The organism is Lysinibacillus sp. NPDC093190 (assembly GCF_050280425.1).
Taxonomy (GTDB): Bacteria; Bacillota; Bacilli; order Bacillales_A; family Planococcaceae; genus Lysinibacillus.
Window position 1 is genome coordinate 1 of record NZ_JBNNVG010000018.1, and the last position, 57,671, is coordinate 57,671.

Annotated in this window: 55 protein-coding genes (1 of these 55 running past the window's edge); 44 read left to right on the forward strand and 11 right to left on the reverse strand. The window is 36.8% G+C overall.

Annotated features, from left to right (window positions below):
• The 11 genes from ACQKOF_RS14735 to ACQKOF_RS14785 form a co-directional block, all read left to right on the forward strand.
• Positions 1–378 (forward strand): hypothetical protein (locus ACQKOF_RS14735; RefSeq protein WP_427558360.1); only part of this gene is annotated, 378 nt, incomplete at its 5' end.
• Between the two features lie 1,081 nt (positions 379–1,459).
• Positions 1,460–2,344, forward strand: coding sequence for a response regulator (locus tag ACQKOF_RS14740; RefSeq protein WP_427558363.1), 885 nt, complete (start codon positions 1,460–1,462; stop codon positions 2,342–2,344).
• Positions 2,341–3,387 (forward strand): HEAT repeat domain-containing protein, encoded by a 1,047-nt coding sequence (locus ACQKOF_RS14745; protein WP_427558366.1) that lies wholly within the window; start codon positions 2,341–2,343, stop codon positions 3,385–3,387. The genes ACQKOF_RS14740 and ACQKOF_RS14745 overlap by 4 nt, the downstream gene beginning before the upstream one ends.
• On the forward strand, positions 3,384–4,808 hold the full coding sequence (locus tag ACQKOF_RS14750) for a glycosyltransferase family 2 protein (protein WP_427558369.1): 1,425 nt from the start codon (positions 3,384–3,386) through the stop codon (positions 4,806–4,808). The genes ACQKOF_RS14745 and ACQKOF_RS14750 overlap by 4 nt, the downstream gene beginning before the upstream one ends.
• The gene (locus tag ACQKOF_RS14755) at positions 4,805–7,981 is read left to right on the forward strand and encodes a hypothetical protein (RefSeq protein ID WP_427558371.1); all 3,177 of its coding nucleotides are present in this window, start codon (positions 4,805–4,807) and stop codon (positions 7,979–7,981) included. The genes ACQKOF_RS14750 and ACQKOF_RS14755 overlap by 4 nt, the downstream gene beginning before the upstream one ends.
• Positions 7,982–8,555: 574 nt before the next feature.
• Complete coding sequence (locus ACQKOF_RS14760; protein ID WP_427558373.1) at positions 8,556–9,719, forward strand: dicarboxylate/amino acid:cation symporter; 1,164 nt, start codon at positions 8,556–8,558, stop codon at positions 9,717–9,719.
• A gap of 599 nt (positions 9,720–10,318) precedes the next feature.
• The gene (locus ACQKOF_RS14765; protein WP_427558376.1) at positions 10,319–11,644 is read left to right on the forward strand and encodes a nucleotide sugar dehydrogenase; all 1,326 of its coding nucleotides are present in this window, start codon (positions 10,319–10,321) and stop codon (positions 11,642–11,644) included.
• An 11-nt stretch (positions 11,645–11,655) separates the two neighbouring features.
• Positions 11,656–13,092: a polysaccharide deacetylase family protein gene (locus ACQKOF_RS14770; protein WP_427558378.1), complete on the forward strand. Its 1,437-nt coding sequence runs from the start codon at positions 11,656–11,658 to the stop codon at positions 13,090–13,092.
• A gap of 5 nt (positions 13,093–13,097) precedes the next feature.
• Positions 13,098–14,963, forward strand: a complete 1,866-nt coding sequence (locus tag ACQKOF_RS14775; RefSeq protein WP_427558381.1) for a glycosyltransferase — start codon at positions 13,098–13,100, stop codon at positions 14,961–14,963.
• On the forward strand, positions 14,960–16,711 hold the full coding sequence (locus ACQKOF_RS14780) for a polysaccharide deacetylase family protein (protein ID WP_427558384.1): 1,752 nt from the start codon (positions 14,960–14,962) through the stop codon (positions 16,709–16,711). Before ACQKOF_RS14775 ends, ACQKOF_RS14780 begins: the two co-directional genes overlap by 4 nt.
• Before the next feature lie 21 nt (positions 16,712–16,732).
• On the forward strand, positions 16,733–17,779 hold the full coding sequence (locus tag ACQKOF_RS14785) for a glycosyl hydrolase family 18 protein (protein WP_427558387.1): 1,047 nt from the start codon (positions 16,733–16,735) through the stop codon (positions 17,777–17,779).
• Here the strand turns inward: ACQKOF_RS14785 and ACQKOF_RS14790 are convergent.
• A complete protein-coding gene (locus tag ACQKOF_RS14790; RefSeq protein ID WP_427558389.1) occupies positions 17,698–18,318 on the reverse strand; it encodes a hypothetical protein in 621 nt (206 codons plus the stop codon). The genes ACQKOF_RS14785 and ACQKOF_RS14790 overlap by 82 nt on opposite strands.
• A gap of 50 nt (positions 18,319–18,368) precedes the next feature.
• Positions 18,369–19,271, reverse strand: coding sequence for a LysR family transcriptional regulator (locus ACQKOF_RS14795; RefSeq protein ID WP_427558392.1), 903 nt, complete (start codon positions 19,269–19,271; stop codon positions 18,369–18,371).
• 788 nt (positions 19,272–20,059) lie between these two features.
• Between ACQKOF_RS14795 and sufC the strand changes: the two genes are divergently transcribed.
• The 6 genes from sufC to ACQKOF_RS14825 all read left to right on the forward strand — a co-directional run bounded on the left by sufC (position 20,060) and on the right by ACQKOF_RS14825 (position 27,095).
• A complete protein-coding gene (gene sufC / locus ACQKOF_RS14800) occupies positions 20,060–20,839 on the forward strand; it encodes a Fe-S cluster assembly ATPase SufC (protein WP_427558395.1) in 780 nt (259 codons plus the stop codon).
• 18 nt (positions 20,840–20,857) lie between these two features.
• A complete protein-coding gene (gene sufD, locus ACQKOF_RS14805) occupies positions 20,858–22,165 on the forward strand; it encodes a Fe-S cluster assembly protein SufD (protein WP_427558398.1) in 1,308 nt (435 codons plus the stop codon).
• Complete coding sequence (locus ACQKOF_RS14810; protein ID WP_370042331.1) at positions 22,165–23,394, forward strand: cysteine desulfurase; 1,230 nt, start codon at positions 22,165–22,167, stop codon at positions 23,392–23,394. Before sufD ends, ACQKOF_RS14810 begins: the two co-directional genes overlap by 1 nt.
• Positions 23,384–23,812, forward strand: coding sequence for a Fe-S cluster assembly sulfur transfer protein SufU (gene sufU / locus ACQKOF_RS14815; RefSeq protein ID WP_370042329.1), 429 nt, complete (start codon positions 23,384–23,386; stop codon positions 23,810–23,812). Before ACQKOF_RS14810 ends, sufU begins: the two co-directional genes overlap by 11 nt.
• A gap of 103 nt (positions 23,813–23,915) precedes the next feature.
• Positions 23,916–25,313, forward strand: coding sequence for a Fe-S cluster assembly protein SufB (gene sufB / locus ACQKOF_RS14820; RefSeq protein WP_031417705.1), 1,398 nt, complete (start codon positions 23,916–23,918; stop codon positions 25,311–25,313).
• Positions 25,314–25,736: 423 nt separating this feature from the next.
• On the forward strand, positions 25,737–27,095 hold the full coding sequence (locus tag ACQKOF_RS14825) for a lytic polysaccharide monooxygenase (RefSeq protein ID WP_427558401.1): 1,359 nt from the start codon (positions 25,737–25,739) through the stop codon (positions 27,093–27,095).
• 112 nt (positions 27,096–27,207) lie between these two features.
• Here ACQKOF_RS14825 and ACQKOF_RS14830 read toward each other — a convergent pair whose 3' ends face one another.
• Positions 27,208–28,077: a ferritin-like domain-containing protein gene (locus ACQKOF_RS14830; protein ID WP_427558404.1), complete on the reverse strand. Its 870-nt coding sequence runs from the start codon at positions 28,075–28,077 to the stop codon at positions 27,208–27,210.
• A gap of 841 nt (positions 28,078–28,918) precedes the next feature.
• Between ACQKOF_RS14830 and ACQKOF_RS14835 the strand changes: the two genes are divergently transcribed.
• Positions 28,919–29,386 (forward strand): DUF6097 family protein, encoded by a 468-nt coding sequence (locus tag ACQKOF_RS14835; RefSeq protein WP_427558407.1) that lies wholly within the window; start codon positions 28,919–28,921, stop codon positions 29,384–29,386.
• Positions 29,387–29,864: 478 nt separating this feature from the next.
• On the opposite strand, the gene ACQKOF_RS14840 is transcribed toward ACQKOF_RS14835, so the two are convergent.
• Positions 29,865–30,215: a DUF3592 domain-containing protein gene (locus ACQKOF_RS14840; protein WP_427558410.1), complete on the reverse strand. Its 351-nt coding sequence runs from the start codon at positions 30,213–30,215 to the stop codon at positions 29,865–29,867.
• Positions 30,216–30,379: 164 nt separating this feature from the next.
• Between ACQKOF_RS14840 and ACQKOF_RS14845 the strand changes: the two genes are divergently transcribed.
• The 14 genes from ACQKOF_RS14845 (at position 30,380) to ACQKOF_RS14910 (ending at position 42,215) form a co-directional block, all read left to right on the forward strand.
• On the forward strand, positions 30,380–30,589 hold the full coding sequence (locus tag ACQKOF_RS14845; protein ID WP_427558413.1) for a hypothetical protein: 210 nt from the start codon (positions 30,380–30,382) through the stop codon (positions 30,587–30,589).
• 475 nt (positions 30,590–31,064) lie between these two features.
• Positions 31,065–31,412: a hypothetical protein gene (locus ACQKOF_RS14850; protein WP_427558416.1), complete on the forward strand. Its 348-nt coding sequence runs from the start codon at positions 31,065–31,067 to the stop codon at positions 31,410–31,412.
• Positions 31,413–31,532: 120 nt separating this feature from the next.
• Positions 31,533–31,970, forward strand: coding sequence for an Rrf2 family transcriptional regulator (locus ACQKOF_RS14855; RefSeq protein WP_427558596.1), 438 nt, complete (start codon positions 31,533–31,535; stop codon positions 31,968–31,970).
• Positions 31,971–32,057: 87 nt separating this feature from the next.
• A complete protein-coding gene (locus tag ACQKOF_RS14860) occupies positions 32,058–32,660 on the forward strand; it encodes a DsbA family oxidoreductase (protein WP_427558419.1) in 603 nt (200 codons plus the stop codon).
• Positions 32,661–32,747: 87 nt separating this feature from the next.
• Positions 32,748–33,350 carry a nitroreductase family protein gene (locus tag ACQKOF_RS14865; protein WP_427558422.1) on the forward strand — a complete coding sequence of 201 codons (603 nt, stop codon included), beginning with the start codon at positions 32,748–32,750 and terminating at the stop codon, positions 33,348–33,350.
• A gap of 773 nt (positions 33,351–34,123) precedes the next feature.
• A complete protein-coding gene (locus ACQKOF_RS14870) occupies positions 34,124–34,981 on the forward strand; it encodes a DUF72 domain-containing protein (RefSeq protein ID WP_427558425.1) in 858 nt (285 codons plus the stop codon).
• Positions 34,981–35,802, forward strand: a complete 822-nt coding sequence (locus tag ACQKOF_RS14875) for a sulfite exporter TauE/SafE family protein (protein ID WP_427558428.1) — start codon at positions 34,981–34,983, stop codon at positions 35,800–35,802. Before ACQKOF_RS14870 ends, ACQKOF_RS14875 begins: the two co-directional genes overlap by 1 nt.
• A gap of 97 nt (positions 35,803–35,899) precedes the next feature.
• Positions 35,900–37,267 carry a bifunctional metallophosphatase/5'-nucleotidase gene (locus ACQKOF_RS14880; protein WP_427558430.1) on the forward strand — a complete coding sequence of 456 codons (1,368 nt, stop codon included), beginning with the start codon at positions 35,900–35,902 and terminating at the stop codon, positions 37,265–37,267.
• A 38-nt stretch (positions 37,268–37,305) separates the two neighbouring features.
• Positions 37,306–38,415, forward strand: a complete 1,110-nt coding sequence (locus ACQKOF_RS14885) for an HD-GYP domain-containing protein (RefSeq protein WP_427558433.1) — start codon at positions 37,306–37,308, stop codon at positions 38,413–38,415.
• A 23-nt stretch (positions 38,416–38,438) separates the two neighbouring features.
• Positions 38,439–39,248, forward strand: coding sequence for a sporulation protein YunB (gene yunB, locus ACQKOF_RS14890; RefSeq protein WP_427558435.1), 810 nt, complete (start codon positions 38,439–38,441; stop codon positions 39,246–39,248).
• Between the two features lie 493 nt (positions 39,249–39,741).
• The gene (gene lipA, locus ACQKOF_RS14895; protein WP_427558438.1) at positions 39,742–40,665 is read left to right on the forward strand and encodes a lipoyl synthase; all 924 of its coding nucleotides are present in this window, start codon (positions 39,742–39,744) and stop codon (positions 40,663–40,665) included.
• Positions 40,666–40,697: 32 nt separating this feature from the next.
• A complete protein-coding gene (locus ACQKOF_RS14900) occupies positions 40,698–41,051 on the forward strand; it encodes a YutD family protein (RefSeq protein WP_427558441.1) in 354 nt (117 codons plus the stop codon).
• A gap of 377 nt (positions 41,052–41,428) precedes the next feature.
• Entirely contained in the window at positions 41,429–41,956 is a 528-nt protein-coding gene (locus ACQKOF_RS14905; RefSeq protein ID WP_427558444.1) for a D-glycero-alpha-D-manno-heptose-1,7-bisphosphate 7-phosphatase, read from the forward strand.
• A gap of 64 nt (positions 41,957–42,020) precedes the next feature.
• Positions 42,021–42,215, forward strand: coding sequence for a hypothetical protein (locus ACQKOF_RS14910; RefSeq protein WP_370042304.1), 195 nt, complete (start codon positions 42,021–42,023; stop codon positions 42,213–42,215).
• A gap of 353 nt (positions 42,216–42,568) precedes the next feature.
• On the opposite strand, the gene ACQKOF_RS14915 is transcribed toward ACQKOF_RS14910, so the two are convergent.
• A complete protein-coding gene (locus ACQKOF_RS14915) occupies positions 42,569–42,835 on the reverse strand; it encodes a DUF3055 domain-containing protein (RefSeq protein WP_049669114.1) in 267 nt (88 codons plus the stop codon).
• An 88-nt stretch (positions 42,836–42,923) separates the two neighbouring features.
• Between ACQKOF_RS14915 and ACQKOF_RS14920 the strand changes: the two genes are divergently transcribed.
• Together ACQKOF_RS14920 and ACQKOF_RS14925 are read left to right on the forward strand one after the other, a co-directional pair.
• Positions 42,924–43,376 carry a DUF86 domain-containing protein gene (locus tag ACQKOF_RS14920; protein WP_427558447.1) on the forward strand — a complete coding sequence of 151 codons (453 nt, stop codon included), beginning with the start codon at positions 42,924–42,926 and terminating at the stop codon, positions 43,374–43,376.
• Complete coding sequence (locus ACQKOF_RS14925; protein ID WP_427558450.1) at positions 43,373–44,125, forward strand: TIGR01457 family HAD-type hydrolase; 753 nt, start codon at positions 43,373–43,375, stop codon at positions 44,123–44,125. Before ACQKOF_RS14920 ends, ACQKOF_RS14925 begins: the two co-directional genes overlap by 4 nt.
• A gap of 186 nt (positions 44,126–44,311) precedes the next feature.
• On the opposite strand, the gene ACQKOF_RS14930 is transcribed toward ACQKOF_RS14925, so the two are convergent.
• Positions 44,312–44,548 carry a YuzB family protein gene (locus ACQKOF_RS14930; RefSeq protein WP_053484208.1) on the reverse strand — a complete coding sequence of 79 codons (237 nt, stop codon included), beginning with the start codon at positions 44,546–44,548 and terminating at the stop codon, positions 44,312–44,314.
• Between the two features lie 341 nt (positions 44,549–44,889).
• Between ACQKOF_RS14930 and ACQKOF_RS14935 the strand changes: the two genes are divergently transcribed.
• On the forward strand, positions 44,890–45,954 hold the full coding sequence (locus tag ACQKOF_RS14935; RefSeq protein WP_427558453.1) for an NAD(P)/FAD-dependent oxidoreductase: 1,065 nt from the start codon (positions 44,890–44,892) through the stop codon (positions 45,952–45,954).
• A gap of 308 nt (positions 45,955–46,262) precedes the next feature.
• Here the strand turns inward: ACQKOF_RS14935 and ACQKOF_RS14940 are convergent, their stop codons facing one another.
• On the reverse strand, positions 46,263–46,598 hold the full coding sequence (locus ACQKOF_RS14940) for a YuzD family protein (protein WP_427558455.1): 336 nt from the start codon (positions 46,596–46,598) through the stop codon (positions 46,263–46,265).
• An 83-nt stretch (positions 46,599–46,681) separates the two neighbouring features.
• Here ACQKOF_RS14940 and ACQKOF_RS14945 point away from each other — a divergent pair, with 83 nt between their 5' ends.
• Entirely contained in the window at positions 46,682–46,918 is a 237-nt protein-coding gene (locus ACQKOF_RS14945) for a NifU family protein (RefSeq protein WP_053484205.1), read from the forward strand.
• A gap of 50 nt (positions 46,919–46,968) precedes the next feature.
• On the opposite strand, the gene ACQKOF_RS14950 is transcribed toward ACQKOF_RS14945, so the two are convergent.
• Positions 46,969–47,661 carry a DUF2225 domain-containing protein gene (locus tag ACQKOF_RS14950; protein ID WP_427558458.1) on the reverse strand — a complete coding sequence of 231 codons (693 nt, stop codon included), beginning with the start codon at positions 47,659–47,661 and terminating at the stop codon, positions 46,969–46,971.
• Between the two features lie 185 nt (positions 47,662–47,846).
• On the opposite strand from ACQKOF_RS14950, the gene ACQKOF_RS14955 reads away from it, so the two are divergent.
• Together ACQKOF_RS14955 and ACQKOF_RS14960 are read left to right on the forward strand one after the other, a co-directional pair.
• Positions 47,847–48,218, forward strand: coding sequence for a HesB/IscA family protein (locus ACQKOF_RS14955; protein ID WP_427558461.1), 372 nt, complete (start codon positions 47,847–47,849; stop codon positions 48,216–48,218).
• A gap of 725 nt (positions 48,219–48,943) precedes the next feature.
• Entirely contained in the window at positions 48,944–49,024 is an 81-nt protein-coding gene (locus tag ACQKOF_RS14960; RefSeq protein ID WP_427558599.1) for a hypothetical protein, read from the forward strand.
• Between the two features lie 242 nt (positions 49,025–49,266).
• Here ACQKOF_RS14960 and ACQKOF_RS14965 read toward each other — a convergent pair whose 3' ends face one another.
• Positions 49,267–49,758, reverse strand: coding sequence for a CarD family transcriptional regulator (locus ACQKOF_RS14965; RefSeq protein WP_053484201.1), 492 nt, complete (start codon positions 49,756–49,758; stop codon positions 49,267–49,269).
• 144 nt (positions 49,759–49,902) lie between these two features.
• Between ACQKOF_RS14965 and ACQKOF_RS14970 the strand changes: the two genes are divergently transcribed.
• Complete coding sequence (locus ACQKOF_RS14970; RefSeq protein WP_427558464.1) at positions 49,903–50,346, forward strand: MarR family winged helix-turn-helix transcriptional regulator; 444 nt, start codon at positions 49,903–49,905, stop codon at positions 50,344–50,346.
• Positions 50,347–50,456: 110 nt separating this feature from the next.
• On the opposite strand, the gene ACQKOF_RS14975 is transcribed toward ACQKOF_RS14970, so the two are convergent.
• Positions 50,457–51,014, reverse strand: coding sequence for a hypothetical protein (locus ACQKOF_RS14975; protein WP_427558467.1), 558 nt, complete (start codon positions 51,012–51,014; stop codon positions 50,457–50,459).
• 176 nt (positions 51,015–51,190) lie between these two features.
• Here ACQKOF_RS14975 and ACQKOF_RS14980 point away from each other — a divergent pair, with 176 nt between their 5' ends.
• From ACQKOF_RS14980 to ACQKOF_RS15000, 5 genes are all read left to right on the forward strand, one after another.
• On the forward strand, positions 51,191–51,688 hold the full coding sequence (locus ACQKOF_RS14980) for an NUDIX hydrolase (protein ID WP_427558469.1): 498 nt from the start codon (positions 51,191–51,193) through the stop codon (positions 51,686–51,688).
• Positions 51,689–51,711: 23 nt separating this feature from the next.
• Positions 51,712–53,463: a LytS/YhcK type 5TM receptor domain-containing protein gene (locus ACQKOF_RS14985; RefSeq protein WP_427558471.1), complete on the forward strand. Its 1,752-nt coding sequence runs from the start codon at positions 51,712–51,714 to the stop codon at positions 53,461–53,463.
• 4 nt (positions 53,464–53,467) lie between these two features.
• Entirely contained in the window at positions 53,468–54,214 is a 747-nt protein-coding gene (locus tag ACQKOF_RS14990) for a LytR/AlgR family response regulator transcription factor (RefSeq protein ID WP_427558474.1), read from the forward strand.
• A 118-nt stretch (positions 54,215–54,332) separates the two neighbouring features.
• Positions 54,333–56,126 (forward strand): carbon starvation protein CstA, encoded by a 1,794-nt coding sequence (cstA, locus tag ACQKOF_RS14995; RefSeq protein ID WP_427558477.1) that lies wholly within the window; start codon positions 54,333–54,335, stop codon positions 56,124–56,126.
• Positions 56,127–56,733: 607 nt separating this feature from the next.
• On the forward strand, positions 56,734–57,063 hold the full coding sequence (locus ACQKOF_RS15000; protein WP_427558480.1) for a YuiB family protein: 330 nt from the start codon (positions 56,734–56,736) through the stop codon (positions 57,061–57,063).
• A gap of 137 nt (positions 57,064–57,200) precedes the next feature.
• Here ACQKOF_RS15000 and ACQKOF_RS15005 read toward each other — a convergent pair whose 3' ends face one another.
• Positions 57,201–57,671: the 3' portion of a divergent PAP2 family protein gene (locus ACQKOF_RS15005; RefSeq protein WP_427558483.1), read on the reverse strand. It continues 12 nt past the right edge of the window; the window shows 471 of its 483 coding nt (coding positions 13–483); its start codon lies off the right edge, out of view; the stop codon is at positions 57,201–57,203.

The window sequence follows — 57,671 nt, forward strand, 5'->3', positions numbered from 1 at the left end:
ACAGACAAAACCTGTTGTTGCTGCCGCTACGCTTTCGCACAGACAAAACCTGTTGTTGCTGCCGCTACGCTTTCGCACAGACAAAACCTGTTGTTACTGCCGCTACGCTTTCGCATAGATAAAACCTGTTGTTGCTGCCGCTACGCTTTCGCACAGACAAAACCTGTTGTTGCTGCCGCTACGCTTTCGCACAGACAAAACCTGTTGTTGCTGCCGTTACGCTTTCGCACAGACAAAACCCGTTGTTGCTGCCGCTACGCTTTCGCACAGACAAAACCTGTTGTTGCTGCCGCTACGCTTTCGCACAGACAAAACCCGTTGTTGCTGCCGCTACGCTTTCGCACAGACAAAACCCGTTTGTTGCTGCCGCTACGCTAGCACTGCGCTTTCGCACAAAAAACAACTGCAGGCCTAAGCACAAAGCCAATTCCGGACGCAATTATGCCGAGGCATAATTGATTAATCACCTCGTCACTACGTTCTTGTGGGGCTTTTAGCGCAAGCTCATCCCGGCCATTCTCTGTGAAAATCAACAGTCCCTCATCACAGGATGAGTCGACAAGTTAGAGCAAAATGGTATTATAGCAATGATTTAAAATACTATATAAGGTAAGCTTCACCACATAGACTTCTGGAGTAAAACGAGAAAGTTTCGGTGCTCCTCACAAAATGCTAAATGGTGGTGTCTGTCATAAAATTACTATACAGTTTATATGTAAACGAAGTAGTGTTTATCTACAGTCTGAAAGGGAATGTAAGTTTAAAGCTCAAATTCCTTTTTCTGGTGCATTACAGTGATTTTTGGTTGATATTTTGTTGAAACGTATGTCATGTGTATAAGTTGATTGGAGTGGAGAATGGGCGACTCCTTGGGGATTAGCAATATAGGAACGAAGGCTAAAACCATCACATCCTGTGATAACGCCTTCGTGACCAACATCGGTGCCGCTGCCGCTTCGCTTTCGCGCAATAAACATCTGTTGGCCCGAGACCCTGGAGCGAGCCGGTAGAGGAACGAAGGCTAAGAGCATCACGTCCTGTAATAACGCCTTCGTGACCAACATCGTGTTGGCCCAAGTGGCTCATCGGACGCCCCCAGGAAGCTTTGCTCTGCGCGAAAGCGAAGCGTCAGCAACAAATGTTTTATCTGTGCGAAAGCGAAGCGTCAGCAACAAAGCGCCCAGTCGGAACGAAAATCAACCCCCTGTTATGGTAAAACGTCGACTTAAAAGGCTATCTTTTATCAGAAGAATATAACTTTTTACCAAAAGAGTTATTATTCTGTAGTTTACAGCAAAAATATAATAATATTTTAAAGTGGTCGATTTACCATAAATTTTGTATAGATATTGTTAAGTGATCTTTATTACTATAGTTGTTGTGTTTATAAATCAAGAGAATCATAGAAAAATAATGAAAGAGAATGAAAAACCTCTTACATCAACTGGAGTGAACATAAATGAATAAATTAATCATTGCAGAAGACATCATGCAGGAGCATGAGGTGAAGGGTTATTTTGAAATTTTGCGTGAGAGTGTTATTCGCTCACGTTTAACAATGACTGCAGTCTTTTTTAAATTAGCTAATTCTTCACAAGTAATTGATATAGAACGTAATCAAGTGAATGATCAAATTTCCTCTTTTCTAAAATCAAAAATACGAAAAACAGATTTACTTTTCCAATTAGCAGATGGCGTACATTGGGGAATATTTTTTCTACAAAGTAGTGAAGTAGAGGTAAAGGCGTTTTTAAAACGGATTTTTGCAATTCTAAAGCAAGAAAGGGAATTTCAGCAAATAGCGTTAAAAGCCTCCATTACTGAAATAAGAAATAATAGCGTTACCTTTGAAACTTTGTTAGACGAAAATAAGCAAAAACTAGCAGATGACGAACAGCCGACTTGGTCAATAGAACAGGTTACAGATTATAGTGTACAACCAACGGAGCAAGTAAAGGTAAGCATTATTGAACAAAATGCAATTTTTAGAAAAGTGCTAGAAACAACGATCAATCACTTAGACATTCCTCATTTTACTTTAGACGTGGCTACCTATGAAGATGGCTATAGTTTTTTACAGTCTGATAGCTATAAAACTGGCCATATGCATTTAGTTGTAATGAACGATATTTTACCACGTAAAAATGGCTTAGAAATTTTGCACATTTTACGAGAAATGCCGAATGAGAAAAAATTCATCATTTATATGATGTCAGAACGAAACTCTGAAGGGGCGACACTGAATGCTTATGAAGGTGGCGTCGACGAATATATCGTAAAACCATTTAATTTACGTTTGTTAGAAGCAAAAATTAGGCGAACTTTTGCGAGGTTTTGGCTATGATCAAGCTGTCGATTTCTTTTCTTTTAACGGTCATCGTTGTTTTATTAGTAGTTCTATTTATATTTACGATATATCTACTTTTTCAGCGCCAGCGGGAGATTCGTTTTGCAGAAACGCGTGATATTTTTTTACAAAACTATTCACAGCATTGGTACAACTATTTAATCAACGATGAAATTTTCTCTATGGTGCTTGTACCCCGCAAAAGAGCTCAAGTAGCAGCTATAGAAATAATCTTTTCATCTTATTTGAAAAATATAATGAATGACAAAGTTGAACATAAAATCAAAGAGTTTTCTAATCTCTATTTAAAACGGTTTTATGAAAAGGATTTAACAAGTAAACGTTGGAGCATTAGGATGAATGCTTTATATCGTATTGCTGATTTGCAGATAGAGGATTTATTAGATACTTGTCAACAATTCGAGAAAACCAAAATTTCGGAAGAAGAATATTTTCAGCTGTTAAAAATATACTCTCTCTTCCAACCAGAATTGTTTATCGAAAAAATTAAAGAATCGAGCGTTCATTATTCTGAAAGCGAATATAGAAGATTATTTGTATTGTTAGAGGATGACGTATTTATTCGATTATTTAAAGACTTTGACAGCTGGACGAAAAATATCCAATTTGCTGTAATTGATACTGCGGCTGTAAAAAGAAATATGCAGTATATTGATAAGTTAAAACAGCTATTAACCCATGAGATTCCAGAAATAAAAATAAGAGCATTAAAGGGTCTTTATGAAATTGGTGTAATTGATGAAATCGATCCTTATGTTCCATTTGTGACATCAGATATGTGGGAAGTAAGATTAATGGTCGCAAAAATCTTTAAGCATGTGCCACTAAACTATACCTATGCTTATTTAGAACAGCTACTTGAAGATGAAAATTGGTGGGTACGCTCACAGGCAGCTAAAACAATTGCAGAAAATAGAGAGGGTATTGCAAAATTACAGCAATTTATGGAGTCCTCAAACGACCAATATGCAATTGAAATGGCGCAGGAAACAGTAGTCAGAAAGCAGGGGAACAAATGAAAGTATTTTTAGATTATTGTATGTGGTTCTTTGGTTGCGTTATTCTGTTTTATATGTTGTTTGTTATTATTTCATATTGCGCAATGTTAGTAATTGCTATGCTAGATTTGCGAAAACGCTATAAATTAGATCCCTCAGAGTATGATGATGCGCATATCGATGCCTTTTACTCAAAACCAGTATCCTTATTAGTCCCTGCTTACAATGAAGAGGTTGGAGTTGTAGATACAGTCTATTCATTGTTGAATTTACGATATCCGCAAACGGAAATTATCATTATTAACGATGGTTCTACTGACACTACCCTACAAACCGTTATCGAGCATTTCCGAATGAAGCCCGTTGATAAAATTGTTCGTGCAAATATCCCTACAAAACAAGTTAAACAAATTTATGAATCTGAAATTTATAAGAATTGCATTTTAGTAGATAAAGAAAATGGTGGAAAGGCAGATGCATTAAATGTAGGTATTAATGTATCGCAATATCCTTATTTCTGCTCTATTGATGGTGATTCAATCTTAGATGAAAAATCATTGCTTCGTGTGATGAAGCCGATTATTTTATCTGATGGTGAAGTAATTGCGGCAGGAGGAAATATTCGAATAGCCAATGGAGCGAAAATGCAGCTTGGTTCCGTTACTGAGACACACTTACCAAATAATTATTTAGTAATCATGCAAATAATAGAATATTTGCGAGCTTTTTTAATGGGGCGCATAGCTTTAAGTAAATTCAATCTTGTGCTTATTATTTCCGGAGCATTTAGTGTCTTTTCGAAGGAGTGGGCTGTGGAAGCGGGCGGTTACTCGACGAATATTATTGGCGAAGACATGGAGCTTGTCGTGAATATTCACCGTTTGATTAGAAAGAAAAAAGAAAAGAAACGTATTGAATTTGTACCAGATCCTGTGTGCTGGACCGAAGCACCTCAGACATTAGGAGTATTGCGAAATCAACGTAGACGTTGGCATCAAGGATTATTTGAAAGTCTTTGGAAGCATAAAACGATGACGTTTAATCCGAAATATGGCTTGATAGGATTTATTGCATTTCCTTATTTTTGGCTTGTAGAATGCCTAGGACCCATTGTTGAGCTAGGTGGTTATATTTATATCGTTGTAGCATTTTTCTTAGGGAAAATCTATTATGAAGTGGCAATTATACTGTTGCTGCTCTTCGTCATTTATGGCGTTATTTTTTCAATAGCATCTATACTATTCGAAGCATGGACCATGAATACTTATCCGAGAAAGAGAGAGCTATTACGGATGATACTTTTAGCATTTACTGAAATTTTTTGGTATCGACCACTCACTCTTTTATGGCGCTGTGAGGGATTAGTTCGGTTTGTACTAAGAAAAAGCGATTGGGGTAATATGAAGCGTGTCGGCATCGCTGAAAAGGAGAAAAGTGTATGAAGCGAATATATATAGGGGTAATAGCCATGCTAATTCTCATACTCACACCTATTGCATGGTGGTATTTGAGCGCTGAAAAACCGCTGAACGTCGCGATCCTAGATAAAATGGTTCCGAATGAAACATATCGAGAGCATTTAGGTGTGAACTGGTTTTTAAACCATTATAAATATACAATCGATCATCATTCATATGATGTACAAAAAAATTACTATGGTACGATTCCGAATGATCAAACGAAAAAAGTGTCAGAAAAAAAGTTTCCGACTGACTATAGTAATTATGATGTTATTTATTTGGCAGATACGTATGGTGTTTATAAGGATGATTTAAATGAAGAAAAGCGTCTAGGTAAACGCTCAGAAAAAATTGTCGGCGGCTTAGAAATGGATGAATGGCAGTCTATAGTAGCTCGTTTAGCAAGCAACAAGAAAAGTATGCTAATAGCTGAATACAATACTTTTGCGTCACCTACATCAGAGGCAGTTAGAAAAGAACTACAGGATTATTTAGGAATTTCATGGTCTGGATGGATTGGGCGTTATTTTGATGAACTTGATTATCATAAAAACTCAGAAATTCCACAATGGGTCATAGATGAACATGGTGATAATTGGCCATATAAGGGCGGCGGCTTTCTTTTATTTAATGAAAATACAGAAAAGCTCATTGTGCTAGAAATGGACAAGCATGTAAAAACAGAGGGCATTCAGGTGCAATTTACTGAAGAGGGGAAAAAATTCTTTAATACCTCTGCTAGTGCAGAGTATGGCTATTGGTTTGATATTATCACACCTAAATATGCGGAGGATGCTCTCGCTAATTATGAATGGGACTTAACAAAAGAAGGGGAAAAACTATTAGAGGCCAACGATATTCCACAGCAATTTGCGGCAATCGTTTCACAGGATAAACGATACACGACAAGCTATTATTTTGCAGGAGACTTTAACGATATGTCACGGGTACCGTCTCTTTACAAAATAAAGGGATTACCGACTATTTATAAATACGCTGAGAAGTATGCTGATAGTTCATTTTACTGGTCGATTTATATACCAGTCATGCATAAAATTTTTGAAACGTTTGAGCAAAAAGAAGTTCAAGAAAACGTTAATCATGACAAATTAAATTATAACGCACGTACTAAGGGCGAGTCATTTGAAGTCTTACGTGATGGGAAATGGGAGCCACTAGTCTTTAAGGGCGTTAATATCGGTATGGGTAAACCAGGAGCATTCCCTGGCGAGGCTGCTATTACGGAAGAAGAGTACTATCGATGGTTCCGTCAAATTGGTGAGATGAATGCCAATACGATTCGTGTATATACATTACACCCACCAGGTTTTTATCGGGCACTTGCTAAATACAATGAAGAAAATCCGGATAAACCACTGTATGTATTGCATGGTGTATGGATTAATGAGGAAGGCTTGGCTGATTCACTAGATGCTTATGATGAAGCTACTTTAAAGGATTTCCAAAGTGAAATGAAGCGCATGGTAGACGTCATCCACGGTAATACTTATGTGAAACCAGTAGCAGGACATGCATCAGGATTATATGATGTTGACGTTTCAAAATATGTTATTGGCTGGGTACTTGGAATCGAATGGTATCCGCATATGGTTGTCGGTACGAACGAAAAACACGCTAATATAGGCGAGTACAATGGGAAGTATTTTGAAACGAAAAATGCTGCACCATTTGAGCATTGGTTAGCTGAACAAATGGATCTTATTACTGTTTATGAGAAGGATAAATACAATTGGATCCGTCCAATGAGTTTCACAAACTGGGTAACAACCGACTTACTAGACCATCCATCTGAACCTTCTGAAGATGAAGATTTGGTAGGAGTCAATCCAAATGTCATCTATACGAAAGGTGAGATGCAGGCACCAGGACAATTTGCTTCCTATCATGTTTATCCATATTATCCTGACTTCTTTAACTTCGACCAAAAATATTTAAATTATAAAGATTTCCGGGGCAATAAAAATAGTTATGCAGGATATTTAAAAGACTTACATCAAGCTCATCGTATGCCTGTTCTTATTGCGGAATTTGGAATTCCTGCAGCGCGTGGTATGACACATGAAAATGTTTACGGCTGGAATCAAGGGCATATGTCCGAACAACAGCAGGGTGAAACACTTCAACATTTATATGAAGATATTATGCATGAAGGCTTGCTAGGAGGTCTTATCTTTACATGGCAGGACGAGTGGTTTAAGCGAACGTGGAATACGATGGATTACGATGATCCAAATCGTCGACCATTTTGGTCCAATGCACAAACGAACGAACAACAATTTGGCGTACTAAGCTTTGATAGATTTAAAGTAAAAGTAGACGGCGATACAAAGGAGTGGAAAGGTACACAAATGTACAATACCTCACCTTCTGCTTCCACCGATTTTGCTGTCGATTACGATGAAAAATATTTGTATTTCAAATTAAAAAGTGATGTTTTAGAAAAAGCTTCACCTCATATTTTACTTGATGTAGTACCAAATCAGGGAAATACTTCGGCAACATCAATAAAAGATATGACGTTTTCAAATGGTGTAGATTTTATAGTTGAATTAAATAAAAGTGGAGACTCTCGAGTTGTCATAGATGAATACTATGATTTCTATGATTATTTTTACGGTCATAATTTAAATATGATTCCGCCTCGTATGGCAGTTCCTACAAAAAACAGCGGTAAGTTTGCACCGATTAACTATGTGTTAAATAAACAGCTATTCTTACCAGAGCAAAACATTACTACCGACTTTAGTTTTTATGAAACAGGGAAGCTTCTTCAAGGGAATGCCAATCCAAAAGCAAAAGACTATAATTCGTTAGTAGACTATACATGGACGGATGATAATGTTATTGAGCTACGAATTCCTTGGCTACTGATTCAAGCAAAAGATCCAAGTCAGCGTGAGTTTATGGGAGATTTATATAAGGATGGAAAGGAAACTTCCTCTAAAGTCGATAATATTTATATTGGTGCGGTCTTTGTAGATAAAGAGGGCAAGGTTGTAAAATCTCTACCAGAAACAAACGGCCATGTCTTACCTGCTCTTTCAGCTTATTCTTGGGAAAAATGGCAAACTCCTAAGTATGAAGAGCGTTTAAAACAATCATATTATATTTTACAAAAATTATTTAAAGATTAATCAATTATGCCTCGGCATAATTGCGTCCGGAATCGGCTTTGTGCTTAGGCCTGCAGATGTTTTTTGCGCGAAAGCGTAGCGGCAGCGGCACCGAAGCAGGTCAGTTAGCCGTTATCGCATGGATGCGATGATTTTAGGCTAACATCCTTTAAGAACTCCTTACCGATTCCGTGACATCCGCTCGCCGGAGGCTTTGGGCCAACACGATGTTGGTTACTCAGTCGTTGCCACAGGACGTGGCGTTCTTAGACTGAGTTCCTCTATTTCACCTGGTGTTTGGATAAGCGTTGAAAAATAGCTTAAATCCGCATTCATCTCATCACCTATAGAGGTGGGAGACTTCTGTACCTGTCGCTACGCTTTCGGTACAAAGGACATTTGCTGAAAGAAGTTAAATAGAAGCTTAGGATAGGTGAGTTTTTGCCTATTCTAAGTTTTTTATTTTTGTCTGAAAATAAAAAAGTATTTTACAATTCCGTCTATTTAATGAACTGTATATTCTCTCAACTGTTTATGTTAAATTACTAATATTACATTCTGGAAATACAGTTGTGTTTTTAAGGAGGACAAAATAATGGAACTTAAATTTGGTCTATTGGCAAAAATTATTGTCGCTATTTTGTTAGCGGTAATACTCGGAAACTTTATGCCAGAGCCATTTGTACGTATATTTGCAACATTTAATGGCGTATTCGGTAATCTTTTGAAATTTGTTGTACCACTTATTATTATTGCATTTATTGCTCCAGGCATTGCTCAGCTTGGGAAAGGCTCAGGAAAATTATTAGGTTTAGCAACATTCTTTGCTTATTTCTCAACCATCATTGCAGGTATACTCGCCTTTTTTGTAGCGCGCAATGTGTTGCCTAATTTCATTTCAAATGGTGCTATGGAAAGCATGAAAAACCCTGAGGAATTTTTAGCACAGGCATTCTTTAAAGTTGAAATGCCTCCAATAATGGATGTCATGGCAGCATTAATTTTTGCATTTATCGTAGGTATTGGTATGACTGCCATTCAAAGTGATGTTATGAAACGTGGTTTTGAAGAGTTTAATGTAATCATTGAAAAGTTAATTTCATTTGTTATTATTCCACTTTTACCATTCCATATTTTCGGTATCTTCTTGAACATGACATTTGGTGGTCAAGTAGCAAAAATCTTATCTGTTTTCGCGATTGTCTTCGCATTAATAATTGTGATGCATTGGGTAATATTGCTAATACAATACTCAATTGCGGGAATTTTAAATAAGAAAAATCCACTCATATTGCTTCGAACTATGCTACCTGCATATTTTACAGCTTTGGGCACACAATCCTCAGCGGCAGCTATTCCAGTTACATTGCGACAAGCGCAAAAAACAGGAGCTTCTGAAAAAGTAACGAATTTTACAATCCCACTGTTTGCCACGATTCATTTATCGGGTAGTACGATTACAATTGTGACATGCTCTTTAGGTGTTATGATGATGAACGGTATGGATATAGGCTTTGCACAATATCTAGGCTTTATTTTTATGCTAGGTATTACGATGGTTGCTGCACCAGGTGTCCCGGGAGGGGGAGTTATGGCAGCGATTGGTTTACTACAAACAATGCTCGGCTTCGATGAAACAATGGTTGCGCTTATGATAGCACTGTACTTAGCGCAAGATAGCTTCGGTACGGCTACAAATGTAACTGGAGATGGCGCATTAGCTATGATAGTAGATCGTTTCAACAGAAAAACTAGTTAATACAGGCAGAGTCGTGGATAGAAACGTCAAAGTCGTGGATAGAACAGCCAAAAACGTGGATAGAAACGTCAAAGCCATGGATAGAACAGCCAATCTGACGGATAGAATCACCTAAGCAAAAAAAATCGCCTGCTACGGCGATTTTTTTTTGCTAGGATGTTAGTTTCTAACTGATATCCGATTATACAAGAACAGAAGTTGGAGTTAATGAGAGAGTGGTACTTTCCAAGTTTTGATAATAAAGCGTTTCTCATGGATTTAATAGTTATTTAAATAGCTTTAAAAAGAATAGTTTTTTCACAAATAATTACAGTCCGTGCTTACTAAAATTTAATAAAATTTCATGTTTATGTAGGGAGTTATCGAAAAAAATATAGTTCTAAAGAAGTGAAATGGAAATTTAGTTAGAAAAAAATGCGATAAGATAGTTGTTTTTTCGTTTTGTATGGAATTTGTTTAGAAAATGTTTAGTTTAATTTAGTACTATAATATGTGCAAGAATGAGGGGAATTCATATACAAAAAATGAAGCGTAAAAGAATTAGCAATTGTAGAAGTAGTCTTTGAATTTAAAATAACTTAGACAAGGAGTAATTGCTTATGGGAACAAAAATTGAGTCACCGATATTATCTTTATCAAAAAAAATTAAAACAAGGAGTGCCACAATTGGAGTTGTTGGACTTGGTTATGTGGGGCTCCCGCTAGCCTTGGAAATCGTCAATAAAGGTTTTGGAGTAATTGGTTTCGATAAAGACAATAAAAAAATTACTAAATTAAAAAGTGGTGATAGCTATATTGCTGATATGTCTAATGCAATCATCGAGAAAGCAGTTAATGAACAGAAATTTGAGCCGACAAGTGATTTTTCTAAACTTGTACATGTAGATATCATTATTATTTGTGTACCGACACCTACGACTTCAGATGGAACACCTAATATCTCGTATATTGTTGATGCAGCTAATGCAATCGAACAGAATATGTCCTCTAATACTTTAATTATTCTTGAAAGTACAACTTACCCTGGAACAACAGAAGAAGTAGTTCAACCAATCCTAGAAAAAGGTAACTTCGTTATTGGGCAAGATATATTTTTAGCATATTCTCCTGAACGTGTGGACCCTGGAAATTTAAATTTTTCAGTTTCGAATACGCCTAAAGTAGTTGGTGGAATATCAGCAACTTGTTTAGAAGTTTCCAAGCTTTTTTATGAAACAGTGATCAATACAAATGTGTTTGCTGTAACCAGTCCAAAGATTGCTGAAATGGAAAAGTTACTAGAAAATACGTTTCGACAAATTAATATTGCCCTTGTCAATGAATTAAGTCAGGTTTGCCATAAAATGAATATCGATGTGTGGGAAGTTATTGAAGCGGCTTCGACAAAGCCTTATGGTTTTATGCCATTTACACCGGGCCCTGGGGTAGGTGGTCATTGCATACCAGTAGACCCTAAATATTTATTATGGGCTGGCCAGCAGCATGGTGTTTCAGCAACATTAATTGAGACGGCAGATAAAATTAATGATTCTATGCCAAGCTTTGTAGTTGAAAGATTAGAAAATTATTTAAATGCACATGAAAAAGAGATAGATGAGGCAGAAATTGTAGTGATTGGAGTTTCCTATAAGCCGAATATTAATGATTTTCGGGAATCGCCAGCATTACATGTCATTGATAAATTAAAAGAAAAGCAGTGTGGTCTAAAAGTTATTGATCCATTTATTGAAACATTTACAGTTGGTAATGACATGTTTAACACAGTTTCACTTACAAAAGAATTAATTCAAAAAGCGGATGCTGTAGTCATTTTAACGAATCATACAACTATTGATTATTCGTTGATTGATCAACATGCTGCTTTAATTTTTGACACGCGTAATACCCATTATTTGTTTAAAAATGAAAAATATCACAAATTATAGAGGGGGATTCTGTGAACACGAGGCGACTAAAATTATGTAGTCTATTATTCATTTTGTTTTTAGTTGGATGTCAATCGTCCGCTCAAACTAATCAGGTTAAACCAGTTGATTCAGCAATTGATATAAAGGAACCGGATGGAACGATGAGTGAAATTTATAGTCACGCAAGCATTCTTAGTCCAAAGGTAGCATTAACTTTTAATGGACTTGCAGACAATGAAACAATGCATAAACTACTAAAGGTATTAGAACAATTTAACATGAAGGCAACATTTTTTGTAGAAGGTACGCGAGTGGCGCAAGATCCTGAGTTAGTGAAGGACATTTTAGCTAAAGGTCATGAAGTAGAAAATGGTACGTTAACGTTTCCTGAAATGACTGATTTAAATTATGAAGAAACATATAAAGAAATTTACTTAGCCAATCAAGTTTTTGAAGAGCATCTAGGTTATACACCAAAATTCGTTCGTAGTCGTTCTGGTGATTCAACTGACAATATGCGTTTAGCAACTAAAACGCTCAATATGAAGGGAGTCGTAGAATCTTCCATTAATCCTAAAGATCGAAATATGCAAAGTGCTGAGGAAATAATGGATTATATTCATCGCTTTATCAATAGTGGATCTGTCATTCATTTAAACACGTACATTAATCCTGCGATTATTGATGTTGTACCACTATTGTCTCAATTAGGGAAAGAAAAAGGATATGTTTTCTCTACATTAACAGACGTATTAGATGAACAATATTTAGGAAAATCTTTAGAGGAAATTGAAGGCTATGACGCTATTAAAATGAATCCGGATTATGAAAATGTTAAACCAAATATGTTCTATCGTAAAAATACTTCCAAAAAAGAAATTGCTTTAACCTTTGATGATTGGGCAAGTGAGGAGAGAATTAAAGAAATTTTAGATGTTCTCGATAAGTATCATGTTAAATCCACATTCTTTTTAATTGGCAAAGGTGTGAAAAAGGATCCGCAATTAGCACGATTAATTGTTGAGAGAGGACATGAAGTTACAAGCCATTCCTACAATCACCTTGATGTTACGGAAATGACACCGGAAGAACTCCAAAAGGATGTCGTGATGGCACATAGGGCTCTAACCTATGCCTTACAGGAAGAGCCTTTGCTGTATTTCAGACCTCATAAAGGGATAATTGATGAAGAATCAGCGAAAATTATTGCCGCAACAGGTGTCAAATTGATTGCTATGTACGATATTGCATCGTTCGATTGGAAATTAGAATATACCCCTCGAGATATTTATAATCGTGTGATGACTAGAGTAGCTCCAGGAAAGGTAATTGTTATGCATATTTTAGATGGTACAAAAACAGTTGAAGCATTGCCATTAATCATTGAAAAGCTACAAAAAGATGGGTATAGTTTTGCGAAAATGTCGACTTGGATTGAAGAAGATTCAAATAAGAAAGTGAATTGATAATCATGAATAAGAAAAAAGAGATTTTAACGATACCACGCTCTGATCGACGCATTTTATCGAATATTCCTGACCCAGAAAATGTACGAAGTCTCGTTAATCGTCGAGGTGCTTCGTATCAAAAAGAGGAAATCGATCCTACAGATGTCAATGAAATATATCGTTTACAGCTGTTAAGTTTACGCTATGAAACCAATTTTGAAGTACAAATTAAAAGTGCTAGACAAAAGGTTAAGGAAAAACATTACGCAGAGGATATTTCAGTAACAGGTATTCTTGTCTATTCAAATAGTCCTGAGAATTTTTTAATAGATGAAATTATCACGATGAAATTCACCATACCTGGTGGTGCGATGCCGGAGGGCTACGAATCTAGAGTAAAGGTAAAAGCGAAAATTGTTCGTCACTTTATAAAAGAAGTAGATGGAGAAATTCGATATTATTATGCATGTGAATTTTTACAGCCTTTAAATGACTATATGACAAAAAAACGCTGGGGACTATCAATCTTTATGGCAAGTATATTTTTATTGGTAGTTTCTCTAATCGTTATGTTAATGCGGGCTGAAAGTGTTATTTATTTCAGATTCAATAAATTCCTATATCTATATAGTATTATTGCTGCAACATTTCTTTTAAGTCGATATTTATTCGGTATTTTCTATAGGAATGTACCGATAAATCCTAAATTTGAACCGGGCGTTTCTATTATTATTCCAGTGTTTAACGAAGAACAATGGATTCATAGAACAATTTTAAGCTGTATTAATCAGTATTATCCTGTAGACAAATTAGAGGTTATTGTTGTAGATGATTATTCGACAGATAGAACTGAGGAAAAATCAAAGGAAATGATTGAACTTATTCATAGCGAGGGTGAGCGATTTAAAACAAAGAATCGCTTAAGCTTCCATAAGCTACCTCAAAATGGAGGGAAACGTGAGGCTTTAGTGGCAGGAGTACATCTTGCTAAACACGATTTAGTCGTTTTCGTAGATTCAGATAGTTTTTTAGAACCTCATGCTATTCGAAATATTGTGCAGCCTTTCCAAGATCCTAAAATGGGCGGTGTGGCTGGAAGAACAGAGGTTGAAAATAAATTTACAAATGCACTGACAAAATTGCAAACCGTTCGCTATTATATAGCCTTTCGGATAATGAAAGCTGCTGAGTCTTGGTTTGATACAGTAACTTGCTTATCTGGTCCATTAGCTTGTTATCGAAAAGAGCTAATTTTAAAGAACGAGACAGCATGGTTAAACCAAAAATTTCTTGGACAACCCGCAACATTCGGTGATGACCGTAGTATGACAAACTATATTTTAAAAACACATCGAACGGGATATCAAGACAATGCCGTATGTTCTACAATTGTTCCATCAGACACAAAAGTCTTTTTATCTCAACAAATGAGATGGAAACGATCATGGCTACGCGAATCGTTACGAGCATTTTTATTTATGTGGAAGAAGGAACCTTTTATGTTTCTTTTCTTCATTATAGGTTTAATCGTACCAATAGCAGCCCCCATTGTTGTTGTTTACAATTTAGTTTATGTGCCAATTATGCATGGCATTTTTCCAACTACATTTTTAATGGGATTGTTATTGATGGCAATGCTAATGAGCTTGGCCCATCTTTTCTTTAGAAAAAGTAAATTGTGGGCATTTGGTTTTATCTTTGTACTTTTCTATGAATTTATTTTGCTGTGGCAAATGCCTGTTGCATGGGTTACATTTTGGAAATCAACGTGGGGTACGAGAGAAACACCTCAAGATGTCATCGCCAAAGAAAAGAAATTAGAAAAACAAAAATTACGAAAATCCCGAATTTCGATTCTAAAAATTAGAAAAATGGGTGAGAAGGAATGAGTGAAAAAAATGTTGTATTAAACTCAGCTAAAAAGAATCGAAGGAAAATAATACGATCCATTGTTCAAACGATTATCGTTATATTTTTAGCTGTTATTTTAATACGTGTGGTATTTTTAACTGATAAAAGGGTAGAGGAAACGGTTCCTTTAGTGAATAAAGATGGTTTCATCGCATTATCATATTTTGGTGTGAGCAGGGGTGAATCTCCTAAATATGTATCTAAAGAGAGTTTGAGAAAACAACTAGAACTGCTTGAAAGTCAAGGGTATAAAACAATTACTCAGCAGGATATTTTAGATTTTTATCAGAAAAACAAACCATTGCCAGAAAAGGCGTTGTATTTATCATTTGAAGATGGACGTACAGATTCTAGTATATTTGCTCAAAACATCATGGAGGATCTGAATTATGAAGCTACCATGTTTACGTACGCCAATAAAATGGATACACGGGACAACAAATTTTTAAAACCGAAAGACTTATCGCTTATGAAAAAAAGTGGCTATTGGGAGTTAGGCTCTAATGGGTACCGCCTGACATATATTAATATTTATAACGATAAAGGACAGTCGTTAGGTATAGTAGATGAAAATAATGTGCCGGATAAAACGACTATCGAATATTATAATCATTATTTAATGGACTTCATTCGCAATCAATATATGATTCCAAGTGAAACGCGACAAGAAATGGAAAAACGTGTCCAAAAAGATTACAAGCTAATGCATGATATTTATAAGGAGGAATTAGGAGAAGTTCCTAAGGCCTATGCTATTATGCATGCCAACTCACTTTATAATAATATGGATTCATTAGTTGAAAGTGCAAATAATAAAGAAATTACGGATATTTTTAAAATGCATTTCAATTTGGAGCTAGGGGCATATAATGATGCGGATGCTGATCGCTACAACTTAAGCAGATTACAAGTATCCCCCTATTGGTCTACCAATCATGTGATGATGAAAATCCGCCAAGCTAGTAAGCAAAATGTAGAATTTGAAGTCGGAGATCATCAACGGGCAAAAGAATGGTCAGTAATGAATGGTGCAGCAGAATTTGAAAATAATGAGATTACTATAACATCAGCACCTTCCAGTGAAGGTCGGGTAATATTGAAGGAAACTCTTCCAGAGCAATATAATATAAGCTTTGCTTTTAAAGGGAATGTCGTTGGTCAACAATCTATTTATTTAAACTATGATGAAAAAAATAATAGCTATATTCGGGTGGCATTAATAGATAATGAGATTGTTGTTTCTGAAAAATCACCAGAATCAAGCGTAGTTGAGAAGGAGCGTTTCCTGTTAAATGAAATAAAGTGGAATGAAGAAGAGTATGCATTTAATAAGGCTACCGTATACGATTACCAGGATACGCAAAAAGGCTCTAGAATTGACGAGGAAGAGTATCCACGAAACCTAACAAAAACAAGAGTATTTAACATTTCTGTCAATAAGGATAAAATAAAGATAGATGTAGATAAGGTATTATCCAAGACAATTCAAGTAAATCCTGACATTCAAGGATCTCAAATTGGATTTGGTGCGTTGTTCAGCAAAAAAGAAACATCGCATGAACAGTATGCAGATGATATTTATGATACATTCATCGAAGATATTTTGATTACAGATGTTAACGATCATACGCTTTTTACTAACCAATACACGAATTTCGATAAAGTAAAGCACAAAACAATGACTTTATTTTATAACGTTGTTGATTTCTTTATTGAAACCTTCTAAAACGGGGGGAACTAGATTCAAGTGAAAAACTTTTTTTTGTTTATCTGTATAGCACTACTAATTATCACAGCTTGTAGTAATAGCAAAGAAGCACCTGTTAAGGCAAGAGATGAGTTGAAAAACAAAGACAAGCTTCAATTATCTATTTGGTTACCTGAATGGCAAAACAAATCTGCCATCGAGGATGTGAAAGATTCACAACAAGGCTTACAAGACATACGTGTTTTTGGTGCTTACTTTAATGAGAATGACCAATTATTATTAACTAAAGATACGATAGAAATGTTGAAACAGACACAGCAACAATTTAATGAATTACATCATGTTATACTCACGTTAATTAACGATTATGTTACAGATAACGCCCCATCAGTTCAGAAGGATAGTACGTTATTGCATCGATTGTTACAAAATCCGACATCAAGGCAGCAACATATTGATAATATTATGCAGATTGTTGAACGATACAATGTGAATGGTATCGAAATTGATTATGAAAAGGTTGCTAAAGAAGATTTCCCTGAGTATGTCCGTTTCTTAGAGGAACTTTATAAACAGCTATCAAAAAAGGATATTTCATTGCATGTCGTACTAGAGCCACGCTTCCCATTTGATGTTAAATTACCAGATGGCCCTAAATATACAGTGATGGCTTATAATGTGTACGGATATCATAGTGGTCCAGGTGCAAAGGCAACATTTTCATTTTTAGATGACTTAATAAAAAAAATTGGGAAGTCTAATCAAAACTTAGCGATTGCTTTTGCAACTGGCGGATTTAAATGGGTAAACCAAGGCAAAACGGTTGCATTAACGGAAGTAGAGGCAGAGGAATTACTAAACAAAACGAAAGCGGTTAAACATCGCGATCAAGCAAGTGGTGCTGCATATTTCACGTATTTAGATGAACAAAATGTTAAGCATGAAGTTTGGTACGCCGATCAGGAAACACTTGAAAAATGGACAGCATACGTGCAAAAGAAAAGCTACAATGAGGTTGTTTTATGGCGTGCCGGAGGTCTAGGCTCAAAAACGTTACAATGGATTAACGAACAATCAGAGGAGTGACGGAAAGAACAGCCGAAGTCGTGGATAGAGACGTCAGAGCGGCGGAAAGAAGAGCCGAAGTCGTGGTTAGAGACGTCAGAGCGGCGGAAAGAAGAGCCGAAGTGACGGAAAGAAACGTCAAAGCGACGGAAAGAAGAGCCGAAGTGACGGATGGAAATCAGAGCGACGGAAAGAAGAGCCGAAGTGACGGAATGAATCGCCAAAGCGCCGGAAAGAAACGCCAAAGCGACGGAAAGAAGAGCCAAGGTGACGGATGGAAACCAAAGCGACGGAAAGAAGAGCCAAGGTGACGGATGGAAACCAGAGCGACGGAAAGAAGAGCCAAGGTGACGGAAAGAAACGCCAAAGCGACGGAAAGAAGAGCCAAAGTGACGGATGGAAATCAGAGCGACGGAAAGAAGAGCCGAAGTGACGGAATGAATCGCCAGAGCGACGGAAAGAAGCGCCGAAGTGACGGAATGAAACGTCAAAGCGACGGATAGAACAGCCAAAGTCGTGGATAGGAACGCCAAAAAGATGGATAGAACAGCCAATCTCACGGATAGATTCACCTTAAGCCAAAAAAAATCGCCAGCTACGGCGATTTTTTTTATTGGAATTGAGAAAGACGTGAAAAGAAATTTGTAACGAAGTCTAAAAATATTTTTTCTGATGGTGCAATCTCGCGGTTTACAGGTGAAATAATACCGACTGTTCTTGGAATCGCAGGTGATTTAATCGGTACCTTTACCGTGAAGCGGGCAGCTGAATCATACAGTGAGCTTTCTGGTAATAAGCTGACCCCTATGCCTGCAGCGACAAGACCCTTTAGTGCATCTAAGTCTTCACCCTCGGAGATGACGTTTGGCGAGAAGCCGGCAGCTCGGCAGGCATCCATAGCTACTTTATGTAAAATATAGCCTTCTGGGAATAATACAAATAAATCGTTACGTAAATCGGCAAGCTGAATACTTTCCCTTCTGGCTAATGGATGTTTTGCTGGCAGTAATGCAGCGATATTTTCAGTAAATAATATTGTTGAATGGATCGATTCGTCCTTCGGTGGAAGAGGGCCTAAAAAAGCTAAATTTAACTCGCGATTTTTGACAGCATCAATTAAAAAACGATAGGAGCCTTGACGGAGCTGGAATTGCAAATCTGGATATTCACGCTTAAAGGCTGAAATAACAGTTGGCAATACATAGCTAGCCAAGCTCGTTGGAAAACCGATTTTTATCGTACCTTTAGCAGGATCTAAATATTCTTCAACTTGCTTTGCGGCAAAATCAATGGCTTTTAAAGCAGTAATTGTGTGCTCGAGAAATATTTTTCCAATCGGTGTCAATTTAACATTTCGTCCTACACGTTCAAAAAGTGATGTGCCTAATTCATCTTCTAAATTAGCAATTTGTCGGCTTATTGCAGATTGAGCAACATGAAGATGTTCGGCAGCTTCTGAAATGTGTTCCCGCTCAGCAACTTCAACAAAATAACGTAATTGACGTAACTCCACTAGATATTCACCTCTATTAATCGAAAAATACGATTGATTATACCTCAATTATATACTATTTAAGATGAAAAATGATTGTAAATAAACAAATGATAGCTAGCAAGCTTTAATGATTAAAAGAAAATTACATCATCTTTTATTATATATTTTGACTCATTATCAAAAGTTTGAGATAACATTGGTTAAAACGAATGCCGTGTATATAGGTTGATTGGAGTGGAGGCTGGGCGACTCCTTGGGGATCAGCGTCACAGTTGAGACCCTGCAGCGTAGCGGATGTTTTCTGTGCGAAAGCGTAGTGCTAACGTAGCGGCAGCAACAAAAGCGGCTCATCGGACGCCCCAGGAAAGCGCCCAGCCGGAACGGAAATCAACTCCACGTTATGATGGTAAGTCTTAATTTTACGAACTAGTACTCTTGATATTTCTTTCCTTTATTTGATTCCATTCTAATAAAAAAGGTTATAGTATTGGTATTATTATTTATACATTTCTGTCACAAAACCGCTACAATTAGCGCTTCTTGCGGGGTTTCCACTATGTAGCTAGATGAAATCCATTCTCAATTAGAATTATTTCATTGAAAATGAGGAAAGTTGATTCTCATTGTCAATAACGATTAGTAATAATCTGAAAATGCTTATAAACTCTTTATTTTTAAGGATTGTTTCAGAGAAAAATGAAAGTGAATGAAATGGTTTGCATAGAGAACGATTTTCAGTTAAGATTAGAATGATGATAATTAAGGAATGGTACACCATTCACTGAACACACTATGGAGGTATTTTCATGTCAACTTTAGTTATTAAAGATCTTCACGTTGAAATCGACGGGAAAGAGATTTTAAAAGGCGTAAACCTTACAATTAATACAAATGAAATTCATGCAATCATGGGACCAAACGGAACAGGTAAATCAACACTAGCTTCTGCAATTATGGGTCACCCTAAATATGAAGTAACTTCTGGTACAGTAGAACTTGATGGCGAAAATGTACTTGAAATGGAAGTGGACGAGCGTGCTCAGGCAGGTTTATTCCTAGCAATGCAATATCCTTCTGAAATCGCTGGTGTAACAAATGCTGATTTCTTACGCTCAGCTATTAATGCACGCCGTGAAGAGGGCGATGAAATTTCTCTAATGAAATTTATCCGTGAATTAGATAAAAACATGGAATTCCTTGAAATGCACGAGGATATGGCACAACGTTATTTAAATGAAGGTTTCTCTGGCGGTGAAAAAAAACGTAACGAAATTCTTCAATTAATGATGATTAAACCTACTTTCGCAATTTTAGATGAAATTGACTCTGGTCTTGATATTGACGCGCTTAAAGTTGTTTCAAAAGGAATCAATGCAATGCGTGGAGAAGGATTCGGCTGCTTAATGATCACTCACTACCAACGTCTACTTAACTACATTACACCAGACCATGTACACGTAATGATGCAAGGTCGTGTTGTTAAATCAGGTGGCGAAGAATTAGCACAACGTTTAGAAGCTGAAGGCTATGACTGGATTAAAAAAGAATTAGGTATCGAAGAAGAAACTGAAGAACAAAAAGCATAAGAGGGAGGACGAACTAGCATGACAGTGGAACTTAACTTGCCTGTAACAGTACAGGACGTGCGCTCGTTCTCAGAAGCAAATGGAGAACCGGCTTGGTTTACAGAACTTCGCGCGGCAGCACTAGACAAAGTAACTGGTTTAGATTTGCCAAAACCAGACAGAACAAATATTACAAAATGGGATTTCGTAAATTTCCCAACTCACACAGTTGACAGTGAAGGATTCGCTTCACTTGATGTGTTACCAGAAGAAGCAAAAGCTTTAATTGATTTTGAAGCACAAGAAAATCTTTATATTCAACGCAATAACACACCAGCTTTCATTAAAACATCACAAGAACTAGCTGATAAAGGTGTTATTTTTACAGATATTTTAACAGCGGTTCGTGAACATGGCGACCTTGTTAAAAAGTACTTTATGACAGAAGCTGTAAAAGTTGATGAGCATAAATTAACAGCGCTTCATGCGGCACTTGTTAACGGTGGTGTGTTCGTATACGTACCTAAAAATGTCATTATCGAACAGCCGCTTCAAGTAGTATTCTTAAATGATAACGCAGAAGCTTCATTATATAACCACGTGTTAGTTGTTGCTGAAGCAAATTCAGCTGTAACATATGTTGAAACATATATTTCAACAGTTGAAGAAGCAAAAGGTCAAGCAAATATTATTGCAGAAGTAGTAGTTCAAGACAATGCACAAGTTACTTATGGTGCGGTTGATGTGCTTGCGAAAGGATATACTACTTATGTAAATCGTCGTGCACGCCTAGCTCGTGATGCGAAAGTAGATTGGGCTCTTGGTTTAATGAATGATTCAGATACTATATCTGAAAACATTACACATCTAATCGGTGACGGTTCTCATGCTGATACAAAAACAGTAGTTGTTGGTCGCGGTGAACAAAAACTTAACTTTACTACTGAAGTTCGTCACTGGGGTAAGAACTCAAATGGTCATATCTTAAAGCATGGTGTAATGAAAGACGCAGCACAATCAATCTTTAACGGTATTGGCTACATCGAACACGGTGCGACAAAAGCGGATGCACAGCAGGAATCACGTGTGTTAATGCTTTCTGAAAAAGCTCGTGGCGATGCAAACCCAATTCTATTAATCGATGAAGACGATGTAACAGCAGGACACGCAGCATCTGTTGGTCGAGTGGATCCACTACAGCTTTACTACTTAATGAGTCGTGGTATCTCGAAAGCAGAAGCAGAGCGCCTTGTTATCCATGGATTCCTTGCGCCAGTTGTTACGCAATTACCAATCGTAGGCGTACAAAAGCAACTGACGGAGGTTATTGAAAGGAAAGTTCGCTAATGATGAATAAAGACATTAAAAGCTATTTCCCAATTTTAAATCAGGAAGTAAACGGTCATAAGCTTGTTTACCTTGATAGCGCAGCAACTTCTCAAAAACCTATTCAAGTGATTGAAGCAATGAAGCATTATTATGAATTCGATAATTCTAATGTTCACCGTGGTGTGCATACATTAGGTAATCGTGCTACTGACAAATACGAGGGTGCACGTGAAAAGGTTCGTAATTTTATTAATGCTACATCAACACAAGAAATTATTTTTACTCGCGGTACTACAACTGCTTTAAATACAGTAGCAGCAAGTTATGGTCGTGCTAATGTTGCTGAGGGTGATGAAATTGTCATTACTCACATGGAGCACCACTCTAATATTATTCCTTGGCAACAACTAGCGAAGGAAAAAAATGCAACGCTGAAATATATTGAGCTTGAAGCAGATGGCACACTTAACTTAGAAAAGGTTCGTGCGACAATTACACCTAAAACAAAAATTGTGTCGGTGTCAATGGCGTCAAACGTCCTTGGAACGATTAACCCAATTAAAGAAATCGCTCAAATCGCGCATGCGAACGGTGCAGTAATGGTAGCGGATGGTGCACAAGCAGCACCACATATGAAAATCGATGTACAGGATTTGGATGTAGATTTCTTAGGGTTCTCAGGTCATAAAATGTGCGGACCAACTGGAATAGGTGTACTATATGGTAAAAAGGAACACCTTGAAAAGATGGAGCCAATTGAATTTGGTGGCGAAATGATTGACTTTGTTGGACTTTATGATTCAACGTGGAAAGAACTACCGTGGAAATTTGAAGGTGGAACTCCTATTATTGCAGGTGCAGTAGGTTTAGGAGCCGCTATTGATTTCTTAACTGAAATTGGGTTAGATAACATTGCGGAGCATGAGCATAAGCTTGCAGGCTACGCGATGGATCAGCTTGAAACAATTGACGGACTTAAAATTTTCGGCCCACGTGACCCAATGAAACGTTGTGGCCTTGTAACGTTTAACCTAGACGATGTACATCCACATGATGTGGCAACCGTTCTTGATATGAATGGTATTGCGGTTCGTGCAGGGCATCATTGCGCACAGCCACTAATGAAATGTCTTCAACAAGTAGCGACAGCGCGTGCAAGCTTCTATCTGTATAACACAGAGGAAGATATTGACCGCCTAGTTGCAGGGTTACGTTCTGCGAAGGAGTATTTTGGCGATGTCTTTTAATAATTTAGATCAACTATATCGTTCAGTCATTATGGATCACTATAAAAATCCTCGTAATAAAGGATCTATTGAAGATGATGCTGTAACGATCGATATGAACAATCCGACTTGTGGAGACCGTATTCACTTAACGCTAAAAGTGACTGACGGTATTGTAGAGGATGCGAAGTTTGACGGTGAGGGCTGTTCGATTTCGATGTCCTCTGCTTCCATGATGACGCAGCTCATTAAAGGGAAAAAAGTTGAGGAAGCATTAGAGCTTGCTGAAATTTTCTCTAAAATGATGATGGGCGAAGACTATAGCGAGAAATATGACCTTGAGGATGTTGAGGCACTGCAAGGTGTTTCTCAATTCCCTGCACGTATTAAATGTGCGACATTAGCTTGGAAAGCGATGGAAAAAGGTGTAAAGCAATAAATAAATCCTAATTTTGAGTGAAAGCTACGATGTGTGCTTTCACTCAAAGTAAGATTGCATGCTTTAAACAAAATAACAATAATGCATGAACGGAGGAGAAACGATGGCTAAAAAAATGCCTGATATTGGCGATTACAAATACGGATTCCATGACAAGGACGTATCAATTTTCCGTTCAAAACGTGGTTTAACTGAAGAAATCGTCCGTGAAATTTCTAATATGAAACAAGAGCCAGAGTGGATGCTTGAATACCGCTTAAAAGCACTTGAAACTTTCTATACAAAACCTATGCCGCAATGGGGTGGCGACCTAGGAGATTTAGATTTTGATGAAATTACGTATTACGTAAAACCATCAGAAGCTACACAAAAATCTTGGGATGAAGTACCTGATGAAATTAAAGCTACTTTTGATAAATTAGGTATTCCAGAAGCAGAGCAAAAATACCTTGCAGGTGTATCTGCTCAGTACGAATCTGAGGTTGTTTATCACAACATGAAACAAGACCTTGAAGACCTTGGTATTGTGTTCAAAGATACTGACTCAGCTTTACGTGAAAACGAAGATATTTTCAAACAATACTGGGGCAAAGTGATTCCTTACACTGACAACAAATTCGCTGCACTAAACTCAGCTGTTTGGTCAGGTGGATCATTCATCTATGTACCACCAGGTGTAAAAGTGGAAACGCCATTACAAGCTTACTTCCGTATTAACTCTGAAAATATGGGTCAATTCGAACGTACGTTAATTATTGTAGATGAAGGCGCTCACGTACACTACGTTGAAGGTTGTACAGCTCCTGTTTATACGACAAACTCTTTACACTCAGCAGTAGTAGAAATTGTTGTACGTAAAGATGCATACTGCCGTTATACAACGATTCAAAACTGGGCAAACAACGTTTACAACCTAGTAACGAAACGTACAGTTGTTGAAGAAAACGGTACTATGGAATGGATCGACGGTAACATCGGTTCTAAGCTAACAATGAAATACCCAGCTTGTATCCTTAAAGGTGAAGGCGCTCGTGGTATGACATTATCTATCGCATTAGCAGGTAAAGGGCAACACCAACACGCAGGTGCGAAAATGATTCATATGGCACCAAACACATCTTCAACAATCGTTTCTAAATCGATTGCAAAACAAGGTGGTAAAGTAACGTATATGGGTCAAGTTCGTTTCGGCCCTAAAGCAAGTGGTGCACGTGCTAACATTGAATGTGATACGTTAATCATGGATAACCAATCTACTTCAGATACAATTCCATACAACGAAATCTTAAATGATAATGTTTCTTTAGAGCATGAAGCGAAAGTTTCAAAAGTATCAGAGGAACAATTATTCTACTTAATGTCTCGAGGTATTTCTGAAGAAGAAGCGACAGAAATGATCGTAATGGGCTTCATCGAGCCATTCACAAAAGAATTACCAATGGAATACGCAGTAGAAATGAACCGTCTTATCAAGTTTGAGATGGAAGGTTCTATCGGATAATACGCCGATAAACGTTGGTAAATAAGGGTTTTATACTAAGTACCAAAAACCTTTATTGCACACAAATTTCTTTTAAAAAAATCGAGTGCATTGCACTCGATTTTTTTTTTTTATGCAGATGTTGTTGTAATAGCTTAAAGACCTATTCTGCGAGGGATAAAAAAATATGGAGAAGATCATAAATCGACAAATTTTAATTTGAATATTTTATGAACACCTTATTAAAATCTATATCTCTTTTCAGTGAAAAGGTACATAATTATAAGATATTTATTATATTTAGAGCTATTAATATACATCTTTTTCGAAAAAACATAACAGTATAATGAGACTTTTATCATATTTACACATCGTTTGCTTAATTGTTAATCCATAGCTATCATACAGTAGAAATACATTTTCAGTGATAAGGAGAATACTTATATGAACACTAAATTCACAAAATTAAGTAAAAGTAAAAAGGGATTAAGTGCTGCCATATTAGCAGCGGGAATCATGGGGATTGCAATGGCACCAAATGCATCTGCACATGGGTTTGTTGAAAAACCGGCTAGCCGTGCTGCTTTATGTAGCCAAAGTTATGGCGCGCTTAACTTGAGTTGTGGAAGGGTTATGTATGAGCCACAGAGCTTAGAGGCCAAAAAAGGATTTCCACAAGGTGGACCAGTTGATGGTAAAATTGCATCTGCAGGAGGTATGTTTGATGGCATCCTCGATCAACAATCCGTAAATCGCTGGTTTAAGAATTCGATTACAGGAGGACCAAATACCTTTACATGGAAGTACACTCAGTCACATTTAACAAGCAAATGGCACTATTATATTACGAAAAAGGGATGGGATCCTAATAAGCCATTAACCCGTGCTGATCTTGAGCCAATTGGAACTGTAGAACATAACGGTACTGAAGCATCAACTAATCTAACTCATACAATTAACGTACCAACTGATCGTAGTGGCTACCACGTTATTTTAGCTGTTTGGGATGTAGCGAATACTGCAAATGCTTTCTATAATGTAATTGATGTTAATTTGGTGAATAATGTGGATGTAGATAAGGAAGCTCCATCTCAACCAAATGGATTACAAGCAACGAAAGTCACTTCTAACAGTGCTGAGCTAAAATGGAATCCTTCTACGGACAATGTGGGTGTAAAAGAATATCAAGTTTTCCGTGATGGTAAAGTAGTTGGAAATGTACCGGGAACTACATTCACAGATAAAAATTTAAAAGCGAATACAAAATATACATATACAGTAAAGGCAGTGGATGCAGCTGGAAATGTTTCTAAAGAAAGTGAGTCTATAGCTGTAGAGACAATGATTGCAGTTCCAGATACAGAAGCACCAACGCAACCAACTGCACTGCACACGATGGGCGTAACATCCTCAAGTGTGGACTTAATGTGGAGTGCATCAGAGGATAATGTAGCAGTTGACCATTATGTTATCTATCGAGGGACATCAGTAGGACAAATGACTGTAGTTGGAACATCGAAAACTACATCCTTTATGGACAAGAATCTTCAATCAAATACAACTTATAAGTATGCGGTCACTGCCGTTGATGCAGCTGGAAATGAATCTATTAAAAGTTCCATTTTCACTGTAACTACAAAAGAGCAAGGGTCGTCTTATGAACAATGGAGTCCAATTAAGGCATACACAAAAGGTGATAAAGTAGAGCACCAAGGTAAAATATATGAAGCTGTGCAAAGCTATCAAGGATATGGAGATCCAAATTGGATATTCGCATTGTCTTTATGGAACGAAATTAAATAAAAATTAAGCTTTTACAAAGATAAAAATTGCGTGACTCTTGTAGAGAAGCAGGAGCACGGAGCATTAAGATTGAAGGAGACGAACTTTGAAAATCGTCTCCTTCTTTTGCTCTTCAAGGTAAGTACCTAATGTTGTTTTGGTGGTTCAAAGAGTCGTTATAAAGTTGAGTAAAAACGGTTGGAAAATTATCAGTAGGAATATTAAATGCCATAAACGATTCATACATAGCAATATTGTCTTTTTCCTTACGACTCCTAGCCGCATATGCTATTTTATTGTTTTCTGAGTTTGTTACGAATAACTGCGATTCATCATTAGAAAACGGTATCCAATTATGTCCGAAAAAAGGTAATAAAGAATTTATATGCCCAAAAGTATTATTAATAAAGTTAAAGTTTCCTAGAAAATTATCAAAAATTGATTGAGTTAAGTTTTCACCCAATAATTGAGGGGATGTCAATGCAGGAGGATGTAATAGATCTGGATGACCGTAATTTTGAGTATGCTTATGTGTTATGTCGGGGCTTTTTGAAAAAAAATACAAAAACCATACAGCGTGATTTTGCTCGTCCGCTGCTGCACGTCGAAATCTTTCTTTAATCATCAGATTATTTGCTTTATCTGCTATATCTAAATAAGAATCAACAGTTTCTTGTTCATCTTTAAAAGCAAATTCGATTCCGGCCCTATAGTTGTCTGGGCATTCCTCAATTATTTGATAAGAAGGCTTTCTTCCTGTTAAATTCATATAAATTTTGCTGAATTCCTCGAGATGGCGTAGTTCATCCTTTTGAATCTCAAGTATTCTATTCTTTTCATCCTCAGTAGGTGCCACCTTAGCTAACTTTTCATAACAAGCAACAGCACTATACTCAGCATTAATTGCCTTCTGAATATCATTTACAAGTTGAGCATCATTTGGCATAGGATAAGTACTATTATGCTGTGGAGCATAATGATAATAGTATTGATTTGGATACATCATTGTCCTCCTTTTATTTAACTTATTTCAGCGGGTGTCCAAACATCCGTACCTGTCGCTACGCTTTCGGTACAAAAGACATCCGCTGAAAAAGAGGAACTCAGTCTAAGAACGCCCCGTCCTGTGGCAACGACTGAGTGACCAACTTCATGTTGTTGCCGCTGCCGCTCCGCTTTCGCGTAGATAAAACCCTTTTGCTGTCGCTTCGCTTTCGCACAGACAAAACATGTTGCTGCCGCTACCTCTTCGCTTTCGCACAAAAAACATCTGCAGGCCTAAGCACAAAGCCGATTCTGGACGCAATTATGTCGAGGCATAATTGATCCATCAACTTATCTTATGCTTTGTGTATAGGTAATTGTGCAAAGACATTTCTTGTGTTGCCTAGGTTGGGTGTTAATTCAACAAATTTCGTTGAAAAATGTATGTGATTGGATTTTTTTGTAGTCCGTTTGCGGCTGTAGAAACAAATTACTCGCTTGGGGTTTTAACTATTTATTTTTTAGTATTTATAAACCATTCTTCAGGCAGTTCCTAATTTCTTCTTTTCATCGAACTACTAAAATTGGAGAAACTTTTAAAAATGCGCGCACCAGTGATAAACGTTGCTTTTCACCATCTGATAGAACCATCGAACAGATGGATAGAACGGCATAAAGAAAAGGGGAGTCGCCGAAACGTTCGGGAAACTTTATAATGTGCCTCCACTCCAACATTTGATGTAGAATCATCTTTTTTCACTGTTTTTTCGCTTAGAAAAATATTGCAAATCATAACCTTTAAATAGAAACAATCTTTCATTTATGGTACTATATACAAAATAATTTAAAGCGAGAAAGAAGTGAGGAATCTGAATTACGGAAAAACGATGCTTGAATTTAATTCTAGCGCGGAAGAACTTAAACAGCTTCACAAAATAATTAGTGATTACAACTTACCTATTAGAAGTGAAGATACTTTTGAAAAACAAGCGGTGGAGGTTAGCGAATATTTAAATGAACCTACTTTTATCGAAGCTCGGAATAAAAAACGATCTTTAAACATTATGTCAGGTGTTATTGCATTACCAATCGTTGTCTTTATTGTTTATATGATATTAGGAAAGTTAAAAATAATAGGTCGCGAGGATATCTTTAAAAATATACTTGATTGGTTCTTAGCGTATCCATGGGCCTTTATTCTATACGCTTTTATATTTGCTTCTATCGTAATTGCACATAAATTAATAGAAAAGAAAATGTATAATAAAATATATCCTAATTTAAAGTTGAAATTATTAGACCAATTAAATCAAAATATTGAAAAGTAGGTTTAACTTCTTTCAGAAAGCGCAGCAATGTACTGATCTAGAAATTCTAAGATAAATAAAAACACCTTTCGTTGGAAAACGGGTATTACACCTTATGAAATCAACGTGAAGGTGTTTTTTCTATGGGGATTTATTAATCGTTAATCTGACTCGTTTCTCCAAGTATGAGTTGATTCAATATTTTAAAAAATAAACAAAAGAATCGAAATAAATCCGATAGTTTATTTGTGATGATTCAAGTGGCATTTACTATATTTGTAAGTTAATAATTTGGCTTAGTACTGTATAAAAATCTAAAAACCATAGCTGAGAATTGTATAAAAGCTAAATATAGTAGTTTCTCACAGAAATAACGTCTGAGTATGAGCAACTTGTTTATTCGGAAGGTGTTAGTGATACTATTTAGGTAACTTTTTTGTCATAGGAAAGGGGTAATCCCATTTCCTATACATCATTCAATGTACCACGCTACCTTCTTCTATATTTGATATTTCAGTTTAAACTGTTGTGGCTTCTTTTTATTGTATAGAATCGTCACCCATTGTCCTTCCTCAAAAAAAGCACGATTTTTCGTATATGTCCATACTTTGCTTGTGACAGTGATTGGTTTATTTTGTAATGACGTAAATTGTACTGTCAACTTCACTCTACGCTGTGATTCTCCTTTTGCATATGTAATCTCATGGCCGACTGTTCGGTGTGAAAAATCACTTTCGATAATCTGTGCGTTCGTTTCAATCCATTCAATTTTTTGATACTTCAGTGGTAATATCCATAGTGCGACAAAAATGATTAGAAAGAAGACAATTACCCCGATAAAAATGTACATTTGCATCCCCACTTTTTTTCTTTTTTAAACAAAAACTATAGGTAAACTCAAAATTTTTAAATTTTGTTTTTTCTGTGGAAGGCTGCCAGAGCCAGCAATGCTTTGAGAACTTTACTTTTATAATACTATACACTCTTTACTTTGTTCACAATTTAATATAACTTGTGGAAATAATAATTGAAGCTGCAAAATCAACTTTAATTGAAAACCTTAAAGGTCAAAAACTGGCTGCTATTCGTATTCGAGGAGGGCAACCTTATGTATATCCAAAAGAAGTATTCTTAAATCCTGTATTATACGGAGAGCTTGGTTTAGAGGTTCCTAATGAAGTTAGCAAGGTAATTATTGTGCAAAATCATTTCATTTTTGTCTAGCGTGGGCGTTATACATAATTACCTAATTGTTAACTTAAACAAATAAAACACATTTCATTGAATGTACATGAAGGGATTTTTTATAATCCGTTTGTAGCTGTAGTAACAAAAAGATGGATTGGATTTGTAATGTGATTAAGATATACATATTAGACAAGGCGAGAGATGCTATATTGGTCAGACATACTCGTGGTCGACAGCTTGGTATAAAAAATCCACTTTTTGGCCGTCTGTTTAAATCCATTTGTATTTTTGGGTGAAAATGTATATTTACATCCTGCTTATTTATCTCTTTTTACTAAAAAAGATGGCAGATAAACATGGAATTTTTATTTATCAATGTTTTCATATATTTTCCAATGCCGAATATGCAAAGCTCGTGGACATTCCACAAATGGCCCCGACTAACACGATCAAAGGATTATTGTTATACAGCGCTCCATACGATATCACAAAATTTCAGGATGGTGAGATAATGTCTTCGTACCAATTTATACTCAAACGAATGGGCTGGGGTATTTTGGGCGATAAAAACTGGATGAACAACTCGGAATTAGATGTTTTAAATCTATCAAAGTACGTCACAAAAGATTTTCCACCAGCATTTGTGACCGATGGCAATACGAATTCGTTTGAATCACAAGCAAGAACTTTCGTAGATGTACTTAAAGAAAAAGATGTTTTGGTCAACTCTCTGTTTTTCGATCCTGCTGAGATGAAGGTAGGTCATGGCTATCAGTTTGATATGGCTTCCCCCGCTAGCATAAGTAGCCTAAAGCAAACAAGGGAGTTTCTGAACGAAGTTACTTCATCTAGCGAGTGAACACCGAAATAATATATTTCTCAGACATGTTGAATAGTCAACATGTCTGATGTTTTTATAAAAACAAGTTGACTTATTTTCCGGTTGTAACTATAATGGTTACAGCTGGAGGTGATGAAGATTAAAATTAGCAGTCGTTTTACAATTGCTGTCCATATTTTATCAATCATCAAACAAAATCCATCGACCATTTGCACATCGGAATTTATGGCGGAAAGCGTAAATACAAATCCGGTAGTAATTAGGAAAATAGTGTCCTATCTTAAAAAGGCAGGTATCGTACAAGTGCGCCGGGGAACAGGTGGAGCTTCTTTAGTCAAAGATTTGGATGCTATCACTTTGCTAGAGGTTTTTCGTTCAGTAGAAGTTGTAGAGGAAGATCAGTTATTTCATCTACATGAAAATCCAAATCCTGATTGTCCTATAGGTGCCAATATACAGGCTGTGTTAGAGCTAATTTTAGTGCAAGCACAAGAAGCTATGGAACAAGTATTAGCCAATATTACTATGGAACAAGTGATTACATCTTTAATCCATGAAATTCAACAATCACAATAAATGCATTCTTTTCACTGAATGCATATTTATTTGACTGAGTTGTAACTGAAATGGTTACAACTGAGAGAGAAAGGAAGGTTTTATTGGGTGACTCTTAAAATAAAAGCATATTCGGATTTTATTTGTCCTTTCTGTTTTTTAGGGAAAGGGCCATTAGATGAAATTGCAAAAGAAAAGGATATTGAAATAGAATGGATGCCGTTTGAATTAAGACCTAAACCATATCCAAAAATTGATCCTTGGAAAGAGCCTGCTAAATTAGGATCATGGGATTCCTATATTCTCCCTACAGCCAAAAAGCTAGGGATTGATATGCGATTACCGCGAGTATCTCCACATCCTTATACAAATTTAGCTTTCGAAGGATATCAATTCGCTAAAGTACATGGAAAAGGAAATGAATTTCATCATAGAGTTTTCACAGCGTTTTTCCAAGAGGAACAAAATATAGAGGATGTAGACGTGTTAACTCAATTAGCAAATGAGGTAGGTCTGCCAAAAGATGAATTCAAAGAAGCCTTGCTTTCAGGTAAATATCGTGAAGCTCATCAAGAAGCTTTAAAACATGCTTATGAAGAAGCGAATATTAGTGCTGTTCCTACATTAATTATTGGAGATGAAATGATTCAAGGATTAGCTAGTAAAGAAAGAATAGCACAAGTCATCGATCAGCAATTAAAAAATAGGTAATTATAGATTTAAACAGTAGCGTATAAAATGAAGCTACATGTAAAAGTCTATGTATATAAATTTGATTAAAATTTGGAGGAAATACAAATGTCAGTAACAACAACAAATTTAAAAGATGCAATTATTAATCGTCGCTCAATCCGTAAAGTGAAAAAGAACGCAGCGATTACAAAAGAAAAAATTGAAGAGCTATTAAAAATTAGTGTACAGGCGCCATCATCATTTAATATGCAAAGTGGACGTGTAGTAGTTTTAATGGATAATGAACACGAAAAGTTTTGGGATATTGTCAAAGAAACATTGCGTGCACGTGTTCCGGCAGAAAATTTTGCAGCGACTGAAGAGCGTTTACAAGGATTTAAAGATGGTGTAGGCACAATCTTATTCTTTGAAAACCAAGCAACGATCAAACAAATGCAAGAAAACGCTCCTTCTTATAAAGAGCAATTCCCATTCTGGTCACATCAAGGAAATGCAATGCTTCAGTACGCAACATGGATGTCTTTAACTACTGAAGGAATCGGCGCATCTCTTCAGCACTATAATCCAATTATTGACGAGGAAGTTAAAGAAACTTGGAATATTCCTGCAGAATGGAGCCTAGTAGCTCAAATGCCATTTGGTGAACCAAATGAACAACCAGGAGACAAAACTTCTTTACCTTTTGAAGATGTGGTGAAATTTTATTAATTAAATCAATGATTACAAATAAACCCGGTTAAGTGAACTTGATGCACTTAACCGGGTTTTTAATATATTAGTCAAATAAAAAATTGTACCCTACATATTGAAATTTCTATATTTTCACCTACAGCTGTTGACGGCTTTTTTGATTCCGTGCAATCCCAATATGGAATCGAATCTTGTACCAAAACGTATACCATGTGCTTAGGTTGATTGGAGTGGAGACTGGGCGACTCCTTGGGGATTAGTGATAGAGGAACGAAGAGGCTGGGACAAAAGTATTTTAGCTAAAGTAAAACCCGAACAAATTTGCAAAACAGTCATACGGTATTTTGCAATTGTTCGGGTTTTCTAAATATAATGCTTATTTTATTTGAAAGTAATTCGGCTTTCGCGAAGAGCTAATTAGTTATGTCCCAGCTCTTCGTGACCAACATCGGTGCTGCTGCCGCTTCGCTTTCGCGCAAAAAACATCTGTTGACCCGAGACCCTGGGGCGAGTATCGCGAGTGAAGCGGCTCATCGGACGCCCCCAGGAAGCTTTGCTCTGCGCGTCAGCGACAAATGTTTTATCTGTGCGAAAGCGAAGCGTCAGTGACAAAGCGCCCAGCCGGAACGGAAATCAATCCCACGTTTTGCTGATATTCCTATATTTTATCGTATAGGTAAATTATGGTAATTTCCATATTTACCTTGTTTATGAGGTGTGTTTTTTTACGATACGTTCATATTTCATTAGAAAGTATATGCTATGATAAATATACATAGAGGAGGGGGCACATGATTATAGTTGGATTAACTGGTTGGGGTGATCATCCTTCACTTTATAGTGGAGTGACTGCCTCAAAGGACAAATTATTCGATTATACAGGTCATTTTTTAACGGTCGAAGTTGATACTTCTTTTTATGCCGTACCTTCTAAAGAAAATGTACGGAAATGGTGTGAGGATACACCCGGAAATTTTCGTTTTGTTGTGAAGGCCTATCAAGGAATGACGGGTCATTTACGCGGCGACATACCGTTTGAATCGAAGAATGACATGTTTAATGCCTTTATCGAATGTGCCAATGAATTTAAACGTCATGGGAAGCTGGCGATGGTACTAGCACAATTCCCGCCGTGGTTTGATTGTCAGACTAAGAATGTACAATATTTATTGTATATTAGGCAGCAGCTCAAAGGCTTTGACGTAGCGATTGAGTTTCGCAATCGAACATGGTATGCGGACAATGTCGTGCAGCAAACAATGGATTTTTTACGAGAGCATCAATTCATTCATACAATTTGTGATGAACCACAGGCTGGCGTAGGTTCTGTACCATTTTATCCTACTGTTACTGCGACTAAGGCACTTGTACGTATTCATGGACGTAACATTCATGGGTGGCGCAATACTGGTAATGCCGAAAACTGGCGGAAGGTTCGCTTTTTATATGATTACAATAGTGAAGAATTGCAGCAGCTTGGACAGCATTTGAAACATCTCCAATCAGAAGTACAGGACCTGTATGTATTATTTAATAATAATTCAGGACTTCATGCTGCGAAAAACGCAAAGGAGTTACAAGGAATTTTAGCGATTAAAGATGTAGGGTTAGCACCTAAACAATTAAACATGTTTGAAGGGGAACTATAATGGAATTTTTTGTTTTAGTCATTATTGCATTATTATCTGGATTAATTGGCTCATTAGTTGGGCTTGGTGGAGGAATTATCTTAGTCCCAGCAACATTATACGTTGGGTTAAATCTAGGGATGATTCCAGATATCACTCCTCAAAGAGTAGTTGGTTTATCTGTTGTCATGATGATTTTTACTGGACTTGCCTCTACGTTAAGCTATATGAAATCTAAAACAGTTGATTATAAAAGCGGTTGGATATTTTTTATAGGAAGTATTCCTGGAACAATGTTGGGCGCATGGGTAAATAAGGGGCTAGATTTACCATCATTTAATTTGTATTTTGGTATTTTACTAATCATTTTGGCGACGATATTACTTGTACGTGATCGATTGAAACCTGTAGAATGGTTTGTAAAAAATGGTATGCGATTGGAATTCGAAGATAAAGAAGGAAATACCTTTGTCTATGGGTATCCAATTTGGTTTGCCATTGCATTAACATTTGCCATTGGCTTTGCCTCTGGATTATTTGGTATCGGTGGAGGCTCGATGATCGTGCCTGCCATGATTATTTTATTTTTATTCCCACCACACGTTGCAGTGGCAACATCGATGTTCATGGTTTTTTTATCGTCGATTGTCAATTCAGCGAGCCATATTTATTTAGGACATGTACCATGGCTCTTTACGATTCCGGTTATTCCAGGAGCTTATATTGGAGCAAAGTTGGGGGCAGCATTAAATAAAAGAATTAAATCAGATACTCTTGTAGTAGCACTTCGAGTCATTCTATTATTATTAGGACTTCGTTCTATTATCGAAGGTTTATTGTAATATTGATTTTAGATGTCTATAGGTTCGAAAAGTAAAGGGACTTTGATAGCAAGTTTTCTACAGACATAGAAGCTATTTTAAAGAAGAGGTGGCTTAATTGCTGGAAAAAATTCATATTTTTCACACGAATGATTTGCACAGTCATTTTAAGTATTGGCCACGAATGCAAAGTTACGTGAAAGAAATGCGTTCTAAGCTAACAACCATAGGAGAAACAAGCTATTTATTTGATGTCGGCGATCATTTAGATCGTTCAAATATTTATACAGAAGCAACAGTAGGTAAGGGCAATGTGAGGTTATTGAATGAAGCTGGCTACGACGTAGTGACACTTGGTAATAATGAAGGGATAACATTGTCCCATAAGGAGCTGTACCATCTATATGATGAAGCAGCTTTTGACGTAGTAGTTGCCAATGTAAATGCTTCACATGGAACAAATCCAGCGTGGATGAAGCCGTATGTTGTGTTAACGACTGCTTATGGTACAAAGGTTGCGGTTATTGCAGCAACTGCTATGTTTGAAATTTATTATAAGGAATTAAATTGGGAGATAGATGTGGCACGAAGCACACTTATTCGCTTAGCATATCAGCTTCGTAAAGAAGTAGATATTATTGTTTGTTTGTCTCATTTAGGAATAACAGAGGATGAGCTTTTAGCTGAGGAATGCCCAGAAATAGATGTTATATTCGGTTCACATACACACCATGTTCTTCCAAATGGAAAGCTAATTAATGGCGTTTTATTAACAGGTGGAGGGAAATTTGGACAATATACTGGCCATCTTTTGTTAGAATATGATAAAAAATCTAGGAATATTGTTGAAAAAAAGGATACTTTAATTCATAATAAAGATTTGCCTACGGTTAAAAATGAAAATGAAATCGTTCAGTCTTTAGAAAAAGAAGGCAAACAATTACTTGATACTCCAGTATTTACTACGAAAAAATCGTACAATAAGGAATGGTTCCATTATTCGCAATTATCCGATTTGTTTGCGCGGGCCATTTTAGAGAAAAGTGGAGCGGATTGTGCGTTATTTAACGCGGGGATTTTTTTAGATGGTTTACCTAAGGGAACAGTGACGGCACTAGATTTGCATAGAATTTTCCCACATCCTATAAATTTATGTACGATTGAATTATCAGTTGCTGAAATGAAAGAAATTTTTCAGCAATCTAAAAATGAAGAATGGCCCTATATTGAGCTAAAGGGATTAGGGTTTAGAGGCGTTATTTTTGGGAAGATGCTAACTTATGGCTTTTCAATGAATGAAGATCGCCAATTACTTATTAATGGGAAGCTTGCAGATAACGATCGTATTTATAAATTAGTAACACTTGATTTGTTTACGTTCGGTTATTTTTATCCAAGCTTTAAATATGCTAAGAAAAAATATATTCTACCAGAATTTTTACGAAACATTATGATAGATTATGGGCAAAAATTCTTTCAGCAATAGTAGATAAAATGCTTTTAGAACGGATTGGGGAAAAGGTCATGCGATTAATTTCAATCGATGTATTAAAAGAAGGAATGGTATTAGCAAGAACTATTTGGAATGAGGCGGGACACCCTCTTTTAAAGAAAGATGTTGTCATTAATGAACGTATCATACAAAGACTTCAACAATTAAATACGCATTATTTATATATTGACGATGAAATTTCTAAGGGTATTGAGGTACAGGAAACAGTTCCAGCTGTTATTCGAAATAAAGCAATTTCAACCATTAAAGATTCTTTCCAATCAATCAACGGTTTAAATCCAGTAAATGCCTCTTATGTGCTTGACCAACAATCAAAAGCAATTGTCTCAATTGTAGATGAGTTACTGTCGGCAGTTAGTGGCAATGATGAAATTCTAACAATACTAACAGATGCGTATTTATTTGATGAATATTTATATCAACACTCCTTTCAAGTTACTCTTTATTCGATAGCGATTGCTAAAGAGCTTGGATACTCAGCTGAGGATTTACGTTTAATTGGGATTGGCGCATTGTTACATGACATAGGGAAGCTTATGGTACCAAAGGAGATCCTGACAAAACCTGGGCGCCTAACGTGTGAGGAATTTGAAACGATGAAGCAGCATACTCGATATGGGTTTGATTTGTTACGTAATTTACATTCCATATCATTGATTGTTGCACATTGTGCCTTCCAACACCATGAACGTATTGATGGGAGTGGCTATCCACGGGGCTTAGTTGATTTTGAAATCCATCCGTTTGCCAAAATTATTGGTGTAGCAGACGTCTTTGATGCGGTGACTACAAGTCGTGTCTATCGTGAAAAAATGCTACCTTCTCAGGGCCTAGCAATCGTAGAAGCGGGCTCTGGAACTATATATGATGCACGTATTGTGAAAGCATTGAAAAGGTCTGTTGTACATTATCCTAACGGTGTTATTTTAAAATTATCGGATGGACGTCGAGGTATTGTATCAAGACAAAATACATTGAATCCAGCATTACCATGGATTCGTATCTTTGAGGAGCAAAATCAACTATTAACAGCTACATATGAAATTAATTTAATGGACAACCCAACCGCAACAATTGAAAACGTAGAAGCGGATTATGTTGTACCATCGAAAATCGAATAAAAATCTCCTCCTGTTCATACGTTATGGAACAGGAGGAGATTTTTTTGTTTTTCCCTCGAAAAAGGATGAAATTACGATCATATAGTAATTATGGTAACTATAGAAAAAAGGGAAAACGCCTGAATCGTTTAACCCTAGTAGTTGTATGCGTTATTATCGGTGTTATTTTATTTATTTATTATTTAAATGAGAAGCTTATGCCGACCTACTTAGATTATGCTGAAATACAAACAAGTAAGATTGCATCCTCTGTTGTGAGTAAAGCGATTGATTCTCGTACTTCAAGCGTTATGGATGTTAATGATGTTCTTGTAGAAGTATCCCCTGGCAACCATGCTGATTTGAAAATTAATACAGAAACGATTAATCGAGTTCGAACAGAAACGGTAAATCAAGTAAAATTGTATTTAGAGCAGGCAGAGCAAGGGGAGTTGTCGCATTTGCCAAATGTTGATGATGTTGAATATGATTATAACAAGATTAATGAAGGTAATGGGGTAGTTTTTTATATGCCATTGAGTCAGGCGGCTAATATCCCTTTAATTGGGAACTTAGGACCTAAAATTCCGATACGCTTTCATGTCATTGGCAATGTGCATAGTGAAGTTACTTCTTCAATAAAGGAATATGGTATTAATAGCGCATATATGTCGGTAGGGATTCATATAGAGGTAAATGTCCAAATTATTGTCCCTTTTGCTAGTAAAACAACAACAGTTACTCAGGATATTCCGGTGGCAATGGGCTTAGTAAGGGGTGCAGTTCCAAATGTTTATTCAAATGGTAGTGAAGAGGCACCTTCAATTCAAATACCTGTCTCTCCTAAAAAGTAGAAATGTTTACCTTCTTTCAGCGAATGTCTTTTGTACCGAAAGCGTAGCGACAGGTACAGGTTTCCAAACACCCGCTGAAATAGAGGAACTCAGTCTAAGAACGCCACGTCCTGTGGCAACGACTGAGTGACCAACTTCGTGCTGTTGCTGTCGCTACGTTTCACAACGCTTTCGCACAGTCAAAACACGTTGCTGACGCTACGTTAGCACTACGCTTTCGCGCAAAAAACATCTGTTGGCCTAAAGCCTCCGGCGGATGTCACGGAATCGAAAAGGAGTTAATAAAGGATGTTAGCCTAAAATCATCGCATCCATGCGATAACGGCTAACTGGCCTACATCACGCAGGCCTAAGCACAAAGCCGATTCCGGACGCAATTTTGCCGAGGCAAAATTGATTATGATAGTTGTTGGAGTTCATTTATTATGTTACATTGACAACAGTGAAGATAGTAATATAAAAAATGCATATATTTGATAGGGGCGATATCCGTATGACATCTTGTAAACCCACAAGTAAGGAAAAAGAAGAATATTTAAGAAAACCAGATTGGTTAAAAATTAAATTAAACACAAATGAAGAATATAAAGGGCTAAAGAAGCTCATGCGTGAAAAAAATCTGCATACAGTATGTGAGGAAGCACGCTGTCCTAATATTCATGAATGCTGGGGTGAACGACGTACAGCAACAATGATGATTCTTGGATCTGTGTGTACTCGTGCTTGCCGTTTCTGTGCTGTTAAAACAGGCTTACCAAATGAATTAGACTTAGCTGAGCCAGAACGCGTAGCAGATTCGGTAGCAATTATGAACTTGAAGCACGTTGTTATTACAATGGTAGCGCGTGACGACTTAAAGGACGGCGGTGCGCAAGTATTAGCTGAAACAGTGCGTGCGATTCGTCGTAAAAGTCCGTTTACATCGATTGAAGTTTTACCGTCCGATTTAGGTGGTCTGAAAGAGAACCTTCAAATTTTAATGGATGCGAAGCCAGATATTTTAAATCATAATATTGAAACAGTACGTCGCTTAACGCCGAGAGTACGTGCACGCGCAAAATATGAGCGTTCATTAGAGTTTCTTCGTTTGGCAAAAGAAATGCAGCCAGACATCCCTACAAAGTCATCTTTAATGATAGGCTTAGGTGAAACACATGAAGAAATTTTAGAAGTTATGGATGATTTACGAGCGAATGACGTAGATATTATGACAATTGGTCAATACTTACAGCCAACGAAAAAGCATTTATCTGTCAAAAAGTATTATTCTCCAATAGAGTTTGGTAAACTGCGCAAAATCGCAATGGAAAAAGGATTTAAGCATTGTGAAGCAGGACCACTTGTACGTAGTAGCTATCATGCTGATGAACAAGTTAATGAAGCAACAAAAGCACGTCAATTACAAGCAGAACTGTAAAAGCAAATGTTGAAATGGAAGGTGGTGTCACTTTGATCAATATTGAAGGATATGAATACGAGCTTATTGAAGATTACAAAGAAGCTTTTCAAGAGGAAGTATTCAAGGAACGATACTCAGATATTTTAGCCAGATATGATTATATTGTGGGAGACTGGGGCTATAATCAATTACGCTTAAAAGGCTTTTTTGACGATAAAAATCAGAAAGCTTCTTTCGATACGAAGATTAGTACACTACAAGATTACTTATACGAGTATTGTAATTTTGGCTGTGCATATTTTGTCTTGCGCAAATCCGGTAAATCTACTCAACAGCCAGAAGCTGAAGTAAATGAAGATCATGAAGTGACAAAGCTTGTTGAGGATGAACAAATAGCAGAATAAACTTTTAAAACCTGATGCGAAATTTGCATCAGGTTTTTACTTTGTAGTGATAGGTTTTTTAAAATTGGTAATAATAAAATTGTAGCATATCAACATAGCGTGAGGTTGATTTCCGTTCCGGCTGGGCGCTTTGTCGCTGACGCTTCACTTTCGCGCAGAGCAAAGCTTCTGGGGGCGTCCGATGAGCCGCTTCACTCACGTTGCTCGCTCCAGGGTCTCATCTGTGACGCTGATCCCCAAGGAGTCGCCCAGCCTCCACTCCAATCAACTATTTACATGGTATACGTTTTATAACATTCCCAACTTTCAGTGATGAATCAAAAAGGACGGATTTTAAAATTAATTCTAGTTTTATATTAAAGGTGTGTGTTGTTTAGATGAAAAAAGCTGTTTTTTTGGATCGTGATGGGGTCATCAATGAAGTATTAACGGATCGCGTTAAATTTGTAAATAAACCTAAGGAGCTCTATTTCCTGCCGCATGTTCCGAAAGCTATAAAAAAATTGAATAAATACTTCGACTATATATTTATAGTAACCAATCAAGGTGGCGTTGGATTGGGGTATATGAAAGAAACGCAGCTACAAAAAATACATGAGCATATGGTAAAAGAATTGAAGAAGGAAGGGGCTACTATTCACGAAGTCGTATATTGTCCCCATAAACCAAAGTCGGGCTGTGCCTGTCGTAAACCCAATAGTAAATTAATTGTTGATCTGGGTGAAAAATATAATATAAACTTGGCAAAATCCTACATGGTGGGAGATACGGATACAGATATCATAGCAGGAAAACGAGCAGGAACTAAGGGAGTATTTTTAGGTGAGAAAGATCCACTGGCAGATGCGGTTTTTCCAGATTTAATTAGTGCTGCTGACTGGATTATTAAGGATGCAACAGCATAACGCTAGTATTGTTGAGGTAGAGTGACAAAGCGTATAAATCATGTGAAAAAGGATAATTTATTTATTGGAGGTGATTAATTTGACTAAAGAAAATAAAAAATCGTTAGATCGAGAAGAATATGGATTTGGCTTTGATATTAGTGTTGATGACTTAGCAGTAATTGGGCAAAATCAACAAGCCAAAAAACAAAACGACAATGAAAACAAAGACAAGCCTCACAATAAGGATAATCCTGCTAAATTAAATAATGAAAAGTAGGGGCACGATTCAATGCTCCTCGATTTAGATTTAAGATACTTACAAAAAAATTCCGCCATCCTTCTGTTGAACAGTGCGCAAAGTATATTCCTATGTCTGCAGAAAAGCGGAATTTTTTTGTATTACATTCTTAATTGCTAATAGGCACAAAAAAGCACCCAATTGAAGGGGTGTTATAGACTATCGAAAAACGCTAATTTGATTGCATAAAGTAAGCATTTTGTGAGGAGCTTCGAAACTGTCTCGTTTAGCTAAGCCCGCGGAAAGCGCCAACTCGGAGTGAAAATCAATCTTTATTTTTGATAGACACTTTATTCTTTTTTTGACAATTGAAACACCCAAATTTGAAGGTGTTAATTTAATAATTCACGTAAATATTCACGTAGCTCGACAGTATCTTCCTCTGTGCGATTGTATACGTGTTCAAGATAGCCAGGCTCTTCTACATCATCTGGACCAATTATAGCAAAGCGTCCAAATTGGATATCCATGACAAGCACTTTTCCAAAGAAACGTCCCGATTGCAAAATGGCTAAATCATAACGTAACTTGTCCCCAGCAAAACTAACAAAGCGTGTTTTCGTATCTTCTACATCATCATATAAAAAAAAACGTTCCATCTTTTAATCTCCTTCCAGTCCTATAGATATGGTACTATAGAAGAGAAATGACTATCAACTTTTAAAGATTTGAATGGGGGCTTTCCTTGTGTATTTTGTAGATCGTAATAAAATCACAAAAAATTTACAGTACTTAGATGGACTATTAGCTATTTTAGAGTCAGAAGATAGCTGGCTAGAAAATGATATTAAGAAATTAGCAATCGAGCGAATTGGTCACAATGTGATGGAGTCAATGATGGATGTAGGAAATTTAATGATTGACGGCTTCATTATGCGTGATCCAGGAAGCTATGAGGATATAATTGATATTTTAATCGATGAAAAAGTCGTATCTACTGAAATGGAAGCACCGTTAAAAGCAGTAGTTGGCTTACGTAAAATGCTTGTTCGTGAATTTACAGATGTAGATGTTGAGGAAGTTGTAAATGTGTTAACAACGACTTTACCAGCGTTAAAGCAATTTTCACCTGCTGTGAATAGTTATTTAACAAATGAACTTGGCCCTGTTTCAGCATTTTTACCAGAGGATCATCAATGAGAACCTACAAGGCATATTGCTTTGATCTAGATGGTACAGTGTACCGTGGAAAGGAAGGCATTCCTTCTGCGATTACTTTTATTCATCGGTTACAACAAGCAGGAATCGAGCCATTTTACGTAACAAATAATTCTTCTAAGACAAGAGAGCAGCTGCAGGAAGCTTTAAGCGCTATAGGTGTGAATGCACCATTAGAGCATATTTACTCTAGTGCATTAGTTACAGCGAAATATGTAGCCCTGAATTTCCCTGGCAAAAAAGTAGCCATGTTAGGTTCTGATGGTATTCGTAAAGCGTTATTTAATGAAGGCATTGAACCTACCGAGGATGAGCCAGAGGTATTTGTTATGGGGATCGATCGAAATCTAGATTATATGGCACTTGCGAAGGCGACAGTTGCTGTGCAAAATGGTGCGACGTTTATAGCAACGAATCAAGATATTAAATTCCCGACAGAACATGGATTTCTACCAGGTAATGGGTCGTTTGCCCGATTAGTAGGTGAGGTTGCAGACGTTGAGCCAATCTATATCGGTAAACCATCACCTGCAATGCTTGAAGTCATTGCGACAGAGCATGGCTTTACGAAAGATGAAATGGTGATGATTGGCGATAATTATGACACAGATATTATGTGTGGGATTCGTTTTGGCTGTGATACAATCCATGTAAATACAGGTGTTACACCAACAAAGGTTGTACTTGATAAGGCGCAGCAACCTACATATATGGTGGAAGCCTTAATTTAACTACTTTCAGCAAAAGCTGAAAGTAGTTAAAGCCTCCGGACGCAATTATGCCGAGGCATAATTGAATAATTCACAAATAAAAAAAGGATGCTTATGTCGATTTTTTTGGCATAACATCCTTTTTATATGTTCAAATTTAGTATAGTAAGCGCTTTATCATTATATGAATGAGCTATTACGCCTTCATTACCATAACGGATTTTCTTCGATAAATTGATAAATGGCTTTCGTCAACTCTTCAGGAGAATCAGCCTCAACTAATTCACCATTGACGACTGCATAAAACGATTCAGAACATTTTGTACAGTAACTCAGGCAGCCATATTCCAAAACGTCGATGTTCGGATCACGCTCTAGTATTTCATAAGTTTTTTGAGAGCCATTTGCCAAATTACTTATACAAAATTCAACCATTGGATTCATACATGTCACCTCACCAAAATAATGCTACTCGCTTTTAAAACATTCGTCAATGATTTGAGTTGATCATGAGATAAAAGCAGATACTAAGTAGTAAAGTAGGGCGCATTAACTTTACAAAAGTGAAGAGAAGAAAATGATATTTAAGGAAAATTCGGACAATAACGACGATTTATCGAAGTCCAAGTGATTCAAAAATCGTTCGAAAAAAGCAAGTTATCATTCATTTTGTGAAATCTTTCACAAAATTGCATTCTGATATTGTGAAACTTCTCACAATCGGTTATACTCATTTGTGGATACTTTGTGAACAATTAATATAAGAGATATAAAAGGAGACTATTATGGGAAAATTAGTACTTTTAGGTGGCGGCTACGGCAATATGCGTCTCATGCTTCGATTATTACCAAACGTTCCATTAGACACAGAAATCGTGTTAGTAGACAGAGCCCCTTTCCATAGTTTAAAAACAGAATTTTACGCATTAGCAGCAGGGACTGCAACAGATAAAGAAATTCGTGTAAGCTTTCCAGAGCATGAACGTTTATCGGCTGTATATGGAGAAGTTGTTGAAATTGATCGTACCGATAAGGTAGTCATTTTAGAAGATGGACAACGTATTGAATATGATGATTTAGTAATTGGTCTTGGCTGTGAGGATAAATATCATGGTGTACCAGGTGCAGAGGAGTACACATATAGCATTCAGACAATGGCGAAATCACGTTCAACATTCCAAGCACTTTGTGGTTTACCAGCAGGCTCTACAGTCGGAATTGTAGGAGCTGGCTTAAGTGGTATTGAGCTTGCAAGTGAGTTACGTGAAAGCCGATCAGATTTAAAAATAAAGCTATTCGACCGTGGTCCTCGTATTCTGAAGGACTTCCCAGAAAAGCTAAGTAAATATGTAAAAGACTGGTTTGTAAAACATAACGTTGAAGTCATTGCCAATTCAAATATTACAAAAATTGAACAAGGTAAAATTTGCAATCACGAAGAAGAAATTGCACTCGATTCTGTAGTTTGGACTGCTGGTGTGCAGCCTGTCAAAATTGTCCGCGATTTGGAAGTGGAGAAAGATAAACAAGGTCGTCCGCTTGTAACACAATATTTTAATCTTCTTGATGACGAGCATGTATATGTTGTAGGCGACTGTGCTGCTTCAGAATTACCTCCAACTGCTCAGTTAGCAGAGGAACAAGCAGAACAAATCGTAAAAGTACTTCGCATGCGTTGGAAAGGCGAAAACTTACCTGAGAAAATGCCTGATATCAAATTAAAAGGTTTCATGGGAGCACTTGGTAAAAAACAAGGCTTTGTATATTTAGCAGATACAACAGTAACAGGACGTATCGCACGCTTGATGAAATCAGGATTATTATGGTACTACAAACGTCAAAATGATTAATTAGTCTTATAAAAAGGGATTGCTTCAAAGTTTGAAGCAATCCCTAAGTTTTTCTATCAATATTGGCATAATTGCGTCCGGAATCGGCTTTGTGCTTAGGCCTGCGTGATGCAGGTCAGTTAGCCGTTATCGCATGGATGCGATGATTTTAGGCTAACATCCTTTAAGAACTCCTTTCCGATTCCGTGACATCCGCCGGAGGCATTAGGCCAACACGATGTTGGTCACTCAGTCGTTGCCACAGGACGTGGCGTTCTTAGACTGAGTTCCTCTATTTCAGCGGATGTTTGGACAGCCGCTGAAATAAGTTAAACGGTTTCGTCAGGTACGAAACCAAGCTTTTCAAGTGCGGTAAATACAGGCTTCAGTTGCACATAGCCTTCGCCCACTACTTCATCATTTATAAGGACAAGTGGATAAAAAAAATCATCTTCTTGAATGCGTGTAGCATAATCTTGATCGCGCTCATTCTCAATTGGTCCTTCAATATCAATATAGCGAATATCATATCCTTGGTTTGGATATTTTCGATCGATGGCTGCTTGTAGCCACTCATATGTATCCTTTGAAGATGGTGCATTGACACAACTCGCGCAGATTACCGCTGTTCCGTAAATTTCAATCTTTGGTTTCGTTTGACTCATAGCATTCCCACTCCTCGTGATTCTATATTGGATTTTTTCTGTTGCTAACATTATAATCATTATAAGGAAAGGAGTCGAGACAAATGTCAGAAACAACAATTAACGACCAAGTTCAAGAGGTATTAGATAAATTACGCCCATTCTTACTACGTGACGGTGGAGACTGTGAATTAGTAGATGTAGAAGACGGTATTGTAAAATTACGTTTATTAGGTGCTTGTGGTAGTTGCCCAAGTTCAACAATTACACTTAAAGCTGGTATCGAACGCGCATTATTAGAAGAAGTACCAGGTATTATTGAAGTGGAGCAAGTATTCTAAAATGACTAAAAAAAGTTCTAGCTGATTAATTCAGGCTAGAACTTTTTTTCTTAAACATGGCGAGCGTGTTCTTTTTCTTCTCGAATAATAGCCCATTGTTCCTTAGCCATATCAATGATCTTCGCTTCTCCACCAATACTTTGCTTTTCAATGACCTTTGAAAAGAAGCGTGTAGCATTTTCTAAATCACCGATACGTCGTGATAGTTCAGCAATCATATACATAATTCGAATATCTGACATTTGCGTTGAGCTGTAATCCTCATTTGAATAAGAATCCATATAGTAATCTCGGGCCATTGTCATAAAACGTTGCTCTTGGCCTTCGTTTTTTAATGAACGATATAACCATGCAAGACGTAATGTAAGCCCAGCTATAGCGACAAATTTTTCTTTTTTGATCGTACCGCAAAGGAACGCTAATTTATAAGCTTGTATCGCTTGGAATACAGTACGTTCTCCTTTAAAATCATGGTGTACCCATTTTTCTGTAATTTGCGTGCGAATTTCATCTTGCGTGCCAGGGGCAAAATATTTTGAAAAGTCTTCTGTAAATGAAAATCCACAATGCTCACAAACAAATACATTATAATAAAGTGCATTTACACCGTCTGCATAGATAGGATGAAAGTCTGTTTCTGTATGATCTACTTTTATGAATTTAGAGCGTACTTTTAATGTTGGAAATTCTTTTTTGCAATTAAGACATTGAATTTTTTTTTCGTAATAAGGTGAAATCTCCATATTTTATACCTCTTTCATCAACATATTATAACTATTATACCAATTTGAATTTTATAAACATGGATAAAAAATACTAAAAATGTGAAAAATATTAGAATTTTTACTAAAAACCCTTTTGAAGCTGAATGTTTGTCATACAATAGTCAAAATTGATATGATAATAAGTAAGAAGGAAGGTGATTGGGATGACAAGTAAGCAAATAATTGAAATTACTGAAGCGGCTGTCTTTCATATTAATGGAATGATGGAGCACAATGAAGAGCAAGGTTCGTTCTTACGTGTAGTTGTTAATGGTGGCGGATGCAGTGGCCTATCATACGGTATGCATTTTGATAAAGAGAAAAAAGAAGATGATTTTGAAGATGTACAGCATGGTTTAACAATTCTTGTTTCCCGTGAAGATGCGCCGATTTTAATGGGGACAAAAATTGACTATAAGCAATCACTAATGGGTGGTGGCTTCACAATCGACAATCCAAATGCGATCGCATCATGCGGCTGTGGGACGTCTTTCAAAACGGCCAAACGTGAAGGTACGCCTGAGATTTGTGATTAATGACTTTCATCAAGAAAATTGATAAGGGATTGTAAATAACAGTAGAAAATGGTGTGTACACAATCCTTGAAATGAGTGAACACAGCCCCAAATACATCAATTTAAGGTTATAGATACCAAGCCTTTTTGATTTGTATGTTGCGAAAACATAACGAATTGAGGAGGCTTTTTTGTATGGTTTTGAAAAAGAAGAAACGTAAGGCAATTGGTAAAATGGCAATGGGGAAGGAATATCCAAAGATTAAGAAAGACAGGCTATAGGCTTTTATGCTGAGAAAGCAGGGAGCCGTTGTGAGAGCGAAAAAAGGACTTGCATGTGATTTTACGCACAAACCCCTAGCTAGATGTGTGATGGGAATTCTCTCGTTGTTGAATTAGGGGATAATAGCCCTTGTTATTTATTTAAATTTTCTTTGATTTCTTCTAATAATTTTGTTTGCATGTTTAATTGCTTAGTTGTAGTAATAGCAAACCAAATTATAAAAATAATTGGAACTATGTAAAATAACAATCCAAAAATCGAGATAAAGCTAAATATAATATCTCCTGAATTTAAACTATTCATAACTCAAATCCATAAAGAAATCATAACATAGTAGAGTTTGAGTTGGTAGGGAAATGGAAAATATGTAACGAGATAAATTGACCGTACCTCGAAGCGATATGAGCGTGTCTAATAACCGTAACAGGCAGTCATTAATCATGAAACAATTAAAGACACAGTTATTAGGGAAGTAAAAGAGGAAACTGGAATTGAAATCGAAATTATCAAGTTTTGCGGTGTTTCACAAGAAATAAAAAAATAGTGTTTGTAATATGTGGTGGTTAGGAATTCCTATTGGCGGTAAATTACAAACGAGCTGTGAAAGTTTAGAGGTCGGTTTTTGATGTTAAAGAGGCATTGTTATTAATAGAAAATGAAGATTTTAAACATGAATTATTACATTGCTTAAACTATGGAGCAGAATCTTTTTATATTTCTTTTTAAATTATGAGATAAGCCACGATTTCTTTAATCGTGGCTTATTAATGTACAATCAATTCACAATTAGTGAAGTTGTGTTAATACATAATCATAAATTTCATCGGAAGATTTATTAAGAGCTATGGAAAACTCTGAAAAGATAGTATCTTGTAAAGATTGCAGTAATTTTTCTTCTTGGTTAGGGAATTTTTTTTCAATCGCACTATATTCGAGCTTTTTTCGTAACAATGTGTTTAAAAGATTTGCTTGTTTTTGGCGATTACCGGATTTAATTATTTCTAGATGAAATCTCAATCGATGGGTGCTTTGTTCAATCCATTCCACGCCAGGTGATGTGAATGAATGTAAAATATTGAGTGCTTCTTCTTTTTTAATAATGTTTCTAAGCTGTTTTTTTGAATTGTCAATAGGGGTACGAATGACTAATTGTGGTTCATTTAGTGGTTGTAAAACGTAATATGTTTTTGTAATGTCGTTAAAGGTTTGTTCACAAATATCTTCAATAGAACAAAGTCCATGTGATGAATAAATGACTACATCGCCAACATTGTACATGTATATTCCCTCCAACAAACTATATTGTCAACTTAGTTGACTAAATTTATTGTAAGCAATTAAAAGGTTTTTGTCAACTTAGTTGACGATTGCTGCTGTTTTTTGTATATTAATAACGAAAAATAGGAAATGAAGGTGAACTAGTTGAAGGACGAATTGCAGAATCGAGATGTCATTGATTTGTTGAGCGAACGTCACGAACTACTTCGAAGACTTGCTGAAGAGAAGTGGAATAAGCATAACGATATTTATATATCAAATTCGGAATGGTATATTTTAGGTATAATTTATAAAAAACAACTTACGATTTCAGATGTAGCTAAAAATGTTAAATTTTCAAGACAAGCAACTCATAAAATAATAAAGAGTTTGGAAGTTAAAGGGTTGGTGACAGTTACGAGCGTCGAACATAGTAAAAAACATAAAGCTATTCGTATGACTGAATTTGGTGAAGATTGCTTTGAAAAAAATCAATATTGTAAAGCAGAAATAGAAAAACAACTGGTCAATACAATTGGAGAAGATCAGGTCATCCGATTAAAAAATATATTAAAGCTTAATTGGGATATGGAGCAGCTGGAAGCGTAAGTAGTCGCTGTTTAGGTATGGAAAATGTTTGGAACACAGCTTATAACATGAAAAGGTAGGGTACTGTCTTAAGCCACTTTCGTTCTACTAGAAAGTGGCTTTTTTAATCGTTACTTTACCTTTTCACGTTCTATAAATATAGCGCTATTTTCGTTTGCTAAATTGTAAATAGCACTTTTTTCCTCTGGACCAAAACCAAATTGTCCGTTTTCTTCAATGACAAACTTTTCGTTATTTTTCGTTTGGAAATAATAAGTGCCTACTGTACCTGTTTCATACTCATAAATGACTTCCTTAATATCCTGCCATTCATATGTAGTTTTATGGAGATATTCTTTGAAAACAATTTGTGTATTCTGTATAGCGATATAACTTAAAAGAGAAAAATAGCCTAAAACCAGACCGCTCACGATTGTTATAATCGTAATCAAATAGGTGTATTTATTTCTTTTGAAACCAAGTATGATCAACGTTAAAATAATTAGTGTAATTGCTAGGAAAAGCATAGTGAAGTTGCTTATTGGAGTGATCAGCACGATATTATCTCTACTAAAATAAAATGTTTGGGAAATCGTAAACGGCAACATGAAAACAATGATGGGTGATAGTAAAAGCAACGCTATCGCAAAAATAAAAAGCTTCCCATTAGGTGATAATTCGTTTAACATAAAACTTCCCCCCTTTTAATAGAGTGAATATTCTGTATTTTAATCAGTGTAACATATTTACAAAATTGGAGTACATGCATATCTTATGTTTGAGAGTGAGAAGTAACCGAAAAATTCTGAATTAATACTTCTATATACGGAAAAGCCGTTATAATAGTGATATAGAGGTGAAGATGATGAAAAAAGATAGAGGAAAAGTTTGGTTAGGTGTTGCAGGGGTAACTGTAAATGAGTTAGGACAATGGCTAGTTGTCAAAAAGGCATATAGCGGATTAAAGGGAAGATGGTCATTGCCAGCTGGTTTTGTCAATGCTGGTGAAACAGTAGATGAAGCTGTTGTTCGCGAATTAAAGGAAGAAACGGGTATTGATTGCTACGTATCAGGTTTAATTGGTTTTCGAACGGGTGTGATTCGTGGTGACATTAGTGATAATATGGCGATATTTTATTGTCGGATGAAAGATGAGCAGCAGAAGATTTGCATTCAGGAGAATGAATTATTAGAAGCGCAGTGGATGTATCCTAAAGAGCTCGCACAGGATCAAATGACATCAGTGATGTTAAAGGAAATGGCATCTAACCAATTTGAAAAGCACCAATTAGAGGGGATTGAAGGGATTAATCCAGGAGATGTCTTTGGTTATTCCTCATATAAATTGTTCTTTAAAAAATAAAATGACAGAGGAGGGGACCTCTGATGGAGCTATTTTTGTTTATGTTAGAGCGAGTAGGGCTAATCATTGTGTTTGCCTTTTTAATGTCAAGATGGCGCCTCTTTCGGGGAGTGCTCTTTCAGGATCAAGGGGTTAAGGAAAAAGTTTGGCTTATTATTATTTTTAGTGCTTTAAGTATAGTTAGCAGCTATACAGGGATAAAAATTGAAAGTGGGTCTATTCATCCTTTAAATCAAATGATACATAGCACTATAAATGCAGAGGAGGCCATTGCGAATACGAGGCTAATTGGCGTAGCAATTGCCGGAATTTTCGGTGGGCCACTTGTAGGTGTTTGCGTAGGGATTATTGCAGGGATTCATCGTATTACCCTTGGCGGTTTTACAGCAGTTGCCTGTGGTGTTTCAACAATACTAGCAGGATTCATTACAGGTGGTTTAAGTAAGCAATTAAAAATACGTCAAACCTTCTCCTATAAAAAGGCTGTTATCATCGGAATTTGTGCAGAGACTTTACAAATGATTGTTATTTTATTAGTAGCAAAGCCATTTGAGCAAGCTTTGCAATTAGTTTCATTAATTGCGCTACCGATGATTTTTATGAATGCCTTTGGGATTTTAATATTTTTCATTATTATTAAAACTTTTATTGATGAGGAAGAGCGCACAAAAGCATTACAAACACACCAAGCCTTTTCTATTGCTCAACAAACAATAGACCATTTTCGTAAAGGGTTAAGTGAAGAATCCTGCCGAACAGTTGCGGAGATTATTAAAAGAGAGATTAAGGTTGATGCAGTCGCGATTACTGATACAAATGGAATCTTAGCACATGTAGGAGTAGGCGAGGATCATCATGTCATTCATCAAGAAATAATGACGGCTTTAACGAGACGGGTATTAGTAGAAGGACGCATTATTACAGCGACGTCCGCAAAAGAAATCAGTTGTCCACATGAAGATTGTCCGTTAAGTGCTGCGATTGTCTTACCTTTAAAAGTACAGCATAAAACGGTTGGTACCTTAAAGCTATATTTTATCAATGTTTCTTCGTTAACAGGGGCTAAAAAGGAACTTGCTGAGGGCCTCAGTCGACTATTTTCTTCGCAGCTTGAATATGCTGAAATTGAGCAGCAAAGAAAGCTATTAAAGGATGCCGAAATTAAAGCGCTACAAGCACAGGTACATCCTCATTTCTTTTTTAATAGTCTCAATACTATTTCAAGTTTGATCCGAACGGATGCTGATGGGGCTAGAGCATTATTGATAAAGCTTAGTACATTTTTCAGGAGTAATTTGCAGGGGGCTCGTCAAATGCTGATTCCGTTAAAAAATGAAATTGACCATGTGGAGGCTTATTTGTCGATTGAACAAACAAGGTTTCCGAATCGCTATGATGTGCAATTTCACTTGGATGAATCACTTTTTGACGTACAAATTCCCCCATTTACCTTACAGCCACTTGTTGAAAATGCCATTTATCATGCCTTTAAAAATCGTAAGGAAGGCAAAATTGACGTCAAGGTGCAACGAATCAATAATAAGCTATTGCTGTCAACAGAGGATAATGGCTGTGGGATGAGAAAAGAGCAGGTTAAGCAGCTTGGCAAAACGATCATGCAATCCGAGCAAGGAACGGGGACAGCTTTATGGAATATTTATCAGCGTATTCATGAAATTTATGGAACTGAGGCAGATTTTCACATTTCAAGTACATTGGATGTTGGCACGAAAATTATGATCCAGCTACCGTTAAAAGCCACAAGATGGGAGTAGAGAAATGTTAAATGTCTATATTGTAGATGATGAACCGTTAGCAAGGGATGAATTGCGATATTTATTGGAGCAAACAAAGTTAGTTCAGATCATCGGTGAATCGGAGGATTTGGAGGAAATACTGCTGGATCCACAGTTTGAGCAGATCGATTGTGTGTTTTTAGATATTCAGCTAGGCGTAAATAATGGCCTCGAATTGGCAAAACAGCTACAACAAAGCATACTTAAATCTGAAATTATTTTTGCTACTGCTTATGATGAGTATGCACTACAGGCATTCGAAGTGAACGCTTTTGATTATATTTTGAAACCGTTTGAGCAAGAGCGTGTGCAACGTGCAGTTGAGAAACTAGTGGCCAAAAGAAGAGCAACACAGACTAAAACGATGGAAAAATTAAAGCATTTACAATTGGACAAGCTTGATAAATTAACAGTTTATGTGAATGATCGAATTTTACTTATAAAAATACAGGAAATTTTATATTGTACATCTGAAGATAGTAAGACGATTGTTGTCACTGAGAAAGGGAGATATTTTGCTTCAGAGTCGTTAGCCGTTTTGGAGAAAAAGCTCACTTTAAAAGGTTTTGTGCGTGTCCATCGGGCATTTATCGTCAATTTAGAACATATTGTAGAGCTGGAGCCTTGGAGTAGCTCTAAATACAATTTGATTTTGCATAATAGACATTCGATACCTGTCAGCAGGCTTTATATGAAAGATGTGCGCAAGATCTTTCAGCTATCAAAATAACTGCATTTCAACAGTAGAAAACACCCTTTCAACTTGAAATTCTGACATTTTGGTGAATTTTACGAATAATCGTTTAATTCATTTGCTATGATGTGGAAAACGTAAAAGGAGTGATAACATGAATGCTATTACAATTGTAATAGGTTCCATTTGTGTACTGATGATTAGCTATCGTTTGTATGGCATATTTTTCACAAAGAAGGTACTTAAGATAAAAGATGATACGCCCACCCCAGCACACGCTATGGAGGATGGTAAAGACTATGTTCCGACGAATAAATGGGTAACATTTGGGCATCATTTTGCAGCGATTGCAGCAGCTGGACCGTTAGTCGGACCTATTTTAGCTGCACAATTTGGGTATTTGCCAGGGCTCCTTTGGTTGTTAATTGGTGCAGTAATCGGTGGTGCTGTACATGATGCAGTTGTGTTATTCGCTTCTATGCGTCATGGTGGGAAGTCGTTATCAGAGGTAATGAAGAAGGAATTAGGTCCTGTTGCAGGATTCTGTACAGGCCTTGCAATGCTTTTCATTATTACAATTACAATGGCCGGGCTATCGATGGTTGTCCTTGGTGCGTTGGAACGAAATCCATGGGGAACTTTTGCGGTAGGGATCACTGTTCCGATAGCGATGCTTGTTGGTATTGCCTATCGTAAAACTGGGAATTTACTTGTTACATCGACAGTTGGCTTTATTTTGTTGATGATCGGTGTGTTTATTGGACCGATGATTCAAGGGACAGCATTTGGTGATTTTTTAACGTTTGACCGTAACACTTTAGCTATTATTCTACCTATCTATGCATTCTTTGCGGCAGCTTTACCTGTTTGGCTCTTATTAGCGCCGCGTGATTATTTAAGTAGTTTCATGAAAATTGGCGTATTTATTGCGTTAATCATCGGGGTCTTTTTCGTTAACCCAATCATTCAATTCCCACCAATTACAGAATTTATTCATGGTGGTGGCCCAGTGATTGCTGGTCCAGTATGGCCATTCGTGTCCATCACAATTGCCTGTGGGGCTATATCTGGCTTCCATGCTTTTGTAGGATCTGGGACAACTCCGAAAATGATTGATCGTTGGGAAGATATTCGCGTAGTTGGTTTTGGTGCCATGCTCGTAGAATCTTTAGTAGGGGTAATGGCTTTAATTGCAGCAACGGCCCTTCATCCTGCAGATTATTTTGCGATTAATTCAGCCCCAGCAGTCTTTGCTACATTAGGAATGGAGCCGGTTCATTTACATGCATTAGCCGAAAGTATTGGGATGGATTTAGAAGGGCGTACAGGTGGAGCTGTAACGCTAGCAGTTGGAATGACTGATATTTTCACGGGGATTCCTTGGTTTGCTGAACTGTCTTCTTATTTCTATCAATTCGTTATCATGTTTGAAGCGGTCTTTATTTTAACGGCTATTGATGCTGGGACACGTGTAGCGCGCTATTTAATTCAAGATTTTGGTGGCAATGTATACAAGCCGTTGAAGCGTACAAATTGGCTTCCAGGTACAATCTTTGCAAGTGCACTTGCATGCTTGATGTGGGGCTATTTATTGTATTCAGGAGATATCAGTTCGATTTGGGTATTATTTGGCGTTTCGAATCAGTTAATGGCGACAATCGGTTTAGTATGTGGTGTAACAATAGTATTAAGAGTTGCAGATAAGCGAATCTACGCCTTAACATGCTTTATCCCATTAGCATATTTATATGTCACAGTAAATGCAGCAGGCTTTTGGATGATTAAAAATGTTTATTGGAATACAGCGGCTGCTGGCTACAATGTGTTAAATGGTGTATTGTCTGTCATTATGTTAGTTTTAGGCTTAATAATCGTCATAACGGCCTTTAAAAAATGGGCAGAGCTTTGGAAGTCACCAAAGTTTTTATTATCACAAACAGCTTCATAATGAAAAGCGAGAAACTATTGAAAATTGGTCGATACTAGTTTTCAATAGTTTTTTATTTCCTAAATATTACACAAAGGTGTTATCACAGAACGTGATGTTTTTAGCCTTCGTTCCTTTAACATGCATGCCTCACTTTCCCGTGGCAGACGATTCCACTACATAAAACAATTACTTCTGTCGCTACATTTCATTTACGCCTTGTCGCAAAATACGTTTCGCAGGATCCGTTCACTCCATGGGATATTCTTTGTTCCTTTATATAAATTTCTCTAATAAAAAGGCTTATCACCAAAAGTTTGAGGTGACTAACGTTTGCTATGTATATAAGTTGATTTCCGTTCCGACTGGGCGACTCCTTGGGGATTTGCGTCACAGATGAGACCCTGGAGCGAGCAGCGCGAGTGAAGCGGCTCATCGGACGCCCCCAGGAAAGCACCCAGTCGGAACGGAAATCAACCACACGCTATGGTGATAAGCTTCCGTCTGTAATGGAATATACTTAATGTTTGTCCTAAATATGACGAACAAGCGAAATCAAGGATATGCTCATTGAAAGCGTTGTAGTAATCATGTAAACTAATGAGAGGAAAACGGAGGTTATACATACATGGATGGTCCAGTTTCATTAGTACAGTTAATCATTTCAATTGTGTTATTTTTCGTCATGTTCTTTGGTATCGGATTTTTATTGAATATGCTTCTGCGAATGACATGGTTAATGGCGATAGTGTATCCAATTGTTGTTATCTTTATTGTCGATGATGTAAGCTTTTTTGATTATATTTTCAAGCCAGGTTCCGCATTCCCAGCACTTTTAGATAAGTTACAAGCGCTGCAATTTGTAGATATTGCAATCTTATCGGGTGGCTTTGCCGGTTCAATTGTTGCGGGAATTGTCATGATTTATTTACGTAAAAGTGGATATCGAATGTTTTAACTTCTTTCAGCGGATGTCCAAACATCTGCTGATTTTTTTATGCATGTTTCCGATAAATTTTGAAAAGTTTCCGATAAATCACAAAAGTGTTCCGATAAATAAAAAACACAGCCTCAACATGAGGATGTGTCTATATTTCACAAAATAAATTGGTATGTGATGATGGCGATAAAAATTCCAGTAAATGCCCCAAAAAATACCTCGCTCCGTTTATGGCCTAGCAACGTTTTTAGCTCTTCCATTTTTTCTTGCCCATCCATTTGTGGCCATTTTTTTAAATCATGAAGTAATGTTTGAAAGTCCTTACGCAGTTGATTTAATACGGCTGCATGTTGACCTGCCTGATAGCGTACTCCACTCGCATCATACATGACGATAAATGAAAACATAGCGGCTACGGCAAAAATTGGGGAATCTAATCCTGTTTCATAGGCAATAGAGGTTGTTAGTCCTGTTACGGAAGCGGAGTGTGAACTCGGCATACCCCCGGTGGAAGTAAATAATCCCCAGTTAATCTTTTTTGTCATTAAAAAATGAATAGGGATTTTTACAAATTGTGCAAAAAGAACTGCAAAAAGGGCAACGAGTAAAGGGGTATTTTGAAGTAA

What these genes read in the sequence shown, in the direction of transcription:
- ACQKOF_RS14950 (WP_427558458.1), bottom strand. Translation starts at nt 47,661, where the DNA reads ATGGAGATTTCACCTTATTACGAAAAAAAAATTCAATGTCTTAATTGC.
- ACQKOF_RS14875 (WP_427558428.1), top strand. Translation starts at nt 34,981, where the DNA reads ATGGAATTTTTTGTTTTAGTCATTATTGCATTATTATCTGGATTAATT.
- ACQKOF_RS14955 (WP_427558461.1), top strand. Translation starts at nt 47,847, where the DNA reads ATGACAAGTAAGCAAATAATTGAAATTACTGAAGCGGCTGTCTTTCAT.
- ACQKOF_RS14865 (WP_427558422.1), top strand. Translation starts at nt 32,748, where the DNA reads ATGTCAGTAACAACAACAAATTTAAAAGATGCAATTATTAATCGTCGC.
- ACQKOF_RS14810 (WP_370042331.1), top strand. Translation starts at nt 22,165, where the DNA reads ATGATGAATAAAGACATTAAAAGCTATTTCCCAATTTTAAATCAGGAA.
- ACQKOF_RS14990 (WP_427558474.1), top strand. Translation starts at nt 53,468, where the DNA reads ATGTTAAATGTCTATATTGTAGATGATGAACCGTTAGCAAGGGATGAA.
- sufD (WP_427558398.1), top strand. Translation starts at nt 20,858, where the DNA reads ATGACAGTGGAACTTAACTTGCCTGTAACAGTACAGGACGTGCGCTCG.
- ACQKOF_RS14935 (WP_427558453.1), top strand. Translation starts at nt 44,890, where the DNA reads ATGGGAAAATTAGTACTTTTAGGTGGCGGCTACGGCAATATGCGTCTC.
- ACQKOF_RS14775 (WP_427558381.1), top strand. Translation starts at nt 13,098, where the DNA reads ATGAATAAGAAAAAAGAGATTTTAACGATACCACGCTCTGATCGACGC.
- ACQKOF_RS14985 (WP_427558471.1), top strand. Translation starts at nt 51,712, where the DNA reads ATGGAGCTATTTTTGTTTATGTTAGAGCGAGTAGGGCTAATCATTGTG.
- sufU (WP_370042329.1), top strand. Translation starts at nt 23,384, where the DNA reads ATGTCTTTTAATAATTTAGATCAACTATATCGTTCAGTCATTATGGAT.
- ACQKOF_RS14755 (WP_427558371.1), top strand. Translation starts at nt 4,805, where the DNA reads ATGAAGCGAATATATATAGGGGTAATAGCCATGCTAATTCTCATACTC.
- ACQKOF_RS14915 (WP_049669114.1), bottom strand. Translation starts at nt 42,835, where the DNA reads ATGGAACGTTTTTTTTTATATGATGATGTAGAAGATACGAAAACACGC.
- ACQKOF_RS14745 (WP_427558366.1), top strand. Translation starts at nt 2,341, where the DNA reads ATGATCAAGCTGTCGATTTCTTTTCTTTTAACGGTCATCGTTGTTTTA.
- ACQKOF_RS14850 (WP_427558416.1), top strand. Translation starts at nt 31,065, where the DNA reads ATGTCTTCGTACCAATTTATACTCAAACGAATGGGCTGGGGTATTTTG.
- sufC (WP_427558395.1), top strand. Translation starts at nt 20,060, where the DNA reads ATGTCAACTTTAGTTATTAAAGATCTTCACGTTGAAATCGACGGGAAA.
- ACQKOF_RS14830 (WP_427558404.1), bottom strand. Translation starts at nt 28,077, where the DNA reads ATGTATCCAAATCAATACTATTATCATTATGCTCCACAGCATAATAGT.
- ACQKOF_RS14940 (WP_427558455.1), bottom strand. Translation starts at nt 46,598, where the DNA reads ATGAGTCAAACGAAACCAAAGATTGAAATTTACGGAACAGCGGTAATC.
- ACQKOF_RS14975 (WP_427558467.1), bottom strand. Translation starts at nt 51,014, where the DNA reads ATGTTAAACGAATTATCACCTAATGGGAAGCTTTTTATTTTTGCGATA.
- yunB (WP_427558435.1), top strand. Translation starts at nt 38,439, where the DNA reads ATGGAACAGGAGGAGATTTTTTTGTTTTTCCCTCGAAAAAGGATGAAA.
- ACQKOF_RS14905 (WP_427558444.1), top strand. Translation starts at nt 41,429, where the DNA reads ATGAAAAAAGCTGTTTTTTTGGATCGTGATGGGGTCATCAATGAAGTA.
- ACQKOF_RS14945 (WP_053484205.1), top strand. Translation starts at nt 46,682, where the DNA reads ATGTCAGAAACAACAATTAACGACCAAGTTCAAGAGGTATTAGATAAA.
- ACQKOF_RS14980 (WP_427558469.1), top strand. Translation starts at nt 51,191, where the DNA reads ATGAAAAAAGATAGAGGAAAAGTTTGGTTAGGTGTTGCAGGGGTAACT.
- ACQKOF_RS14780 (WP_427558384.1), top strand. Translation starts at nt 14,960, where the DNA reads ATGAGTGAAAAAAATGTTGTATTAAACTCAGCTAAAAAGAATCGAAGG.
- ACQKOF_RS14765 (WP_427558376.1), top strand. Translation starts at nt 10,319, where the DNA reads ATGGGAACAAAAATTGAGTCACCGATATTATCTTTATCAAAAAAAATT.
- ACQKOF_RS14840 (WP_427558410.1), bottom strand. Translation starts at nt 30,215, where the DNA reads ATGTACATTTTTATCGGGGTAATTGTCTTCTTTCTAATCATTTTTGTC.
- ACQKOF_RS14965 (WP_053484201.1), bottom strand. Translation starts at nt 49,758, where the DNA reads ATGTACAATGTTGGCGATGTAGTCATTTATTCATCACATGGACTTTGT.
- ACQKOF_RS14740 (WP_427558363.1), top strand. Translation starts at nt 1,460, where the DNA reads ATGAATAAATTAATCATTGCAGAAGACATCATGCAGGAGCATGAGGTG.
- lipA (WP_427558438.1), top strand. Translation starts at nt 39,742, where the DNA reads ATGACATCTTGTAAACCCACAAGTAAGGAAAAAGAAGAATATTTAAGA.
- ACQKOF_RS14885 (WP_427558433.1), top strand. Translation starts at nt 37,306, where the DNA reads ATGCGATTAATTTCAATCGATGTATTAAAAGAAGGAATGGTATTAGCA.
- ACQKOF_RS14930 (WP_053484208.1), bottom strand. Translation starts at nt 44,548, where the DNA reads ATGAATCCAATGGTTGAATTTTGTATAAGTAATTTGGCAAATGGCTCT.
- ACQKOF_RS14760 (WP_427558373.1), top strand. Translation starts at nt 8,556, where the DNA reads ATGGAACTTAAATTTGGTCTATTGGCAAAAATTATTGTCGCTATTTTG.
- ACQKOF_RS14825 (WP_427558401.1), top strand. Translation starts at nt 25,737, where the DNA reads ATGAACACTAAATTCACAAAATTAAGTAAAAGTAAAAAGGGATTAAGT.
- cstA (WP_427558477.1), top strand. Translation starts at nt 54,333, where the DNA reads ATGAATGCTATTACAATTGTAATAGGTTCCATTTGTGTACTGATGATT.
- ACQKOF_RS14870 (WP_427558425.1), top strand. Translation starts at nt 34,124, where the DNA reads ATGATTATAGTTGGATTAACTGGTTGGGGTGATCATCCTTCACTTTAT.
- ACQKOF_RS15000 (WP_427558480.1), top strand. Translation starts at nt 56,734, where the DNA reads ATGGATGGTCCAGTTTCATTAGTACAGTTAATCATTTCAATTGTGTTA.
- ACQKOF_RS14925 (WP_427558450.1), top strand. Translation starts at nt 43,373, where the DNA reads ATGAGAACCTACAAGGCATATTGCTTTGATCTAGATGGTACAGTGTAC.
- ACQKOF_RS14750 (WP_427558369.1), top strand. Translation starts at nt 3,384, where the DNA reads ATGAAAGTATTTTTAGATTATTGTATGTGGTTCTTTGGTTGCGTTATT.
- sufB (WP_031417705.1), top strand. Translation starts at nt 23,916, where the DNA reads ATGGCTAAAAAAATGCCTGATATTGGCGATTACAAATACGGATTCCAT.